This window comes from Pseudomonas sp. BSw22131 (assembly GCF_026810445.1).
Lineage (GTDB): Bacteria > Pseudomonadota > Gammaproteobacteria > Pseudomonadales > Pseudomonadaceae > Aquipseudomonas > Aquipseudomonas huanghezhanensis.
The window spans coordinates 2,812,218-2,869,013 of the sequence record NZ_CP113949.1 but is presented as its reverse complement, the minus strand read 5'-3'; the positions used below and the strand labels follow the sequence as shown (position 1 = coordinate 2,869,013).

General features: G+C 58.0%; 47 protein-coding genes, 9 pseudogenes and 1 riboswitch (2 of these 57 running past the window's edge). Of the genes and pseudogenes, 33 read left to right on the top strand and 23 right to left on the bottom strand.

Features of this window, described 5'->3' with window-relative positions; all coding sequences use genetic code 11:
• Positions 1-535, top strand: the 3' portion of a protein-coding gene (locus tag OYW20_RS12715; protein ID WP_268801013.1) for a helix-turn-helix domain-containing protein. Its footprint begins 218 nt before the window's first position; 535 of the gene's 753 nt are visible here — the last part of the coding sequence; its start codon lies off the left edge, out of view; it ends in the stop codon at positions 533-535.
• Between the two features lies 1 nt (position 536).
• On the opposite strand, the gene OYW20_RS12710 is transcribed toward OYW20_RS12715, so the two are convergent.
• Entirely contained in the window at positions 537-1,466 is a 930-nt protein-coding gene (locus OYW20_RS12710; RefSeq protein WP_268801012.1) for a universal stress protein, read from the bottom strand.
• Positions 1,467-1,685: 219 nt separating this feature from the next.
• On the opposite strand from OYW20_RS12710, the gene OYW20_RS12705 reads away from it, so the two are divergent.
• The 8 genes from OYW20_RS12705 (at position 1,686) to OYW20_RS12670 (ending at position 10,538) form a co-directional block, all read left to right on the top strand.
• On the top strand, positions 1,686-2,171 hold the full coding sequence (locus tag OYW20_RS12705) for a potassium channel family protein (protein ID WP_268801011.1): 486 nt from the start codon (positions 1,686-1,688) through the stop codon (positions 2,169-2,171).
• A 111-nt stretch (positions 2,172-2,282) separates the two neighbouring features.
• Complete coding sequence (locus OYW20_RS12700) at positions 2,283-2,612, top strand: BON domain-containing protein (RefSeq protein WP_268801010.1); 330 nt, start codon at positions 2,283-2,285, stop codon at positions 2,610-2,612.
• Between the two features lie 194 nt (positions 2,613-2,806).
• Complete coding sequence (locus tag OYW20_RS12695; RefSeq protein WP_268801009.1) at positions 2,807-3,235, top strand: hypothetical protein; 429 nt, start codon at positions 2,807-2,809, stop codon at positions 3,233-3,235.
• Positions 3,232-4,686 (top strand): ATPase domain-containing protein, encoded by a 1,455-nt coding sequence (locus tag OYW20_RS12690; RefSeq protein WP_268801008.1) that lies wholly within the window; start codon positions 3,232-3,234, stop codon positions 4,684-4,686. Before OYW20_RS12695 ends, OYW20_RS12690 begins: the two co-directional genes overlap by 4 nt.
• A gap of 41 nt (positions 4,687-4,727) precedes the next feature.
• Positions 4,728-6,155: a diguanylate cyclase domain-containing protein gene (locus tag OYW20_RS12685; RefSeq protein WP_268801007.1), complete on the top strand. Its 1,428-nt coding sequence runs from the start codon at positions 4,728-4,730 to the stop codon at positions 6,153-6,155.
• A gap of 178 nt (positions 6,156-6,333) precedes the next feature.
• Entirely contained in the window at positions 6,334-7,059 is a 726-nt protein-coding gene (locus tag OYW20_RS12680; protein ID WP_268801006.1) for a Crp/Fnr family transcriptional regulator, read from the top strand.
• Between the two features lie 280 nt (positions 7,060-7,339).
• Positions 7,340-8,770 carry a glutamate decarboxylase gene (locus OYW20_RS12675; protein ID WP_268801005.1) on the top strand — a complete coding sequence of 477 codons (1,431 nt, stop codon included), beginning with the start codon at positions 7,340-7,342 and terminating at the stop codon, positions 8,768-8,770.
• A 67-nt stretch (positions 8,771-8,837) separates the two neighbouring features.
• Positions 8,838-10,538, top strand: coding sequence for an aspartate:alanine exchanger family transporter (locus OYW20_RS12670; RefSeq protein ID WP_268801004.1), 1,701 nt, complete (start codon positions 8,838-8,840; stop codon positions 10,536-10,538).
• Between the two features lie 25 nt (positions 10,539-10,563).
• Here OYW20_RS12670 and OYW20_RS12665 read toward each other — a convergent pair whose 3' ends face one another.
• Together OYW20_RS12665 and OYW20_RS12660 are read right to left on the bottom strand one after the other, a co-directional pair.
• Complete coding sequence (locus OYW20_RS12665; RefSeq protein WP_268801117.1) at positions 10,564-12,405, bottom strand: potassium transporter Kup; 1,842 nt, start codon at positions 12,403-12,405, stop codon at positions 10,564-10,566.
• 305 nt (positions 12,406-12,710) lie between these two features.
• Positions 12,711-13,232 (bottom strand): cupin, encoded by a 522-nt coding sequence (locus OYW20_RS12660; RefSeq protein ID WP_268801116.1) that lies wholly within the window; start codon positions 13,230-13,232, stop codon positions 12,711-12,713.
• 374 nt (positions 13,233-13,606) lie between these two features.
• Between OYW20_RS12660 and OYW20_RS12655 the strand changes: the two genes are divergently transcribed.
• Together OYW20_RS12655 and OYW20_RS12650 are read left to right on the top strand one after the other, a co-directional pair.
• The gene (locus OYW20_RS12655) at positions 13,607-14,035 is read left to right on the top strand and encodes a DUF2628 domain-containing protein (protein WP_268801115.1); all 429 of its coding nucleotides are present in this window, start codon (positions 13,607-13,609) and stop codon (positions 14,033-14,035) included.
• A gap of 374 nt (positions 14,036-14,409) precedes the next feature.
• Positions 14,410-16,263, top strand: a complete 1,854-nt coding sequence (locus tag OYW20_RS12650) for an ABC transporter ATP-binding protein (RefSeq protein WP_268801003.1) — start codon at positions 14,410-14,412, stop codon at positions 16,261-16,263.
• Between the two features lie 150 nt (positions 16,264-16,413).
• Here OYW20_RS12650 and OYW20_RS12645 read toward each other — a convergent pair whose 3' ends face one another.
• Complete coding sequence (locus tag OYW20_RS12645) at positions 16,414-16,878, bottom strand: hypothetical protein (RefSeq protein ID WP_268801002.1); 465 nt, start codon at positions 16,876-16,878, stop codon at positions 16,414-16,416.
• 427 nt (positions 16,879-17,305) lie between these two features.
• Here OYW20_RS12645 and OYW20_RS26275 point away from each other — a divergent pair.
• The 4 genes and pseudogenes from OYW20_RS26275 to OYW20_RS12630 form a co-directional block, all read left to right on the top strand.
• A pseudogene (locus OYW20_RS26275) lies at positions 17,306-18,307 on the top strand (methyl-accepting chemotaxis protein); the annotation flags it as partial.
• A gap of 15 nt (positions 18,308-18,322) precedes the next feature.
• Positions 18,323-19,210, top strand: coding sequence for a methyl-accepting chemotaxis protein (locus OYW20_RS26270; RefSeq protein WP_408005514.1), 888 nt, complete (start codon positions 18,323-18,325; stop codon positions 19,208-19,210).
• A 219-nt stretch (positions 19,211-19,429) separates the two neighbouring features.
• The gene (locus OYW20_RS12635; RefSeq protein ID WP_268801001.1) at positions 19,430-20,194 is read left to right on the top strand and encodes an alpha/beta fold hydrolase; all 765 of its coding nucleotides are present in this window, start codon (positions 19,430-19,432) and stop codon (positions 20,192-20,194) included.
• An 86-nt stretch (positions 20,195-20,280) separates the two neighbouring features.
• Positions 20,281-21,078, top strand: a complete 798-nt coding sequence (locus OYW20_RS12630) for an SDR family oxidoreductase (RefSeq protein ID WP_268801000.1) — start codon at positions 20,281-20,283, stop codon at positions 21,076-21,078.
• 100 nt (positions 21,079-21,178) lie between these two features.
• Here OYW20_RS12630 and OYW20_RS12625 read toward each other — a convergent pair whose 3' ends face one another.
• A complete protein-coding gene (locus OYW20_RS12625) occupies positions 21,179-23,428 on the bottom strand; it encodes a putative bifunctional diguanylate cyclase/phosphodiesterase (protein WP_268800999.1) in 2,250 nt (749 codons plus the stop codon).
• A 293-nt stretch (positions 23,429-23,721) separates the two neighbouring features.
• Positions 23,722-24,180 carry a hypothetical protein gene (locus OYW20_RS12620; protein ID WP_268800998.1) on the bottom strand — a complete coding sequence of 153 codons (459 nt, stop codon included), beginning with the start codon at positions 24,178-24,180 and terminating at the stop codon, positions 23,722-23,724.
• A gap of 125 nt (positions 24,181-24,305) precedes the next feature.
• Between OYW20_RS12620 and OYW20_RS12615 the strand changes: the two genes are divergently transcribed.
• Positions 24,306-24,626: a hypothetical protein gene (locus tag OYW20_RS12615; protein ID WP_268800997.1), complete on the top strand. Its 321-nt coding sequence runs from the start codon at positions 24,306-24,308 to the stop codon at positions 24,624-24,626.
• A 6-nt stretch (positions 24,627-24,632) separates the two neighbouring features.
• Here OYW20_RS12615 and OYW20_RS26265 read toward each other — a convergent pair.
• From OYW20_RS26265 to OYW20_RS12605, 3 genes and pseudogenes are all read right to left on the bottom strand, one after another.
• Positions 24,633-25,067, bottom strand: a pseudogene (locus OYW20_RS26265) (methyl-accepting chemotaxis protein); the annotation flags it as partial.
• Positions 25,068-25,220: 153 nt separating this feature from the next.
• Positions 25,221-25,850: pseudogene (locus OYW20_RS26260) on the bottom strand (PAS domain-containing protein); the annotation flags it as partial.
• A gap of 235 nt (positions 25,851-26,085) precedes the next feature.
• Positions 26,086-26,388, bottom strand: a complete 303-nt coding sequence (locus OYW20_RS12605) for a DUF1883 domain-containing protein (RefSeq protein WP_268800995.1) — start codon at positions 26,386-26,388, stop codon at positions 26,086-26,088.
• A gap of 111 nt (positions 26,389-26,499) precedes the next feature.
• On the opposite strand from OYW20_RS12605, the gene OYW20_RS12600 reads away from it, so the two are divergent.
• On the top strand, positions 26,500-27,297 hold the full coding sequence (locus tag OYW20_RS12600) for a phosphodiesterase (RefSeq protein WP_268800994.1): 798 nt from the start codon (positions 26,500-26,502) through the stop codon (positions 27,295-27,297).
• Between the two features lie 111 nt (positions 27,298-27,408).
• Here OYW20_RS12600 and OYW20_RS12590 read toward each other — a convergent pair whose 3' ends face one another.
• Positions 27,409-28,128, bottom strand: coding sequence for an NAD(P)/FAD-dependent oxidoreductase (locus OYW20_RS12590; protein ID WP_408005493.1), 720 nt, complete (start codon positions 28,126-28,128; stop codon positions 27,409-27,411).
• Between the two features lie 200 nt (positions 28,129-28,328).
• A riboswitch (cobalamin riboswitch) is annotated at positions 28,329-28,524 on the top strand.
• A gap of 141 nt (positions 28,525-28,665) precedes the next feature.
• Here OYW20_RS12590 and OYW20_RS12585 point away from each other — a divergent pair.
• Genes OYW20_RS12585 through OYW20_RS12575 form a run of 3 tightly spaced genes read left to right on the top strand, consistent with a single transcriptional unit; the run spans position 28,666 to position 31,480 of the window.
• Positions 28,666-29,679, top strand: a complete 1,014-nt coding sequence (locus tag OYW20_RS12585; protein ID WP_268800993.1) for an ABC transporter substrate-binding protein — start codon at positions 28,666-28,668, stop codon at positions 29,677-29,679.
• Positions 29,676-30,692 carry a FecCD family ABC transporter permease gene (locus OYW20_RS12580; protein ID WP_268800992.1) on the top strand — a complete coding sequence of 339 codons (1,017 nt, stop codon included), beginning with the start codon at positions 29,676-29,678 and terminating at the stop codon, positions 30,690-30,692. The genes OYW20_RS12585 and OYW20_RS12580 overlap by 4 nt, the downstream gene beginning before the upstream one ends.
• On the top strand, positions 30,689-31,480 hold the full coding sequence (locus OYW20_RS12575) for an ABC transporter ATP-binding protein (RefSeq protein WP_268800991.1): 792 nt from the start codon (positions 30,689-30,691) through the stop codon (positions 31,478-31,480). The genes OYW20_RS12580 and OYW20_RS12575 overlap by 4 nt, the downstream gene beginning before the upstream one ends.
• Before the next feature lie 28 nt (positions 31,481-31,508).
• On the opposite strand, the gene OYW20_RS12570 is transcribed toward OYW20_RS12575, so the two are convergent.
• Positions 31,509-32,003, bottom strand: a complete 495-nt coding sequence (locus tag OYW20_RS12570) for a GNAT family N-acetyltransferase (RefSeq protein ID WP_268800990.1) — start codon at positions 32,001-32,003, stop codon at positions 31,509-31,511.
• 436 nt (positions 32,004-32,439) lie between these two features.
• On the opposite strand from OYW20_RS12570, the pseudogene OYW20_RS12565 reads away from it, so the two are divergent.
• A pseudogene (locus tag OYW20_RS12565) lies at positions 32,440-33,856 on the top strand (IS1182 family transposase).
• Positions 33,857-34,070: 214 nt separating this feature from the next.
• Here the strand turns inward: OYW20_RS12565 and OYW20_RS26255 are convergent.
• The 4 genes and pseudogenes from OYW20_RS26255 to OYW20_RS12550 form a co-directional block, all read right to left on the bottom strand.
• Positions 34,071-34,667, bottom strand: a pseudogene (locus OYW20_RS26255) (methyl-accepting chemotaxis protein); the annotation flags it as partial.
• A gap of 306 nt (positions 34,668-34,973) precedes the next feature.
• Positions 34,974-35,636: pseudogene (locus OYW20_RS26250) on the bottom strand (MCP four helix bundle domain-containing protein); the annotation flags it as partial.
• A gap of 315 nt (positions 35,637-35,951) precedes the next feature.
• Positions 35,952-37,136 (bottom strand): DUF2252 domain-containing protein, encoded by a 1,185-nt coding sequence (locus OYW20_RS12555; protein WP_268800988.1) that lies wholly within the window; start codon positions 37,134-37,136, stop codon positions 35,952-35,954.
• 98 nt (positions 37,137-37,234) lie between these two features.
• Positions 37,235-37,771 (bottom strand): cytochrome b, encoded by a 537-nt coding sequence (locus OYW20_RS12550; protein ID WP_268801113.1) that lies wholly within the window; start codon positions 37,769-37,771, stop codon positions 37,235-37,237.
• Positions 37,772-37,960: 189 nt separating this feature from the next.
• Here OYW20_RS12550 and OYW20_RS12545 point away from each other — a divergent pair, with 189 nt between their 5' ends.
• From OYW20_RS12545 to OYW20_RS12515, 7 genes are read left to right on the top strand one after another with little or no spacing between them, the layout of a single operon-like run.
• Entirely contained in the window at positions 37,961-38,638 is a 678-nt protein-coding gene (locus tag OYW20_RS12545; RefSeq protein ID WP_268800987.1) for a thermostable hemolysin, read from the top strand.
• Positions 38,628-40,106 carry an AMP-binding protein gene (locus OYW20_RS12540; protein WP_268800986.1) on the top strand — a complete coding sequence of 493 codons (1,479 nt, stop codon included), beginning with the start codon at positions 38,628-38,630 and terminating at the stop codon, positions 40,104-40,106. The genes OYW20_RS12545 and OYW20_RS12540 overlap by 11 nt, the downstream gene beginning before the upstream one ends.
• On the top strand, positions 40,103-40,792 hold the full coding sequence (locus OYW20_RS12535) for a TenA family transcriptional regulator (RefSeq protein ID WP_268800985.1): 690 nt from the start codon (positions 40,103-40,105) through the stop codon (positions 40,790-40,792). The genes OYW20_RS12540 and OYW20_RS12535 overlap by 4 nt, the downstream gene beginning before the upstream one ends.
• On the top strand, positions 40,779-41,588 hold the full coding sequence (locus OYW20_RS12530) for an SDR family oxidoreductase (protein ID WP_268800984.1): 810 nt from the start codon (positions 40,779-40,781) through the stop codon (positions 41,586-41,588). Before OYW20_RS12535 ends, OYW20_RS12530 begins: the two co-directional genes overlap by 14 nt.
• Positions 41,585-42,226, top strand: coding sequence for a tetratricopeptide repeat protein (locus OYW20_RS12525; protein WP_268800983.1), 642 nt, complete (start codon positions 41,585-41,587; stop codon positions 42,224-42,226). Before OYW20_RS12530 ends, OYW20_RS12525 begins: the two co-directional genes overlap by 4 nt.
• Before the next feature lie 10 nt (positions 42,227-42,236).
• On the top strand, positions 42,237-42,899 hold the full coding sequence (locus OYW20_RS12520) for a response regulator (RefSeq protein ID WP_268800982.1): 663 nt from the start codon (positions 42,237-42,239) through the stop codon (positions 42,897-42,899).
• Entirely contained in the window at positions 42,896-44,317 is a 1,422-nt protein-coding gene (locus OYW20_RS12515) for an ATP-binding protein (protein ID WP_268800981.1), read from the top strand. The genes OYW20_RS12520 and OYW20_RS12515 overlap by 4 nt, the downstream gene beginning before the upstream one ends.
• 38 nt (positions 44,318-44,355) lie before the next feature.
• Here the strand turns inward: OYW20_RS12515 and OYW20_RS12510 are convergent, their stop codons facing one another.
• Positions 44,356-44,589 (bottom strand): hypothetical protein, encoded by a 234-nt coding sequence (locus tag OYW20_RS12510; protein ID WP_268801112.1) that lies wholly within the window; start codon positions 44,587-44,589, stop codon positions 44,356-44,358.
• Between the two features lie 202 nt (positions 44,590-44,791).
• Between OYW20_RS12510 and OYW20_RS12505 the strand changes: the two genes are divergently transcribed.
• Entirely contained in the window at positions 44,792-45,070 is a 279-nt protein-coding gene (locus OYW20_RS12505) for a hypothetical protein (RefSeq protein WP_268801258.1), read from the top strand.
• Here OYW20_RS12505 and OYW20_RS12500 read toward each other — a convergent pair.
• Together OYW20_RS12500 and OYW20_RS12495 are read right to left on the bottom strand one after the other, a co-directional pair.
• Positions 44,999-45,583 (bottom strand): annotated as a pseudogene (locus OYW20_RS12500) (PAS domain S-box protein); the annotation flags it as partial. The gene OYW20_RS12505 and the pseudogene OYW20_RS12500 overlap by 72 nt on opposite strands.
• Positions 45,584-45,785: 202 nt before the next feature.
• Entirely contained in the window at positions 45,786-46,721 is a 936-nt protein-coding gene (locus tag OYW20_RS12495; RefSeq protein ID WP_268800980.1) for an AraC family transcriptional regulator, read from the bottom strand.
• A 295-nt stretch (positions 46,722-47,016) separates the two neighbouring features.
• Here OYW20_RS12495 and OYW20_RS12490 point away from each other — a divergent pair, with 295 nt between their 5' ends.
• Complete coding sequence (locus OYW20_RS12490) at positions 47,017-48,330, top strand: ABC transporter substrate-binding protein (protein ID WP_268800979.1); 1,314 nt, start codon at positions 47,017-47,019, stop codon at positions 48,328-48,330.
• Positions 48,331-48,431: 101 nt separating this feature from the next.
• Positions 48,432-49,205, top strand: coding sequence for an L-iditol 2-dehydrogenase (locus tag OYW20_RS12485; RefSeq protein ID WP_268800978.1), 774 nt, complete (start codon positions 48,432-48,434; stop codon positions 49,203-49,205).
• Positions 49,206-49,298: 93 nt separating this feature from the next.
• Here OYW20_RS12485 and sfnG read toward each other — a convergent pair whose 3' ends face one another.
• The gene (gene sfnG / locus OYW20_RS12480; protein WP_268800977.1) at positions 49,299-50,405 is read right to left on the bottom strand and encodes a dimethylsulfone monooxygenase SfnG; all 1,107 of its coding nucleotides are present in this window, start codon (positions 50,403-50,405) and stop codon (positions 49,299-49,301) included.
• 406 nt (positions 50,406-50,811) lie between these two features.
• On the opposite strand from sfnG, the gene OYW20_RS12475 reads away from it, so the two are divergent.
• Positions 50,812-52,047 carry an acyl-CoA dehydrogenase family protein gene (locus OYW20_RS12475; protein WP_268800976.1) on the top strand — a complete coding sequence of 412 codons (1,236 nt, stop codon included), beginning with the start codon at positions 50,812-50,814 and terminating at the stop codon, positions 52,045-52,047.
• Between the two features lie 340 nt (positions 52,048-52,387).
• Positions 52,388-52,624, top strand: a complete 237-nt coding sequence (locus OYW20_RS12470) for a hypothetical protein (RefSeq protein WP_268800975.1) — start codon at positions 52,388-52,390, stop codon at positions 52,622-52,624.
• Between the two features lie 168 nt (positions 52,625-52,792).
• Here OYW20_RS12470 and OYW20_RS26245 read toward each other — a convergent pair.
• The 4 genes and pseudogenes from OYW20_RS26245 to OYW20_RS12455 all read right to left on the bottom strand — a co-directional run.
• A pseudogene (locus OYW20_RS26245) lies at positions 52,793-53,103 on the bottom strand (hypothetical protein).
• Between the two features lie 350 nt (positions 53,104-53,453).
• The gene (locus OYW20_RS12465) at positions 53,454-53,675 is read right to left on the bottom strand and encodes a hypothetical protein (RefSeq protein ID WP_268800974.1); all 222 of its coding nucleotides are present in this window, start codon (positions 53,673-53,675) and stop codon (positions 53,454-53,456) included.
• A gap of 39 nt (positions 53,676-53,714) precedes the next feature.
• Positions 53,715-54,164, bottom strand: coding sequence for a DUF2247 family protein (locus OYW20_RS12460; protein WP_268800973.1), 450 nt, complete (start codon positions 54,162-54,164; stop codon positions 53,715-53,717).
• 10 nt (positions 54,165-54,174) lie between these two features.
• Positions 54,175-56,796: pseudogene (locus tag OYW20_RS12455) on the bottom strand (DUF637 domain-containing protein); it runs 473 nt beyond the window's last position.

Here is a 56,796-nt window from a genome sequence, read left to right as displayed (position 1 = left end):
CAAAACCACGATTTCTTCCCAGGACGGCCGTGACCAGCTCACCGGGTTCCAGATGTCAGGGGAATTGCTGGGTTGCGATGCGATCAGCGACGCCCGCCATGTGTGTGATGCCGTTGCGCTGGAAGACAGCGAGGTGTGCCCGATTCATTTCACTCAACTGGAGCGGTTGTCCCGGGAGCTTCCCTCGCTGCAGCACAACCTGCACCGCGTGCTGAGCAAAGAGATTGTCCGCGACCACGAGATGTTGCTGCTGATGGGCAACCTCAACGCCGAAGAACGCATGGCGGCGTTCTTGCTCAATCTTTCAGGCCGCATGGCGACCCGAGGCTATTCGCACACCGCGTTCGTGCTGCGCATGACCCGCGAAGACATAGGCTCCTACCTGGGTTTGCGGCTGGAAACCATCTGCCGCGCCATCGCCAATCTGCGCGATCAAGGCATCGTCAGAATTTCCGGCCGTGCGGTAGAAATCCTCGAACTCAACCGCTTGCGGGCACTGGTCAGCGGCTGCGGCCACGGGCCGAAAATACTCTGAATCACCCGGCTATCCTGAGTGTGCCGGCCTTGACCACCAGCACACTGCAAGGCGCATGCGTCAGCAGGTTTTCGGCTGTGTCGCCCATAATCTTTTCCAGGCCGTGTACCGGCTGAGTCCCCATCACCAACAGATCGAAATCATGTTGCCGGGCGAAGGTTTCAAGGGTCGTTCGCGGGCTGCCGTTCAAAAAGTGGCAAGAGTTGCCCGCAATGCCGTGATGCGCGCACAACAGCGCAAATGCTTCTTCGTGGGCATCACTCAACGCTTCCTGAAACCCGTTCTCGACCGGCTGAGCGCCAAAGGTGTTCGCGCCGGCTGCGTATATCGCCGCCCAGTCATACACGTAGACCACGTGCAGTATCGCCAGGCATTGCGCCGCCAGGCGAGACGCTGCGTCAAGCAGGGTGTCGTTCAACCACAACTCGGCATCGTTGGAGCGGTAGAGATTGACCGCAGCCAGGATCTTGCGCGGCAACCGCTGGGAGGTGCTGGTGACGAACTGGATCGGGCACAGGCACTGTCTCAGCAAGTGCCAATCCAGCGGCCTCGAAAACAGGCGCTTGAGCGAAGGCTCATGATGGATGTCCTTGATGACCATGATGGGGGCTATGGCTCGGACATAGTCATGCACATCGTGATAGACATCACCCAACCACATCAGCTGCATGCTGACATCGAGGCCCCCACCACGCTCCTTTTCGATTTGCGACTCGAGCCACCGACGATGATCATGCAGATACTCCTCGCGCAGGGTCGACAGCGCGTCAGGGTTAAAGTAGCCCATGACCTCCAGCGTATTGACGTAATCGACGACAACGATACGCAGTCCCACACCGCTCGCTTTCGCGAGTGCAATCGCCCTTTCGAAAGCAGGGGTGCGCTCCTGAAGGGAGGATGCAATCAATAACAGGCACGGTGAGTCGGTCACAGAGACCTCGATAATCGTTGCACGCGCAGATCAGCAAGCGGTTGCTCGTGATCCTGTGTCCCACGGCGCGGGCTACATGCCCTGCACACAGTGTGAGCATTCACGGCGGCGCGAACCTGATGTAGATCATAAGTTGGCGTGCCGTGGGGCTCACCGTCCTGACATTTATCAAACCGGGCAAATATCGGTCAATGCACAGTAATATCTTTGGGGCCTTTTATGATCGCTGTCACGTTCATCAATATCCTGATCATCACCACGGCGGTCATCGTTCATTACGAATGCCTGCTGCGCCTGAATTTGCTCATGCCCAGACTCAATCTGTGGCACAGGTTTCGTATGGTCTTCGGGGTCCTGGGCGCTCTGATCGCCCACGCCATTGAGGTCTGGATATTTGCGCTGGGCTATTACTTGATGAACCGTTCGCAGTCGCTCGGGAAGCTGACTGGCAACTTCGACGGCAGCTTCATGGATGCGGTTTATTTCTCATTCACAACGTTCACCACTCTGGGCTTCGGCGACATCAGTCCTACCGGCCCCCTCAAGTACCTGACCGGACTGGAGGCGCTGACAGGCTTGGTGCTGATCACCTGGACCGCCTCATTCCTGTTCATCGAAATGCAGCGGTACTGGCGCACCGACGCGCCGACCTCTCGCGCACCTGCGGCCCATTCGCCGGGAAAATCAAACAGCCGCAGCCTTTAAGCGTCTGTCACTGACAAACCTCAATATTTGATTCTCCAGCAAGCGCTCAATGACCCAATCTCGGCGTAAGTCACCTGGCTGCGCCTTCGCCCGCCACCAAGAGCAATGATCATGAGCGACCTGACATTACGCAGACAAAGTCTCGATGAGCTGGAATTTCTTCCGCACATCGACGCCGCCGCAATCGGTGTGAGCATCGAGGATGGCGTGGTGGTGCTTTCCGGCCATGTAGGGACCTACGCCGAGAAAATCGCCGCCAAACACGCAGTCAAAAGCGTCAAGGGCGTGCGCGCCGTGGCAGAAGAAGTCCGCGTGTCCACGGACCTGGCCGTCAATGATGGCCTGATCGCCTCGCGCTGCCTGGATCTGATTCGCTGGAACACGGCGGTCAGCGGGGGCACTTGCAATGGCTCATACCTCCAGCAGCATCCAGCACTTTAACGACTAAACCCAAGGACTGACTGGAGGGTACGGAGTTGAAATGTCGAGCCTATATTTTCCCTATGTGCGATAGCAGACAGACGACACAGTCAGCAACAGACAGTATCCGCCGCGGGGAACCCGGAGCCGGGTTCTAAACCGATGGTGACGCTAACGTTCTCCAGATCCTATCGCGCTGATGAGTAACGATGCTCATGCCAATTGATAAACCAAGACGCAGCGCGCCAATACTCAAGTCGGTGAGCAACGACCGCTCCAGCGCCAGCGAGGTTGCTGAGGCGTTTGTGCTGACGCTGGAAGATATGCGCGCAGTGCTGACACCCATACTGGGTCCGATTGCGGTGGCCGCGCTTTACCGGCGCTGCCTGCATCTGTGTGCGGCCACCCACAGTTGTTTCGAGTCTTTGAGCGGGAATGAAGAAGCGGCCATGAACACTTCCTCCTTCCGAGCCATGCTGGTCGGGCAAAGCAGCGCCGACGCTCGTCGACACGGCGATACCCTGATCAGCACTTTTCACACGTTGTTGGCTTCCCTGATTGGCCCCTCGCTCACTGAGCAACTGGTAGGCGAATGGACGTCCAGTTCAATGGACCGCAACGATCACCAGAGTAGCGACACATGAGTACCACCGTACATATCAAGCGTCTGTCTACCGGTGTACCAGGGTTTAATGAAGTATTGGGTGGCGGACTGCCGGAGTTCTCGTTCAACCTGATCGCTGGCCCGCCCGGCAGTGGCAAGACAACCCTTGCCCATCAGATGATGTTCGCCCTGGCCACGCCCGAGCGCCCTGCCCTGTACTTCACGGTATTAGGTGAACCGCCGTTGAAAATGTTGCGCTACCAGCAGCAGTTCGGGTTCTTCCAGAACGAAGAGATCAACCGCTCGGTACGCTACATCAACCTGTCGATGGACACCCTGGCGGGTGATCTTGACGAGGTGCTCCGACGCATCGTCGCAGAAGTGGAGACGTACAGTCCCGGGTTGGTGTTCGTTGACTCTTTCCGCTCGGTGGTACTCGCCAGCCAGACCCAGGCCAACCCCAACAACAATTTGCCGCAGTTCGTGCAGCAACTGGGCGTGACGATGACCAGTTGGCAGGCCACGACATTTCTGATCGGTGAATACTTTTCCCAGACCGAAAGCAACCCCGTCTTCACCGTGGCCGACGGCCTGATCTGGATGGGCCAGAGCGTGCAGCGCAACTCAATGGTCCGGCAAATGCAGATCATGAAGATGCGCGGTCAACCGAGCTTGCCCGGGCTGCATACCTTTCGCATCAATCAGACGGGCATCGACGTGTTCGCGCCGGTGCAGAACAGCGTGAAGCCCCTGAGCAACCCTGTAGCTGCGCGCACACGTTTGAAAACCGGCATTTCGGGCCTGGACGAGATGCTGGGCGGTGGTCTGCCACAAGGTTATTCGCTGTTGGTGGCTGGGCCCTCGGGCTCTGGCAAAAGCATTCTGGCCGCCAGCTTTCTCGCCTGCGGCGCGCGGGAAGGTGAAACGGGCGTAATCGCGGTGTTCGAGCAGCGCCCCAGCCGTTCTCAGAGCCCCGAGCTATCACGACTGATAGAGACTGACCGAGTGGGCCTGGTGGAGAGCCGTGCCTCAGACCTGTCCATCGATGAGATCGTCCATCTGTTGCTGCACGAGATCAAACGCCTGGGCGCAACACGAGTCGTGATTGACTCATTGTCAGGCTTCGAACTGGCGCTGGCGCCAACGTTTCGCGAGGACTTTCGCGAGTCATTGTCTTGCTTGGTGAGCGCCTTGAGCCAGGCAGGTGTCAGCATCCTGATGACCTCCGAACTGGAAGATCGCTACACCGATCTTCGCTTCAGCCCTTATGGCACGGCGTTCATGACCGACGCCATCATCGTCCAGCGCTACATCGAGGTCGACAGCCGCTTGCTGCGCGTGATGGCTGTCGTCAAGGTGCGCGCCAGCGCTCACTCCGACGAGTTGCGGCTTTATGAGATCAGCGATGAAGGGATCGTGGTCGGTCAGCCATTGCGCAATCGGGAAGGATTGCTGGGTGGGCGTCCGTCGCAGCGGTTGCGAGACGAGTAAACGGTTACACGCAGCCCGCCAAACTCTCAGTGAGATGTGCCATGAAGCCCTCCCATGAAACGGAAAAACTGCTGGCAGCAAATGAACAGCTGGTACTGGGCATGCTGCGCATTCAAAGCGAAGTGCAAGCGGCCGAAGTGACGCTGAGCGAGATCTTCCGTGCAGCCAGTGTCGATGAGTTGACCAACCTGCCTAACCGCAGGGAACTGCTCACACGGCTTGCAGACGCCATTACCGGAGGCCAGCGCAGCGGAGGCAGCTTCGCCCTGTTGTTTCTGGATCTCAACGGGTTAAAGAGGATCAACGACACTCTGGGTCATCATGTGGGCGACGCTGTGCTTATGGAAACAGCGCAGCGCTTGAGTGCATGCGTATCGGGCGAGGATACCGTTGCCCGATACGGCGGCGACGAGTTCGTGGTTTTGCTGCCCCATCCCGCCAGCCGCGAAGACGCTCAGCTCGCGGTCGATAAAATCAAACTGCAATTCGGCCAGCCATGGTCTATCGGCGACCGGCAAATGCCGATCAGTATCAGCGTTGGCATCAGCCTTTACCCCGATGACGGCACGGACTCAAAATCGTTGATCGACATCGCCGACTCAAAAATGTACCGCGCCAAACAGGCACAACAAACCTCCACTCTACCTTCTGCCATACCGGCGGCCTTGATGATGCAAATGCGCGAGGCCAATGGCGCGCTGGTACTCGCGGCGCTGAATGCGCAAGCGTTACAGGAGCAGGCGGAAGCTACCTTACGCCAGGAAAAATTTATCCTGGCCATGGTGGCGCATGAGCTTCGCGCGCCCTTGGCGCCCCTTAGCCTGAGCACTGAAATGCTGGCGAACGTCAACACAAAAGACGTTCCCCGGCTGCACGCAATTATCGGCAGACACATCGAGCACCTGACGCGGCTGGTTGAAGATCTGGTCGACGTGAGCCGCGCCAGCACCGGAAAGCTGCGCCTGACGCTTAAAACCATCGATTTTTCGCAGGTCATCCAGCAAGCGATAGACGTGTGCGAGCCATTGATTTCGGCCAAACATCAAACGCTGCAAGTCAATGCTTGCGCCGTGACGTCATACATTGACGCAGATCAACTACGGCTCACTCAAGTGTTGTCAAACTTACTGGGTAATGCATCCAAATTTTCCCCCACCCACGGCGTGATCGCGCTCTCTTACAGTGTCGAGGGCCAGTGGGCGCGGATCGAAGTCTCAGACGATGGTGTGGGTATATCAGCCCACGCTCTGCCGATGATCTTTGAGCCCTTCATTCAGGATGAACATGCGTTAAGCATCAACAAGAAGGGCTTGGGGATTGGTTTGACGGTGGTCCGTGAGCTGGTAAAAGCCCATGGAGGCAACGTAGCAGCTCACAGCAACGGACTGGGACTGGGCAGCCGCTTTACCCTCCTGCTGCCCTTGTCTGAACTCAGTGACAGCCATCACCAGGCGCCAGAGCTTCAATAAAACCGCGCCTGCCGACTTAAAGGCGTGCGCCGGGCTCGTGTCGAGTGCCGTGCGCCCTTGCCTTCCCCACAAGCGCCTGAATACACATGCTTTTCGACGGCGAGACGCCCATCGACTGCCTTCAGAAGCACCGGGTTACGCTGACTGAGCGAATCCCCCCTTGATACGGAAATTGCTAATGCTTGTTCCACCGCAGAGGACTCACAACTATCTACTTGCAGCGCTTAATCACGAGGAATTCAAGCGCCTGGCTCCGCACCTGGAGCCGGTCACCCTGACATTGGGTCAGGTGTTGTGTGAACCTGGAGACACGCTTAGCCATGTGTATTTCCCCATCGACTGCATCGTCTCTCTGGTGCATGTGACGCAAAGCGGCGAGTCAGCGGAAATAGCCGTCGTCGGTAACGAAGGGCTGGTCGGCATCGCCTTGTTCATGGGTGGGGACAGTACCTCGAGCCGCGCAGTGGTTCAGAGTGCAGGCAATGCGTTTCGACTGCCAGGTCAAAAGATAAAAATGGAGTTCGAGCGCCATGGCGATCTGCTGCTGCTGATGCTGCGCTACACCCAGGCACTGATTACTCAGATCTCACAGACCGCACTTTGCAATCGCCATCATTCGATCGACCAGCAATTATGCCGGTGGCTGCTGTTGTCCCTGGACCGCTTGCGCAGTAACCAGCTGAACATGACTCAAGAACTGATTGCCAACATGCTCGGCGTACGTCGCGAAGGTGTCACGGAAGCTGCAGGGAAATTGCAGCGCCTGGGTGTTATCGAATACAACCGTGGTCTCATCAAAGTCCTTGATCGTCAGAAACTGGAAGCGCTCAGCTGCGAGTGTTATTCGGCGGTCAAAGCTGAAACGGACCGGCTACAGAACTACATCCCGCACAGGGACAAATGATCCAGATCGGTTGGATCGCCTTAAGTCGGTGGTCCCAGGCTCGCAGCAATTCGAGACATCTGCGCCGTTAATGATCTTTGTCAATGTCCGGGGATAAAACCCGCGCACCATCGGGCACGGTGAATGCTCAGCTGTTCGCCCGTACGCAGGGCGCTGGCGGTTCATTCACTGACAACTACCAACTTTTGCTAGCCGTTAGTTCGCTCTCTTCCTGACGCAGCCAGATCGGTCGCTATCGATCAGCGTCTACGCCATTTCCCTCACTCAAGAGCAGGATTTCATGGCACTTCATAAAACCGTAGAGATTCAGGATCAAGCCATCGAAGACGTTTACTCCAGTGGCTCCTCTCAGCATAAATTGCCCAAGTACCGGCTCCCCAATCAGTCAACCACGCCCTCCGCCGCCTACAACCTTGTGCGCGACGAGTTGCTGCTTGATGGCAACTCCCGACAGAACCTGGCGACATTCTGCACCACCTGGGTCGAGCCGGAAGTGAAGCAGTTGATGGCCGATGCTCTCGACAAAAACATGATTGACAAAGACGAGTACCCCCAGACGGCGGAGATCGAAAACCGCTGCGTGCACATCATTGCGGACCTGTGGCATGCACCGAAGTCGTGGCAAACCGTTGGTTGCTCAACCACGGGGTCCAGTGAGGCTGCGATGCTCGGCGGCCTGGCCCTGAAGTGGAGCTGGAAAAAACGCAGGGAAGCGGCGGGCCTGCCGACCGACAAGCCGAACTTTGTGTGCGGTCCCGTACAGATCTGCTGGAAAAAGTTTGCACGGTACTTTGATGTGGAAATTCGCGAGGTGCCGCTGCGTGGCAACGCGCTTGGCCTGCTGCCAGCCGACCTTCGTGAATACTGTGACGACAACACGATTGGTGTTATAGCGACCCTGGGCGTGACCTTCACCGGCATCTATGAACCCGTGGCAGCTCTGGCGGCTGAACTGGACGCGATGCAACGCGATCTCGGCCTTGATATCCCGATCCATGTTGACGCCGCCAGTGGCGGCTTCATCGCGCCGTTTATCCAGCAGGAGCTGGAGTGGGACTTCGTGATCGAGCGCGTCAAATCCATCAACGCCTCAGGCCACAAATATGGCCTGGCACCGCTGGGCGTCGGCTGGGTGATCTGGCGTTCCACTGATGACTTGCCAGAAGAGCTGATCTTTTACGTGGACTACCTGGGCGGCAACATGGCGACCTTCGCGCTGAATTTCAGCCGGCCAGGCGGTGAAATCATTGCTCAGTACTACAACTTTCTGCGCCTTGGACGCGACGGTTACACGCGCATTCAGCAAGCCTGCTCCGACACGGCGCAGTGGCTGGCGGCGGAAATCCTGAAGTTCCCTTCGCTGGAGCTGGTCTACAACGGGAAAGACGGCCTGCCGGCGGTTTGCTACAAGCTCAAGGACGGAATCGACCATGGCTTCACGCTCTATGATCTGTCGGAACGGGTGCGCATGCGCGGTTGGCAGATCGCCTCCTACCCTCTGCCGTCTGATCGGCAAAACATCGTAGTGCAGCGGGTTTTGGTGCGACATGGCGTAAGTCGCGACCTCGTCGCACTGCTGCTGGACGACCTGCGCAAGGCTCTGGACTATCTGCAAAAGAATCGGGTCGAGCACTCTGATGCGGGCCCCAGCTTCAGCCATGGCGCCATCGCAACTCCGGTGATTCCGGCTGACACCCCGAACGTCGCCTGAACGCACACCACACTCACCGGGCCTCGATGCCCGGTGCCTTAGCGTGACCAGCCGGGTGCGAATCGACGTGAATGCTTTCTTTACCTTTCTGCAACACAACCCCTACATCCTTCTCTTTCTGGTGGTGGGCCTGTCCGTCTGGGTGGGCCGGGGCACGATCAAGGGCTATGGGCTTGGCGCGGTAGCCGGGGCGATCGTAATCGGCTGCGCCATTGCAACCTGGGCGTCTTACTACGGCGTGCATTTCGAGCTCGATAACTTCACCAAGAGTCTGTTTTATTACTTGTTTATGTACGGGGTCGGGCTGCGCGTCGGTCCTTCATTCATCAATAGCTTGAAGGGAGATGGCCTGAAGTTCACGTTCCTGGCCATTCTCTCGTCGTTTCTGGGACTTGGCATCGTCGTGCTCGGTGTTCGGCTGCTGGCCCTTCCGGTGGGCGCAGCGGGCGGTATTCTCGCCGGTTCGCAGACCATGTCGGCCGCCATTGGCTCAGCCGAGCAGGCCATCACCTCGGGAGTCGTGCCCCTGCCGCCCGGCACAACGGCGGCGGCAGCGACGGCGATGATCGCGTTGTCCTATGGCATCACCTATATCTGGGGAACGGTCGGCATCATTCTGATCTGCAAGTACCTGCCACGCTGGTGGCGAGTCGATGCGCGCAAGGCGGCCAAAGACTATGAGATCGAACACGGTGTGCCCAATGTCGATGACGCAGGGCTCAGCGGGTATCGTCCGTTTGACCTTCGCGCTTACAGGTTGGTGAATCAAGAATTGGCGGGGCGAAGCATCGCGCAATTTCGCGAACGCTTCGCGCTCTACCAAATCGAGAATGTCGAGCGGGGTGACAAGCTGCTGGGTGCGGACCCGGCGTTGGTACTGCAATTGGGCGACGTGATTGCCCTTGGTGGCAGCCTGGATGCATTGACCGACCACATGGGGCTTATCGGCCCTGAAGTACCAGACGCGCGGGCGCTGAATATACCCTTGGATGAGGCGGTCATCCTGGTGACTCACCACGACGCCATAGGCAAGGCGCTCAAGGATTTCAGCCAGTCGCCGATTGCAGGACAAGTGCAGTTGGTAGGTATTGAACGCGGCGGCGCGCCAATTCCCGTCGGCCTGGAAACGCGCCTGCAACGACTCGATGTCATGCACCTGATCGGTCTTCGCAGTGCCATCGACAAAGCCACGGCCTTACTTGGCAAAGTGGCCCGGCCGAGTACCGCGACGGATCTCCTGACGCTGTCGCTGGGTATGGTTCTTGGGTTGCTGATCGGCCTGATTCAAGTACCGGCATTCGGTGCGGCAGTTGGTTTGGGCAACGCTGGCGGGCTGTTGGTCTCGGGGATTATTGTTTCGTCGCTGGTGTCGCGGGTTCGATTCTTCGGCAACACACCGAACGCTGCGCGCAATATTCTTGAAGACATGGGACTGATTTTCTTTGTCGCGATTGTCGGCGTGAATGCGGGTGCAAATCTCGTTTCGCAAATCAGCGCAATCATCGCGTTGAAGATCTTTTTCCTCGGTTTCGTGGCCTGTACGATCCCGCCCTTTATCGTCTGGGCGGTGGGGTTTCATGTCTTCAAGATCAACCCCGCGATCCTCATGGGCGGCGTAGCAGGCGCGCGAAGTCATTCTGGTCCCGCGCGTGAAGCCGCTAAAGAAATCGACAGCACCGTGCCCTGGATTGGCTTTCCAGTGGCTTATGCGGTGTCCGGCATTTTGCTGACGGTGTTTGGCTATTTCGCGATGATTCTGGCCCAGTAAGATGCGTGGGAATCGAGTAAGCAGGTCACATCTCGACCTGTGTACCCAGCTCGATGACACGGTTGAGCGGAAGCTTGAAGTACTTCAGGTTTCCGTTGGCGTTTTTCAACATCACCGAAAACAGGCGCTCTCTCCAGCGCGACATTCCTGTGCGAGAGGTGGAAATAACCGTTTCGCGACTGAGAAAAAAGGTCGTTTTCATCGGATCGAAACGCAGGTCGTTCATCTGGCAAAGCTTCAGCGCTTGCGGGACATCAGGCTGCTCGATAAAACCAAAGTGCAGACTGACCCTGTAGAAGCCCTCACCCTGCGCCTGGATTTCAAATCTTCGATCCGGCGACACCCTGGGCGTGTCTTCCGACACCACAGTCAGCAACACCACGCGCTCATGAAGCACCTGGTTGTGCAGCAGGTTATGCAGCAGCGCGTGCGGCACGCCATCGGCCTTGGCTGTCAGGAAAACTGCGGTGCCGCGCACACGGTGCGGGGACTGTGCGCGAATGCTGTCGATGAAAGCGGGCAACTGAAGCGAGGTTTCATCGAGCCTCTCCAGGATAATCCTGCGGCCCTTCTTCCATGTCGTCATCAAGATGAACAGCACGATGCCTGCGACCACAGGAAAGGCGCCTCCCTGGAAAATCTTGGCTGCGTTGGCACTGAAGAACAGGATGTCGACCAGCAAAAACCCCACCAGCATCGGTATCGCGAACCACCGGGGACTCTTCCACAGCAGCAGCACAACCGCCGAAGCCAGAATCGTCGTGATCAGCATCGTGCCCGTGACAGCCACACCGTAAGCGGCCGCGAGGGCGCTGGACGATTCAAAGCCGATGACCAGCAGCACTACGCCTACCATCAGCATCCAGTTAACGGCGCCGATGTAGATCTGCCCCTGCTCCTGGCTTGAGGTGTGCTGGATGAACATCCGGGGAACGTATCCCAACTGCATGGCTTGACGTGTGAGTGAGAATGCGCCGGAAATCACAGCTTGAGACGCGATGATCGTTGCCAGCGTTGACAGCGCAACCATTGGCAACAGCGCCCACTCAGGCGCCAGAAGATAAAACGGATTTCGCACCGCTTCCGGGTTGCCCAATATGAGCGCGCCCTGCCCAAAGTAATTCAGCGCAAGGCCCGGCAGTACCAGCAAGAACCAGGCACGGGCAATCGGCTTGCGTCCGAAGTGCCCCATGTCGGCATACAGCGCCTCCGCGCCGGTCAAGGCCAGTACAACGGCGCCCAGTATGGTGATGCCGATGCCCGGATACGCCGCAAAAAAGTTGACTGCCCAGACCGGATTCAGTGCTTGAAGTACTTCAGGACGCTGCAAGATGCCGTAGATGCCGAGTCCCCCCAGCACCGTAAACCACAGCACCATCACCGGTCCGAACAGCACGCCGAGGCGCGCCGTCCCGTGTCTCTGTATCAAGAACAAACCGACCAGAACTACCACTGACAGCGGCACCACCCAGTTCTCTATTCCGTCGAAAGCAAGTTGCAGCCCTTCAACGGCCGAGAGTACGGAGATGGCCGGAGTGATCATGCTGTCGCCATAAAACAGCGCGGCGCCAAACACCCCAAGTAATACCAGGGTTTTGCTCAGTAGGGGATAGTGCGCGGACGCACGCCGGGCCAAAGCCGTCAATGCCATGATCCCGCCTTCGCCCTGATTATCTGCGCGCAGAATGAACAGTACGTATTTTGCGGACACCACCCAGATAAGGGACCAGAAAATAAGCGACAGAATGCCCAACACACCGGCTTCGTTCGCCTGGACGCCGTAGTGACCCGAGAAGACTTCTTTGAGCGTGTAAAGGGGGCTTGTTCCGATGTCGCCGTATACCACGCCGACCGCAGCAACCAGCATCGCCGCCGCTGAAGTTTTGGGCGCAGTGGCTTCAGTAAAACTGGATCGGTTATCGCTCAATTTCTGCGTCTCGAAGTGGGTGGCCGAAGCGCAAATTCTTGGGATTCAGAGCCGAATGGATGGACTGGTCGGGATGCAGCGATGCCTTGTAGGCCACGCAGATTGCAGACGACGATGTCTGAGGTGCAACGCAGCACGACTGTGCATTAAACACGCGTCATATTCGTCGCAGCAGGCGTTTGAAAAAACCCGCGCTCATTATCGGTATCGAAAAGCGAGGCGCCGTAAAAAAACCGTAAAGATCTTCAACTGCGCCAGTGCTCCACTACTCCGCCGTCATTGCCCAGCACTGGATCGGTGTGGGGAAACGGCAGGTGTGCAATCTGTGCTATCTGCGCAGGCGTGGCCGGGTCACGATTGATATCGCCCTCCTGCCCGGGCGGATAAGCGCCGACTACCCTAAAGTCGTTGCTTGAGCCGAGGTTGCAATGCCCTGTCCCGGCAGGCAGCAACAACACATCGCCGGCCTTCACCTCGATCACGTGGGCATTTGGTCCTCCCAGCATCAATCGCGCCTTGCCGGCATAGACACCCAGCACCTCGTGCCCACGGGTGTGATAGTGGTGGTAGGTGAAGACTCCGTAGCGCCATTGCGGCGGCCAGCCATTGGCCGCGAACGTGCGTTCAAACAGAGATGCCGGATCAGCGCCGGTCACGTCGAGCGCGGCGGGGTAAATCAGCACGGGCAGCGTCGGGTTGTTCGGAATGCCTCCATTGGCTTTCAGCATCAAAGTCTGCAAGGCGTTCGCAGCGTCCGTGTGTTTCATGGTCAGTGCTCCAACGCCGAGAAGGCTCAGCAAGGTGAGTGTATTGAACTGACGTCGAGCCAGCGCCATTGTTCGAACTCCTTCGGATGCCTGGCATTCGCGAATGCTAATGTTGTGGACGGGGTTGCCAGCAGATGAACCGGTTCAGCTTTCTTCAAGGGTAGAATACTGCGAAGCTAGCCCGGTGATTTTGGATGTGCGCAAGGCACATGCCCTGACCGGTCGACATTTGCGACGTGTTCGGGGGCAAACGAAGTCCGGACACCTAATCGAAGATTTACTCACTTGTAGTGCCGGAGGTAATGACACCTGGAAAGATATGAATGGAATTCCCGGAAGAAAACACCCATCAATGGAACAGAGGGACAGCAACCATGAGCACCACCGAACAGGTTCAAGGCACGAGCAAATACAGTGCGAAATGGCAGGAACGTTTTGCCTTCTTCGACACAAACGGAGCACCCGGCGACCCCCGCTACAAGGCAGCACTAAAAACACTGCCTACCTTCGGTAAAAAAGTGTTGATCAACGCCAACGTGATCGCGTTTTTCTTCGGTCCGATCTACCTCTTCGTGCTCGGTCTATGGAAGAAAAACCTGGCCCTTCTAGGCACGATATTTCTCGTGTACGTCGTGTTAGTCGTCATCTTCGCGATATTGGGAATGGAGTTTCCAAAGGCTCTGGACAACGGTTTGGGTGTCGGATTTTCCTTCACGTACGCCATCGTGACGAACTACGCCTATTACCTTAAAGAAGTAAAAGGCGAACAGGGCTGGAATCCCTTTAAAGGCATGCGTTTCTAAGGACTTCCAAACACCGCCCCCAAGAAAAAAGCGACTCGGCACAGCACAGAAGCGATTACGGCGCTGTATGGCAGGGCACCAAAGCGACAGCATCAATCGTGGGCCCGGCTGAAGTCGCCGGGCCTTTATGTCGAGCTTGAAAATGCATTGATGCGCAGACGGCTTTGCCGAGACAAGGCAGCATCTGCTTCCTGACTCAGCAATGTGCCCATCACTCCGGCCAACCGTATTGATTCCTGCACACCACGGCTCCCCGCCCTTCGCAGACGATCAAGTAGAAAAGCTGCTGGCCGAATAACTGACTTCCCCTACAAAACCCTCAAGCCGGTCATTAAATGCCAGAATCTCCTTACTGGATCGTTTTGGAGATCACTATGCTTCGCGCGTTTGAACAATGGCTAGACCCCTTCCCTCCCGATGAAGTACCGCCACCGCCCGATGGTCTGGCGCGGTTTCTCTGGGCCTGCACACGGGGCGCTCGCGGCTATATCCTCGCACTCGCGGTGCTCAGTGCCGGTGTTTCGATGTACGAAGCCTGGCTCTTTTCCTTTCTCGGGCAGGTCGTGGACCTGCTATCAACCTGGCAGTCCGGCGGCGAGGCGGCCATGCAGGAAACCCGAGTACTGTGGGGCATCGGCATCGTGTTGGTGACCAGCATTGGCCTGGTAGCGTTGCGCACGATGGTGCAGCACCAGATATTGGCGATCAATCTGCCGTTGCGGCTGCGCTGGGACTTCCACCGGCTGATGCTGCGACAGAGCCTTTCGTTTTTCTCCGATGAGTTCTCTGGCCGTGTCACCACCAAGGTGATGCAGACAGCGCTGTCGGTGCGCGAAGTGCTGTTTACCCTGATCGAGATCGCACCCGGGATCGGGGTGTACTTCATCGCCATCATTGCCTTGGCCGGCGGTTTTGACCTCAAGCTCATGCTGCCTTTCATTGCCTGGGTGACGTTGTTCGGTCTGGCCATGCTGTACTTCGTGCCGCGCCTGGGAAAGGTCGGCCAGGAACAGGCCAATGCGCGGTCATCGATGACCGGACGTATCTCGGATGCCTACACCAACATCACCACCGTAAAGCTGTTCTCCCACTCCAAACGCGAAGCCCACTTCGCGCGCGCTGCGATGGAGGACTTCAAGCTCACCGGTTTACGCCAGATGCGTCTTGTCAGCCAATTCGAAATCGTCAATCAGGCATTGGTGGTCGGTTTGATCATGGGCGCGGGCGGTTATGCCTTGTGGCTGTGGCACCAGGGTGAAGTCGGCACCGGCGCCGTCGCCGCGATTACCGCCATGGCGTTACGCATCAATGGCATGTCGCACTGGATCATGTGGCAAATGACCTCACTCTTCGAGAACATCGGCACCGTACAAGACGGCATGGCCACCCTGGCCCGCGGCCCCAAGGTGCAGGATGCGCCGGACGCGGCCGGACTGGTGACCACTGGCGGCGCGGTGACCTTCGACAATGTGAGTTTCAACTACAACGGCGAACGTCAGGTACTCGATGCTCTGAGCCTGACCATCCGCCCGGGCGAGAAGATCGGCCTGGTGGGTCGCTCCGGTGCCGGGAAATCCACACTCATCAACCTGCTGTTGCGCTTTTATGACGTGGACAAGGGAGAGATTCGCATCGATGGCCAAAACATTGCGCAGGTCACCCAAGACAGTCTGCGCAGCGCCATTGGCATGGTCACGCAGGACACGTCGCTGCTGCACCGCTCCATTCGCGACAACATCGCCTACGGTCGTCCCGATGCGACCGATGCGCAAATCCGCAGCGCCGCGGCCAATGCTCAAGCCGATGGATTCATCAGCCAACTGAGCGACAAGCAAGGGCATTCCGGCTACGACACCCTTGTAGGTGAGCGCGGTATCAAGCTCTCGGGCGGCCAGCGTCAACGCGTTGCGATTGCCCGGGTGATGCTCAAGAACGCTCCGATCCTGTTACTTGATGAGGCCACAAGCGCGCTGGATTCGGAGGTCGAAGTGGCCATCCAGGAAAGCCTCGATGAAATGATGCAGGGCAAAACCGTAATAGCCATCGCCCACCGTTTGTCCACGATTGCGGCCATGGACCGGCTCATCGTCATGGATGACGGACGCATCATCGAACAAGGCACCCATGCCGAGTTGCTCGGTAAAAACGGCACCTACGCGCGGCTTTGGCACCACCAGAGTGGCGGGTTTCTGGGGGAAGATCAGGGCGTGGCCGAGACCACGGAGTAAATTCGATGGTCTGACGGTGTGGTCGCTGAAGCCTGTTTGACCTGCCGACGCCGACCTGGAGCTGACCCGGTTGCAGCAGATCGAGTCAAAAAAATCCCCGGATCCAAGATTCGGGGATTTTTTTGTCTGGTAAAAGCCGTAAACGCAGAGTCAGTTGCCTGGGCGCTGCTTGGTCGAATCCAGCTCGGCTTTTTTGCCGGTAGTGATTTCAGTGATCTGCGCCGACTTGGCAATCGCCAGATCAAAGGTGTCCTGCATCTTGGCGATGGCCTCGGTTGCAGTCCCTTTCAATCCACCGTTGGCGGCCCAATCGAAGTTCCACACGCCGGACAGGTTATCAGTGCCGGCAACGTCGTGGGTTTCGATTGCAGCGAATACATCCGGATGGCGCTGCAGGTATTTGGCACTCTCGGACACATCAGCGGGAACCTTGCCTGACTCATTGTCCGCGAGCTTCGTCAGGTCCTGCAGCGTAATGGCCGACTTACCCGTCTGGCGCATGTAATCGGCGACCACTTTGCTCGACTTTGCAATGTCCAGCCGGGCGTCGAACGCAGAAGATGAAGACCTCTGATTGTTCGGTGTGCCACCAGCGGGAGTTACGGTTGTAGACATCGGCGCTGCTCCGTCATGTATGTCGGGCATCGTCCCACTGACGACCCCGCGTCAAAGACGTTAGCACGGGCAAACCGCAGTTGATGGTCGACTTCACAACGTTTCACAGGCCGCATGAAAATTCACAGCAACTGCTGATCTCAATCGAATAGCCGCTCATAAGCCTGCTGAATGTGAACATGCACGACAACTTTCGGCGGACCGGCATTCAGCGATGAGTTTTTGGAAAGCTATTCGTGTTTGAGAAGTAATTAAAAATAATGGAACCTTTTGAGCGTCAAATAGACACGGCCGTTAATGCCTTTGGACGAGATAATAGTGCTATCACGGGTTAAAGATTCTTTGAAAACTGCCGAATCTTATAACTGTAGGAATGGCGTGGAGTAGCCACCTCGTACATTAAGACGTCTATTTTCGAGAGTGCCACATGCTAAAAAACACGCTAATCAATATGACAGTGAGAGCGAAGCTCATTCTGGGCTTTGCTCTGGTGATCGTTTTCACCGCGCTCATCGCATTCACGGGGTGGACGGGCATTTCATCGCTGAGTGAACGCAGCGAGCGCGTCACCGACATTGCAAAACTCAGCACGATGACGCGCGACATGCGAATCGCGCGCCTGGTGTACAGCCTGAGCTTTGACGACGCAAACGCCACCAGTTGGCTCAAAGCCTATGAGACGCTGGACAACCATTTGCTCTACCTGAGCAAGGTTCTGGATTCACCAGTCAATGTTCCGCACGTGAACACTGCAACAGCGGCCATGAAAGACTACAAAGTGTTTTACGATAATCTGATGGCTGCCACACAAACTCGTGAAGCCAGTCGAGCTGCGCTGGGCCGTCATGGTGATGAAGCTGAGGCAGCGCTTGAAAAACTGAACGCGTTCTCCAATTCGCCAGAAGGCACGCCCGAGCAACGCGATCAGATCACGCAAGCGCTGAAGCTGTTTCAGAAAATGCGCTTCGATATCCGCGGGTACACCCTGACGTTGAAACCCGAAGCCCAGCCAACGGCCACTGCCTCGATCGCCGCACTGTCTGCCTACGTCAAAACCACCGAAGGCTCTGGCCTGCAACCTGCGATTCTTAAAAACCTTGAAACGTCGCTGAGTCAATACGACGCCGACATCGGCCAGTTTTCGACTGCGCAGGGTGCAATCAACCAAGCGCAGGCGGGCATCAGCAAAACCATCGACGTGCTTCTGACTGCTGCCAACCAGTTAGCCAAAAATCAGGTCGAACTGCGTGTCGAGGACGTGGACCAAGCCAACCAAATGTTGATTATCTGGCTGGTGGTAGCGCTGATAGTGAGCGTACTCGCAGCGTGGATCATCACCCGCGTTATCGTCGGACCGCTTCTTCAAACACTGACGCTGGCTGACCGCGTGGCCAACGGTGATCTGACTTACGATCAAGTCACCACCCGACGGGACGAACTCGGCATGTTGCAAAACAGCATGCACCGGATGACAACCCAGTTGCGTCAGTTGATCGGTGGCTTGGGTGACGGCGTCACTAAGATATCCGGCGCAGCCGAACAGTTGTCGGCAGTGACCGAGCAAACAAGCGCGGGCGTCAATAGCCAGCGAAGCGAAACCGATCAGGTAGCGACCGCCATGAATGAAATGGCTGCCACCGTTCAGGAAGTCGCCAGGAATGCCGAGCAAGCCTCACGGGCCGCCATGACCGCCTCAAAAGAAGCTCGCGACGGAGATGCCGTGGTCGGGCGCGCTGTGCTTCAGATCGAAAAGCTCGCGGCCGAAGTCGGTCAGTCCAAGGCTGCAATGGACGAACTCAAACAAGAGAGCAACAAGATTGGCGGCGTGCTCGACGTCATCAAGGCGGTTGCGGAGCAAACCAACCTCCTGGCCCTCAACGCCGCCATCGAAGCCGCCCGTGCAGGTGAAGCCGGCCGCGGGTTTGCCGTCGTCGCAGATGAAGTCAGAAGCCTTGCGCAGCGCACGCAGACGTCAACCGAGGAAATTGCAACGCTGATCAGTGGGCTGCACAGCCGAACCGAGCACGTCGCCACGATCCTTGAAAACAGTCGCCTGCTGACGGACAACAGCGTTGCCCTGACCCGCGATGCCGGCGCGTCAATCACCAGCATCAGCCAGTCGATTTCAACCATTGAGGCCATGAACCAACAGATTGCAGCGTCCGCAGAAGAGCAAAGCGTTGTAGCCGAGCAGATCAGCCGAAGCGTCCAGAGCGTTCGCGATATTTCTGAACAGACCGCCTCGGCCAGTGAGGAAACAGCGTCCTCCAGCGTTGAACTGGCTAAATTGGGTGTGCACTTGCAAGGGCTGGTAAGCAAGTTCGTCATATAAAGTTGCGGCACCCCTCTCACGTTTAAGCAACCAGTGCACGGCCCGAGGCCGTGCGCTTTTGCAGCCACTACCCGCTAGACCCGCCAGCCCTTTGACGATGGTGTTCGGTGCCAAGCACATCGGCATCGATTGACAAGGCATGTGGCTTCCCCGCGTAAATCCCACGGAACTTTGCTCACCCGGACCGCCTCAACTGGCAAATCCCTGTGAGAAATCAACATGCTCCCCCATAGCCGGCAAGGCGATAAATCACCCACCTTTGTGCTGATGCATTTTCTGGGTGGCTCCCATCGGACCTGGTTCCCCACCCTTCCCTATCTGGACGGCAGTCACCAATGCGTGGCGCTCAACACACCGGGATTCGGAGATGCCGCCGCTATTGACGGCTACAGCGTCGAGGCGATGGCCGATCACGTGGACCATTCCATTCGCGAGCTGGGCCTCACCGATTGCATCCTCGTAGGTCACTCCATGACAGGCAAAGTGGCAGTAGTGCTTGCATCGCGGCGGCCGGAATACCTTCGTGGCCTGGTGCTGGTTGCCCCTTCGCCCCCCGGCCCGCAACCGATGACCGAAGCCGATCGCGACAAACAACGCGCTTACGGAAAAACACACCCGGAGGCCGAAGCATTCATTGATGAGTCCAGTGCGTTTCGTCTCCCCGATGACATACGCGAAGTCGCGGTGGCGGATGCGCTCCGGGTCAACCTCACGGCATGGCGTGCGTGGGTAGACCATGGCAGCCGCGAGGACTGGAGCGATCGACTTGGCACGATCGAGTACCCGGTCTTGTTGGTGTGCGGCGAAGCCGACCAGCAAGTGCCCGGCCCTGAAGAGCAGCGCCGCACAACACTTGCAGCGTTTTCTCACAGCAGACTCGAAATCATCCCCGGCGCCGGGCACCTGATGCCCCTGCAAACGCCCCGGCAGCTGGCGAAGCTGATGCTCGCCTTCGCCAGAGAACACTGTTCAGTAGCGTCATAAGCACGGGAGTTGCGCGCCGTACTGCGCGCCCTGTGCACCCACATGCGAACGCCGGCCTGCCGGCATAACCAGAGAGAGAAGTCATCATGGATTTGGGAATTAAAGGTCGGGTTGCTTTGATCACAGGTGCCAGCGGCGGTCTAGGCCTGGCAACGGCAAGACTGCTCGCTGAAGAAGGCGTGCGGTTGGTGCTCAGCGATATGGATCAGAAAAAACTGGAAGAGTCGTGCAAGGGACTGGGCACTGAATGCCTGTTCGTTGCCGCAGACCTGACTCGACAGGATCAGGTCGAGCACGTTGTCAAAAAAGGCCAGGATACATTTGGGCAGATCGACATCGTGGTTCACACCGCCGGTGTCACCGGTGCAAAAGGCGACCCGTTGACCCTCTCGGACGAAGACTATCTGGAGGCATGGCACACCGATTTCTTCTCCGCCGTTCGCGTAGCCCGCGCGACGATCCCCGCTATGCGCACCCGCAATTGGGGCCGCTTCGTGTGCATCACCTCCGAAAACTCCGTACAGCCCTACTGGGAAGAAGCCGTCTACAACACCGCCAAAGCCGCGCTCGGGGCATTCATCAAAAACCTGTCTTACAAAGAGGCCGCTCACGGCGTGCTGTGCAACACAGTAGCCCCGGCGTTTATCGAAACGCCGATGATCGACGGCATGATGAAACAACGCGCAGAAGAGCTGGGTGTGTCTTTCGATGAGGCCATCAAGAGTTTTCTCGATGAGGAGCGTCCGGGCATCGTTCAGAAACGCCGCGGCAAACCTGAAGAGGTCGCGTCGGCCATCGCCCTGCTGGTATCGGAGCGTGCGTCCTTCATCAACGGCAGCAACCTGCGGGTTGACGGTGGGTCAGTCCAGGCCATCCAGAATTAAAGGCACCTGACGCAGCGGCATTTATCCAGAACACCTTGAGCCTGGAGCACCCTGAGGCGCTGGCCGCAGTCATGATCTAGATGACAACGGCCACCGCTCTTCAGCGCTTTGACCATGAGCGCAGCAACGTCGAGACCTCCTCGGCGCGCACGGGCGTACTAAGTAAATATCCCTGCACAAAGGGGCATCCCATTTCCTTGAGGCGCTGAAGTTGAGCCATCGTCTCGACGCCCTCGGCGGTGATGTCCAGATGCAAGGTTCGGCCCAGGGAAAGGATGCTGCGAACGATTGCGTCGCTGCGGTCGAAGCACATCATTCTCGACACGAACGAGCGGTCAATCTTGATGGCGTCGATGGGGTAACGGTCTATATAACCGAGTGAACTGTAGCCGGTGCCGAAGTCATCCAGCGCAATGCGAATGCCCAACGCACGCAGTTGAGCCAGTACGAGTGCCGTTGCCTCAGGATCCTGAAGGAATACCGTTTCAGTGATCTCGATGAGCAACTCCTGTGGCAATACCCCGGTGGATTCCAAGATGCCCTGGACTTGCGATACATAGCCTGGGCGGTTGAGTTCCGTTCCGGAGACGTTCACGTTGAGGTGCAAATGCAGGTTTGGAAACTCTTGCTTCCAGCGCCACAGTTCATCACACGCCTGACGCATCACCCAGCGTCCCAGCTCATGAATCACTCCATTGTCTTCAGCCACGCCAATAAACGCATCGGGACGGACATGACCCAGTTCGGGATGCAGCCATCTGACCAACGCTTCGACACCACTGATATCGCCGGTGCTCACGTTATAAATCGGCTGATAGGCAACAGAGAGTTCATTTCTCGCGATGGCCTGTTTCAAAGCGTTTTGCATAATTAACGCGTCAACAGCAGCCTTGCGCATGGAGCCATCGAACAGTGTCCAGCGCCCTCGCCCTCGTTTCTTCGCCGCATACATCGCAACGTCTGCGTCGCGCAGCAAATCTTCCGGTGATTCATGGGAGGTGTCAGCGATCACGATGCCAAGGCTGCAGGAGGTAAAGATGTCCTGCCCATCAAGGGCGACCGGCAGGCTTAGTTGACTGACGATGCGTCGGGCCAAATCAGCTGCCCTGTCGCCCTTGCTTTCTTCCGCCAGCAGAATTGCAAATTCATCACCGCCCACCCGCGCAAGAATATCGTTCGAGCCCACACAACTTTCCAGGCGCCGCGCAACAACTTTAAGCAACTGATCCCCTGCTGTGTGACCCATGCTGTCATTCACAAACTTGAACCGATCAAGATCGAGAAAAAGCACGGTGGTTGCAGTACGAAGTTCTCGCGCATCCCGGTTAAATATATTGAGCAGCCGTGACATGAGATAAGCACGATTGTGCAGCGCGGTCAGGTCGTCATGAAAAGCGGCATAAGACAACTCTTGTTCAATGCGCTCGCGTTCCAGTAGACGCGATTCAAGCGCGGCGTGTGCATCCCTGTCCGCCTGAGCCTGGCGCGCGAGCAATTCCACTTCCTTGCGTTCGCTGATATCCCGTTGCACCGAGACCCAGTGGGTGAACCAGCCACGTTCATTGGCGACCGGAACAATGCTCAATTGAACCCAGAATTGGCTGCCGTCTTTACGGGAGTTGATCAGTTCGACCTCGATGGGCTGCCATTTCAGCAGTGCGGCGCGAATCAGATCCAGCGTTGCCCGGTCGGTGGCAGCAGAGTGCAGAATACGGGGGGTCAGACCGATGACATCGGACAAACTGAACCCGGTGGCGGCGAGAAACGCAGGGTTGCAATAAACGATTCTGGGACCAGGCTGATCCACAGGCTCGGCTTCGGTAATCAGAATGGCGTCCTTGGCGTTGACCACCACGGATTCGAGCAGTCGCAAACGTTCGATCAACGGATCACTGCTCTGCGACGGCTTTGTGCTGCGGGGCGCGATCATCCCGCGAAGAAGCGCGCCATGCGTTTGGAGTGCGTAGGTTTGTGCCGCGCTCAAACGCTGCCGAGCTTCGGCACTGCTGACCAGTAACATCCCCTGCAATTGCCTGTGCTCTCCCCGTATTGCAACCCCCACCAATAAACCGTCGCCAAACCCCATGAACCGCTGGAGCTGCAGGGGAAGTCGTTGACCCGAAGCTTCGGTCATCACTGTCAGGTCTTCGTGCAACATCGCTTCACTGAGGAACTGCTCCGTGTCAGCGTCCAGTTCAAAGCCTTGATCCGACCCATACCTGGCGATGACTTGCCAACTGCCTGCCTTGGCGACTAACAAAAGACCGCGCGTGCAGTCAGCTGAGTGAGCCGCAGCCTGCACCAGCAACGCAAGCGCGTCAGGTTGTTGAATACTGAGAACATCTACCATCTTTGATTGCTCATCCTGTTGAACGGCGGCCATTGCTGGGATGACCTATGAACGACATCATATAGCCAGTACTTATGAGCGTCGGGAGCCTGGTTGTACAGGATTCTATGAAGACACTTGCTTGCGCACTATTCAAAACCGCGCTTATGCAGGTGAATCAATTCGTGTGGATATTGAAGGCTTTAGTCGGACACTCCCGGAGCGCCCTAGGTCAGCTTGTTAGTCCGGCGCAGTCTGGGCAGCGCCTTTTAAGCAGGCACTGTGAATGAAGTACGGTGTCCTTTAACGGCCGGTCACGGGTGATATTTAGCTACATGCCTGTATACCCTCAGGCGTTCGTAATGGGCAATTTCCAGTTTGTGTGCGTCATTGAGCGATTCAACATTGGTCAGGTTTTTACCGGTGTCTGCTTCGTACTCTGTTTTGCGGCTCCTTATGAAATACCACCAGAAGACGTCCTCCGGAACGCCTTTGCGATTTGAAAGCATTGCGTAGTAGATGGCTCCATCCGGGGATGACAGTTGACGTGCTACCTCTTCCACCGTTTCCCAAACACACCCCCTCCAGATCAGATCACTTGCACAGGACGGTTTGTCCATTTCAAAAAGATCATAAACTTCGTGGTATTTGATGACGGTGTTCGCGCGTGCTTTTGTCAGCAGCAGTCGCTCGACCTCTGACTTGCGGTGTGTGAATACTTCCAGATATTCAATAAGCCCGTTCAAACCTGTATCTCCTGCGAGTTGGTCCATGGGTTTTGATAACGCGGGTAAAAGACCCGCGCCAAGAATACGCCTTTAGGCAATTTGAACGCGCCGAGCCATCACGCTAGCGTCACTGTCCAAACCGATTCCCACGCATCAAGACGGTGTTTCAGATGAACCCAACGACGCCAGATGGACGTTATTTTGTTGTCAAAGGCCAGCTTTGGCGGTGCTCCAATCCTTCGCTGGATCAGGACGAGCGACAACAACGGGTTAACCCGTTAATGGATGCGCGGCGCGAGGTCAAGGCCGAGAAAGCATCAAAAGATGCCGAGCTGTTGAAGGCCGCAAGATCCCACGTGAATGCCGCGAAAGTAGCGTTGGGTGAGCGAGGACTGGTCTGGTGGAATGACGGCGCTCCAGACTTCAATCGACACAAAGTGGCTGATACCCTGCATGCCGACTGGCATGCAGGGCTTGGTGAGGCCTCATAAGCGTGGTCAGGCCATCTGGTTGGCAAACCTGCCAACCGCATCGACCACCCTGCGCGCGCCGTCCTGAATCTCGACGATGACCTGCCCGGCTTGCGTGGCGAGTTCCAGCCCTTGCTCGGCTTGCGACTTGCTGTTGGCCATTTCATAGACCGTTTCATCGACCAGTTTCTGGTTGCGCAGCACCACCGAGGCAATCTCCTCGGTGGCGCTGCTGGTGCGTCCGGCCAGTTGACGCACCTCATCGGCCACCACCGCAAAGCCCCGGCCCTGTTCGCCGGCCCGCGCCGCCTCGATGGCCGCGTTGAGCGCCAACAGGTTGGTCTGCTGGGCGATGCTGCTGATGGTCTGGATGATTGAGCTGATCAGTAGCGATTGCTTGCCGAGCGCTTCCACGCCCCCCGCTGCCGCCTGCATGTCATCGGCGATCTTGCGCATGGTCGAAACGGTCTCGTTGACAACCACCGCGCCGCGTTGCGCACTGATATCGGTTTGCTGCGAGATCTGAAACGCGGTTTCAGCTGCTTTACTGACTTCATGCTCGCGGGCGACGAGATCGGTGATCACCGTTGCAAACTTGACCACTTTGGACAGGTTGCCCTCGGTGTCGTACACCGGGTTGTAGGTCGCTTCCAGCCACACGGTCCGCCCATGGCTATCTACCCGATTGAAGCGGCCGGCAACGAATTCGCCCCTGTTCAAGGTGGCCCAGAAATCTTTGTATTTTGGCGAGGACGTCTCCTCTGCACGGCAAAAAATGCGGTGATGACTGCCCTTCGCCTGGGCCAGGTTGTAGCTCATGGCTTTGAGAAACTGGTCGTTCGCGGTGAGGACATGGCCCGTCAGATCGAACTCGATGACCGCCGTGGAACGCAGCAATGCGTCGATGAAGGAGGTGTTTTCCGACGCCTTTTCCAGCTGGTCGGTGATGTTTGTGGCGTAACAGGTGATGTGGCTCAACGCGCCAGCAGCGTCCCGGACGGGTTGCCAGTGCGCATGCAGCCACACCAGCGACCCGTCCGCGTGTGAATAACGGTATTCATCGGTGATCGACTTGCCGGCCGCAACCGCGGCCCGAAAATTCTTGAAACACGGCAGTTTGGTCACGTACTGCGGCACGATGCTCGCCATGGGGCGGCCTATTAGTTGGTCAGTCGTGTAGCCCAGCGCCGTTGCAAAGTTGTCGTTGCAGTCTGTGACTTTAAACGTGGAGTCGATGCTCAACATCAGCATTTCAGTACTCAATCCATCGCGCAGTTGACGCAGTTCCAGCAGTTCAGCGGCTTGTGAATTGAGCTGGGATTTCAATTTATTGTTAAACATCGGGACAGCCTCCTTATCATACGAAGGTTATCGGCGCTATCCGCTACATATTGAACTCGACCGGACGAATGTTGCAGGCCCTGCATGGATGTGCGTTTGCCGCTCGCCTGTTTAACGCCAGCTTAGAACCCTGGGCGCGTCAGCTCAGTCGCGTCGAAGAGCGCCGGATGAACTTGATCGAATGGGTAAGGTTTGGCTTGCGTGTGACGCTGATCGGTCTGCGGGTCACGGTGTCCAGGGTGATGTTCCAGAAGCCGCTGCTGGGAACGACAATTTTCGCCGGGAATTTTTCAAACGCGCCGCCGTGGTAAGTGTGCCGACCTGCGTTTTTGAAGCTGCGGAAGTTGGCATCGCTCATCAAGCGGATGTTGCAGGGGTTAGAACACTCGATGACAACGATGTCGCCCTCGTTCAAGTGTTCTCGCTGGTGAATGAATTTCATGGGAGTCTCTGACAGTTCGTAGCAAGGTCGGAACGATATCATGGCTCAGTGCGCGCTGAGTCCGACCGTGACGCGCCACTTACATTGATGCCGTTTAAAAGGAGGTTCACCATGCTGATCGCGCACCTTTCAGATTTGCACATAAGGCCCCAAGGTGTTTTGTACCAGGGGCTGGTGGACTCGAACACCATGTGCGAGCAAGCCATCGATCACTTGAATGCACTGTGGCCCCGCCCGGAGGTGGTGATCATCACCGGTGACGTGGTCGATGAAGGTCAGCCCGCCGAATACGAGAAGGCGCGTGCGCTGCTGAGCCGGATCGAGCAGCCGCTGCTGATGATTCCCGGCAACCACGACGACCGCGGGCTGTTCCGGGAGAACTTCTGCAGGGGCATGCCGGGTGCTGACGATGACCCGGTGCACTTCATCGCGGCCGGTCTTGGCCCGATGCGCATCATTGGCCTGGACGTGACCGTGCCCGGCGAGCACCACGGTGACATAGATGACGCAGCGCACGATTGGTTAGAAGCGGCGCTCGCGCAAGAGCCTGAACGGCCGACCCTGATCATGCTGCACCAGCCGCCGTTTTTGAGCGGCATTCCCTACATCGATACCTACGCGTGCCTCAACGGGCATCGGCTTGCCCAGCTGGTCGCGCAGTTTCCGGCGGTTGAACGCGTGGTGTGCGGTCATATCCACCGTTCCATGCAACTGCGCTTCGGCGGGACCGTACTCTGCACCGCCCCCAGCACAACTACCGCCATTGCCCTGGCGCTGGACCCGCATGCCAAAGAGGCGTCATGGCTGGAACCGCCCGCCCTGTTGCTGCACCACTGGAAACCCGACACCGGCCTGATCACCCACTGGGTGCCTATCGGCAACTTCCCCGGGCCTATGCCGTTTGCGTAGCCGTCAGGTGCTGTAAGACCTCTTGAGCTAACTTGTTGGCGAGACGTCCTCGCAGGTTGAACAGCTCGCGAGTGGGCGCGACTTCAACGATGCGCCCCAGGTACATGACCGCTACCCGATCAGTAATGTGCCCGACCACGGCCAGGTCATGGGTGACGAACAGCAAAACAATCCCGACCAGGCACCGGCTGCCAGCACCACGGGTTTGCATTTGTTTTCGCCCCGTTCGGTGATCACCGAACTGACCCGCCCCGCTTCAGTCTCGATGCCCCGTGCAGCGCAGCGCGTCAGCATTTTTACCCCCAGCGCACGAGCGCCTTCGGCAATGGCGGCGGTGGCAATGCCGGGCTCGGCGCGGCCGTCGGTGGCCGTGAACAGCGCACCCTTCCACGACCCCGGCATCTTCGACTGCAAGCGGGCTTCAATCTGCGCCGGGTCAAGCAATTGTGCGTCGATGCCCAGTGGCCGCGCCTGTTCCAGCCACGCCACCTTGTTGCCTATCTCCTGTTCCGATTCGCAGGCGTAGAGGATGCCCGCACGGGTGAAGCCGGTGTCGTGCTTGAGTCGCGTGGGCCATTCGTCCCACAGCTTCAGGCTGGCAATCGCCAACGGGACTTCCGCAACATCACGGCCCAGGGTGCGCACCCAGCCCCAATTGCGCGAAGACTGCTCATGGGCGATGCCGCTTTTTTCGACCAGCACCACCGAGACGCCGCGTGCGGCCAGGAAGTAGGCGGTGCAGACCCCGACGATGCCACCTCCGATGATCACCACATCGGCGCTTTCGGGCAGTGAATGATCGCTGTCGACGTGAGTGATAAGCGGGTACATGAGCGTTCCTGCGTCGGTCGTTACCCAAGGTTTACCGCGCAGGCCACACAGCGGCAAGCCTTGTCGCGACCACTGGGTCCATGCACTCACATGGTGAGATCAAGGCCGGGTGACGGCTTGAGCGCAGCGCTTGAGCCGGGCGCAATCAGACCCTGTTTCATCGACGCGACCGCGGTCGGTGGTGATAACCCCGATGATCGTCTACCATGCCCGCCGCCGGTTCCCCCACGGGACTAATAGGGAATCCGAAATGCCGCCCCCGGCATCAATCGGAACTGCCCCCGCAACTGTAGGTGCCGAGCCTGCTCCTCAATAGCCACTGGACTGATGTCCGGGAAGGCCGGAGTCAGGCGACGACGCATCAGTCAGGAGACCTGCCGGCCAAGCAAATCACTAACCGGCGGGGTGTCCGGGAAGGACATCTCAGCAGCTAGCCGTGCCAGGCTGACGGGCGATCCCATCGCCGATGGCAGCGGTTGAAGATGTGTTTCCGGTTCGAGCCCCCTGCCCCGTGTACGGTCGGATGGAGACAGCCTCATGCTGATGTTGCGCCTTGCTACCCTGGTCACCGCGTTGAGCGTTGCCACCCTCGCCCATTCTGCCCCCACGCATTACCCGCTGACCGTCGAAAACTGCCGCAGCACCCTGACCTTTCCGCACGCTCCAACCCGCACGGTGACCATTGGCCAGGCGGGCACCGAGATGCTGTACGCCTTGGGTTTGAGTGACAAAGTGGTGGGCACGTCATTGTGGTTCAACGACGTACTGCCCCTCTATAAGTCGCAAAACGATGCCATCGAGCGGCTGGCGGACAACGCCCCGAGTTTCGAGTCGGTTATCGCCAAGCGCCCGGAACTGGTGGCCGTGGAGCTGGAATGGATGGTGGGCGCGCAAGGCGCGGTCGGCACGCGCGAGCAGTTCCATGAGTTGAAAATCCCGACGTACCTGATGCCCACCGACTGCGAAGCCAAGAACAACCTGGTGGGCGCGGACGGCACACGTCTGGAAGCCTTCCGGATAGACAGCGTCTACAAGAGCATCAGTCAGTTGGCCGAGATCTTCGATGTTCAGGACCGGGGTCAGACGCTGATTGCCGAACTCAAGGCCCGTCTCGCTCAATCCATGGCGCTGGCCCACGATGCGCCGAAGCAAAACGCAAGCGCGCTGGTCTGGTTCTCCAGCCCCGGCCTGGAGCTGGATCCGTATGTGGCCGGCCACAAGGGCGTCCCGCAATTCATGCTCGACACCTTGGGCGTGCGCAATATTGTGCAGTCCGATGAAGAATGGCCCACCGTGGGCTGGGAAACCATCGCCAAGGCCAACCCGACCTTTCTGGTGATCGCGCGCATGGACCGTCGCCGCTTCCCCGCTGACGACTATCAGAAAAAGCTCGAATTCCTGCGCAATGATCCGGTGACGCGCAACATGGACGCCGTGAAGAACAACCGCATCATCGTTCTAGACGCCATGGTGATGCAGGCCAGTGTCAGGACATTCACTGGCCTTGAAACCCTGGCGGCCGCCATCAATACCTTCAACCCGGCGAAATGACCTCAATGCTTTCTCGAACGCTGCTCGCACTGGTTGTGTTGTTGCTCGCTGTCTTTGCCGGTGTCGCCATTGGTGAGACCACCCTGGAGCCATCCGTGGTGTTTCAGGTGCTGGCCAATAAGTTGTGGGCCGCAGGCTACGTCCTCGACCCCATCGACGAGGGCATCGTCTGGAATTACCGCTTGCCTCGCGCCTTGGTCGCGGGCGCCTGCGGCACCGGGCTGGCGACATGCGGCGTCATCTTGCAGGCGCTGCTGCGCAATCCGCTGGCTGACCCTTATTTGCTCGGAATTTCCGCTGGCGCTTCAACCGGCGCCGTGCTGGTGGCATTGCTGGGTGTGGGGGCCGGGCTGATTTCGCTGTCGGTCGGGGCCTTTGTCGGCGCCATCGCAGCCTTTGCAGTGGTGGTGCTACTGGCCCGTGCCAGTGGACGCAGCGCAGGCACCGGCCAGATCATTCTGGCGGGGATTGCAGGGTCGCAGCTGTTCAATGCGCTGACGGCATTTCTCATCACCAAGTCGGCGAACTCCGAGCAGGCGCGCGGCATCATGTTCTGGTTGCTGGGCAATCTGGGCGGCGTACGCTGGCCGTCGGTCTGGCTGTGCGTGCCAGCAGCGCTGTTGGGGCTGGCTGTTTGCCTGTGGCACAGGCGTTCGCTGGATGCGTTCACGTTTGGTGCCGACTCCGCGGCCTCGCTGGGTATCGCGGTGTGGCGGGTGCAGCTGATCCTGATCGGTTGCGCGGCGCTGGTGACGGCCGTGATGGTCTCGATTGTCGGCTCGATCGGTTTTGTCGGCCTGGTGATCCCCCACGCTGCACGGCTGTTGCTGGGCACCCGCCATGCGCGGTTGCTGCCCGCGAGCGCGTTGGGCGGCGCAGTGTTTCTGATTGCTGCCGACGTCCTGTCGCGCACCCTGATCAAGGGCCAGGTGATCCCTGTTGGTGTCGTCACGGCGCTGGTCGGCGCTCCGGTGTTTGCCTTGATTCTGATTGGCCGGGGGACAGCACGATGAACGACGCCACGGCGGCATTGGATCACCCCGTGCTCTCGTGTTCGGGGCTCGGTCTGCGCGTGCGTGATGCCGAATTGCTGCACGGCATCGAGCTGGAAATCCGGTCTGGCGAGACTTTTGGCATTGTCGGACCGAACGGTTCCGGCAAATCCACCTTGCTCAAAGTCCTCGCCGGATTGTGCGTACCCAGCCAGGGTTCGGTGCAGCTGGGCGCAAAGGCGCTCAGGTCTTTGTCGCGGCGTGACATCGCGCAGACACTCGCCCTGGTCGAGCAACAGGCGGATACGCTGGAGGCGGTGAGTGTGTTTGATGCGGTCGCATTGGGCAGAACGCCCTGGTTGTCAGCCTTGAGCCCTTGGTCAAAGGAAGACGATGCAATCGTCGAACAGGCCCTGAAGGATGTCGACGCGGCGCACCTGAAAAACCGCAGCTGGCGCAATCTTTCAGGCGGCGAACGTCAGCGGGTGCACATCGCCCGTGCTTTGGCGCAGCGTCCGCAAATCCTGCTGCTGGATGAACCGACCAATCACCTGGATATCCAGCACCAGCTGGCGATTTTGAACGTGGTGCAAGCGTTGCCGGTTACAACGCTGATTGCGCTGCATGATCTCAATCAGGCACTGACGTGCGATCGACTTGCGGTGCTTGACCGGGGGCGACTTGTCGCCCTCGGCACGCCGCTGCAGGTGCTCACCCCGCAACGCTTGCGAGAGACCTTCGGCGTGGAGGCGCACTATTTGATCGACCCCGCTGACGGCGCGCAGATCTTGCGCTTCCGCTCAGCGTGAGGCGTCCTGTCGGTCCACGTTCTGGTTATCAAAGCGGGCTGTGCATATGGGTCGTCTGCCACACCGGGTCGGCATCGATATCGATCACGTCGAAACCGCGTTTGCGCCAGAAGTCGATGGCACCCGGCAAAAACGGGTGGGTGTGCAGGTAAATGACATCGACCGCGTCGGCCACTGCCAAGGCTTTGAGTGCCTCGTACAACCTGGTCGCCAGACCTGGGCGGCGATACGCGGGGTGCACGAAGAGGCGGACCACTTCGACCACGTTCAGGCCTGGATAGGCAAGGTGCGGGAAGCGGCTGTCGTAGGGTAGATAACCGACGCAGGCAACGATTCGCCCTGCGTCGCGCGCCAGCAGAAATCGTCCCTTACCGTTTAAGTAAACGCTGGCAAAATCCGCCAGATCGGCTGGCATACCGGCCCCATCCAGCTTGGGAAAAAGCTCGGCGCGTGCGGCCAGGGTGAACTCGATGATTTCAGGAATATCCGCGCTGACCGGTGCGACGATGGTGAGCTGATCCAATACCTTTTCCTCTGCGAACCACACACGATTTAGCCCGGCATCTTATCGTGGTGGACCCTATCGCGAGCAAGCTCCTTCCCACGGGTTTGGCGTTCGGTGGTTGATGGTCGGTGATGCGGTTTGTCTGATGGACCGTATCGCGGCCTCGCTTTGGCTCGTCAGGCTCCTACAGGGTTTCGTAGCGTTTATTAGAGGCGATTAACCGCGAAATCTTTAAGTTCGTTAAAGGCGATTGGCCGCGAGATCTGTACGTTTGTTGGATGCGATTGGGCGCGAGATCTGTAGACGCGAATTCATTCGCGTGGCGGCATCACTGTTTCAACCCGGACAGCGGCTCGCCAACAAGTTGGCTCCTACACAGACTGTGTGAAAACCTAGCCAACCCGCCCCAGATCTAAGAAAATGCCCCGCATCGAAAGATGCGGGGCATTTTCTTATGGCGTACATCCAGGGCGAATCTCGAAACCAGACCAGCCTGTTTCCGGTTTCCATCGACGAAGTCATTCCCGAAGACCATCTCGTCCGGGTCATTGATGCCTATGTTTCGCGCCTTGATCTCCGGGTTCTGGGTTTTGATAAAGCCATCCCCAAAGGCAACGGACGTCCACCTTACAACCCGCCGATCTGCTCAAGCTCTACATCTACGGTTATTTCCAGCGCATACGGTCTTCGCGCCGGCTCGAAGCTGAGTGCCAACGCAACATCGAAGTCATGTGGCTGCTCAACCGCCTCGCGCCGGACTTCAAAACCATCGCCGACTTCCGCAAGGATAACGCCACCGCGTTCTCTGCAACCTGCCGCGCGTTTGTTCAGTTCTGCCGAACCGCAGGCTTGGTCAAAGGTGATCTGGTCGCCATCGATGGCAGCAAATTCAAGGCTGTCGCTTCGGCCCGTCGTCACATCAGCACCAAGCACCTCAAGCGCGATCAGGAAAAATTGGACCGCCGCATAGCCAAGTATCTAGAGGATTTGGACTGCGCAGATCGCGACGAAAATGAAGAGGTGGTTGATCGAAGCGCTGTTAAGACGGTGCTGGCAAAACTGACCGCCAAACGGGACGACTACCTGACCTGCCAGGCGCTGATGGACGAACTGCAGATCACCCAATTCATCAGCACCGAAAGCGACGCGCGGATGATGCGAGCCCGCAGGGCATGGCCGTTGCCTACAACGTGCAGACCGCAGTCGACGCTGAAAACAGCCTGATCGTGCACCACGAAGTGACTCAGGAAGGCGATGATCGCAAGCAACTGGAGCCGATGGCAAAAGCGACTCAGGAAGTCCTTGAACAACCGAATCTGACCGTTACTGCAGATGCCGGCTATTCAAACGGCGAGCATTTTCAGGCCTGTGATGACGCCGGCATCACGGCGTACGTACCGATTAATCGGGGCAACAACATTGAAGACCCCACTTTTTTTGGCCGGGACGATTTTAACTACGACCAGCAAAACGACCGCTACCAATGCCCGGCCGGGCATTTTTTGCCCCTGCTGCAACTGAACAAGGGACAGCGAATCTACCGCGCAAACGCTAATGACTGCGGCTCCTGCCCCCTTAAACATCGATGCACCAAGAGCCGCTATCGCTCGATCAAGCGACACGTTCACGAAGAAGCTTTTGAAAGAATGAAGCAGCGAATGCAGGCACATCCTGAGATGGTTGATGCCCGAAGAAGCATCGTCGAACACCCGTTTGGCAACCTCAAACAATGGATCTACGGCAATGGCCGGTTCTTGCTTCGCCAGCTAAAGGGTGCGCGAACGGAAATGGCGCTTGCGATAAACGCCTATAACCTGAAAAGGGCTATCAACGTGCTGGGCGTGCGCCGAATGATTGAGTTGCTGGCCTGAGGAAGGCCTTTTTTCTCTCTGTATAAATGGGAAATGCCCCGAGGTGATCGGGGCATTTTTTTGGTTAGCTGCTGGTTATCTGGTTTTCACACGGTCTGTACAGGAGGTCTTACAGCGCTGTTGTAGCGTGGCTTGCCCGCGAATCTGTAGGCGCGAATTCATTCGCGCGGGGCGCTGGACTTGATTCAAATGTCCAGCCGCCCCGCTGAGTGTCTTACATCTTGAACTGACGCAGCGTAGTGGTCAGGTTGGTGGCCAGCAAGGCGAGCGAGTGGCTGGCGCTGCTGGTCTGGTCCGCCCGAGCGGCTGACTGAACCGACAGATCCCGAATGCGAACCAGGTTGCGGTCCACTTCACGTGCGACCTGCGACTGTTCTTCCGAGGCGCTGGCGATGACCGTGTTGCGCTCATCAATGACCGCCACCGAGTTTGCAATCAGCGACAATGCGTCATTGGCCGATTGCGCCTGACCTTTGGTGCGCTGGGCCTGCTCGGTGCTGACCGCAAGCGCCGACACTGTGCTCTGTGTGCCCTGCTGGATGTGACCGATCATGGTTTCGATCTCACGCGTGGACTCACTGGTGCGGTGCGCCAATGCCCTTACTTCATCGGCCACCACGGCAAACCCGCGACCCGCATCGCCCGCACGGGCCGCCTCGATCGCGGCGTTCAGCGCCAGCAGGTTGGTTTGTTCCGAAACCGAACGAATCACTTCCAGCACTTTGCTGATTTCCAGCGTGCGAGTGGCAAGCACCTGTGCTTGCTCGGACGCGTTGTTGACGTTCTGCGTCAGCTCGATGATGGAGCTGACGGTATGATTGAGTTCCTCCTGGCCCTGGCGCGCCGAGCGTGAGGAGGTCTTCGACTCTTCGGACGTGGACACAGCGTTACGCGCCACTTCGTCAATGGCCTGACTCATTTCCGTCACAGCCGTGGCCGCCATTTCGATCTCGCTGTTCTGCGCTTGCAGGTCCGCGTTGCTGCTGACCATCAGGGCGTTCAGCTCTTCAGTGGCCGATGACAATTGCAGGGCTGCGTCGCCGACGTGATGAAGCGTGGTGCGCAGGTTTTCGCGCATGCGCCCCATCGACTGCAACAGCAGCGCCGCTTCGTCAGTGCCTTCGATGTTGATCGTGCTCTGGCGCAGATCGCCCGAGGCGACCAGTTCGGAGGCTTTCAAGGCGTCGTTGATCGGCCCGGAAAGGCTTTTGGTGAGGCGCCAGGCGAGTATCAGTGTCACAAGGATGGCCAAGGCACTGATGATTGCCGTCACGAGCTTGGCGTTGGCGTACGCCTGCGAAGCACTGTCACTGGACTCGGACTCTGAGTCGTCATTGAGCTTTTCGACTTTTCCCAGCAACGCAGACATCGTCTCAGCCACCGGAAGCAACTTGACCCAAGCGATTTGTCTGGCGTCCTCTGGCTGGTTGTTCTGCAGCAGGCTGTACAACTGGCTGGCATGATCGGTGTAGGTTTTATAGTTCTCGATCAAGCCATTGACCAGCGCCTGCTCGTCCGCCCCATTGATGAGAGGCTTGTAGGCATCAATTGCCTTACTGAAGTTGGCCTCTGTCTGTAAAAGTTCCTGGTGCGCCTGTTCAAGTTGAGAGGCGTCTCTTGCAGACAGCAATTTCATCAAGTCGTAGCGCGTATTGGCAAACGCCAGTGCAATGTCGTCGCCCAGTGCGATGCCTGGAAGCGAGTCATTTTCGATCTCCATTCCTTCTGCACGAATACTCCCCATCTGTTTGAGACTGAATACACCCAATCCGAGCACCATGAAAATCATCAGCGCGAAGCATGCGAGGGTACGATTGGAAATCTTCAACGATCTTAAATACATAGCGTCTCCATGACGGTTGGAATTGGGACCGACAGACGAATAGGGCGGTATCCATAGAATGGATATCGCCCTGCAGATGCCAATAATTAGGAACACCGTGTGAAATAACCGGTAGACGCTTTAAACCGAGCTATCCGGCAGTTGCGACAACCTGATTTGTTCCATGGGTTGCGCCAGTATTTTCTCCAGCTTTGGCATTGCCTGTGTCAACGTCGGGGCCTTGATGTGCGCCTGCAACGCGGCCTCCTTCGATCAGTGCTGGAGCGCATATCGGCGGCAGTGTTCCAGGTAGCCTTTTTCATGACTGCCGACCAACTGAACAACGCTGGACCACAACCACGACGGTGCATCGAGCACCTGTGAACGGTTGGACTGCAAGTCGTTGATCCAGGATGCGCGTGTGGCGAGGTCCATTTGCCGGGCGTGTGCACGTCCAACCACGCCGGCCAGGTAACTGGCGGCGCGCATGGCATCACGCTGGCTCAGTTGGTCCAGCTCAAGCTTCATGTCTTGCGGGAGCAGCTCACGCACGAAAAAACCGTGGTCGAGCACACGGGTCGCGATCATCCGGTTACCCAGCCCTGGTGACAGGCTGCGGGCGCCCTCGACCACGCGCTTGCCGTTGTCCCGGGGCATGGACGTGCGCGAAGCACGGGGCGCCGCGGCAGCCACGGCTTCCTTGATGTCCAGCAGGCAGTATTCCTGATCGACCTTGTCGCCTACTCCCAACAGCACAGCGTAGCGCCGCAGCCCCAGTGAACTGCAGCCCTTGACCCAGTAAGCCGAATCCAGCATCTGGACACGGTCGTCATCGGAGCGCCCCTTGAGCGAGGTCACCAACGCATGGATCTCCGGCGTGCCGCACAAGGTTTTCAACGCCGCGCGCTCGGGCCTGGACAACGACCAGAAGTGTTTGCCCAGCGGAATGGTCGGACGCACATCCTCGATGCGCTCCTGGGCGAGATGTTTCCAGGTCCGCCGCACCGCGCTGCGCATCCCGGCCTTGACCTGGTCGGGTTTGCGCGGCTCTTCGTCGACGTTGCCTTCAAAAGCCTGTTCGTAGCCGTGCATCATCTGCTCGAGCATTCGGGCGGTGGCCACGCCGGGCAAGTCCGAGCCGCGTGCAGCGGTTGCCAGCGACAGCGCCAGCCTGACCAGATCATGGGCGGGGTTGCCGATGACCGTTTGATCAAGGTCGCGGATGTGAATATCGGTGCCGCCTTTCGAGTCTCCCGTCGGGCCAAGGTTGCCCGCATGACAGTCCCCGCAGATCCACACCGGTGGCCCGCTGGGTAAGCGACGCCCCGGCAGGCTGTGCAGCCACTCATAAAACTGCACCGTGCTGCCGCGCACGTAAGCGTGGGCCGATCTGGCCATTTTCAGGTTCCGAAGCTGAGTCAGTGGTTCAAGGCGAGACGAGGGTCGAGGCGTTTTCATAGGTCATTCTTTGGCGGGATTAATCTGTTGACCGAACGCCCGCTCAGATGTTTCAAAGTATTACAGAGAGAATTCGGTCAGCGTTCAGCGGCTAGAGCTCAGCGTGGCAGCATGCGCCTGAGGGTGTTGTCGCGCACAACGTAGTGGTGAAACAGGCCTGCGACCGCGTGCAGCCCGATCAGCCAGTAGCCAGCGTTGCCCACCAGTTCGTGCCAGCTTTTGAGTTGCCTGGCCAAAGCCGGATCAACCGCCACGGGCGCCGGGATGAAGAACTCGAAGTAAGGCACTGGCTTGCCAGCTGCGGCCAGCATCAGCCATGCCAGGATTGGCGTTGCGATCATCAGCGCGTACAGCAGCGCGTGCATCAATGACGCCAGGCCGAGTTGCCAACCCGGCGGAGTCGGCGTGATGGTTGGCGCCTTGTTCATCAACCGACCCAGCAGGCGAAGCCAGACCAAAGCAAATACCGACAGCCCAAACAGGCCGTGCATGCCCAGTGCCGCACTGCGCAACGTGCTACCCCTGGGTGCCAGCCCTTTGAGCTGAATACAGGCGTACACCCCGATAAACAGTCCCAGCATCAGCCAGTGCAGTGTCAGGGAGAGTCGGTTGTATCGGTGCGTCGAGGGCGTCATGGTCAGGGTTCGCTTCTGGTGTGTGGCGCCGGCTTCGGCGATTGGGCACTGCATCAGTGCTGCGCCACCCTGCCCCACGCGTCTTAACGCAATCTGAAGACACTGAACGCTGATTTTCGAAGGCTTCAGACTGCCTTAAGAATCGCTGGCAATACTCCTCCCACACGCTACCGGGGAGGAGCCTCGCTCATGCATGATCTGGACTGGAATACTTGTCTACCCCTCAATTTCGGCACCGCCGGTGCGCAAGCATTGTCGCTGCACCGGGCGCGCAGTGAAGAGCCTCTGCGCCGCGATTTCGAAACCTTCATTCAGCACCGTTTTTATCAGGCGCATAACGCCAATGTGCAGCACTTCATGCCAGAACTGTTTGGCTTGAATGATGCGTCGGGCACGCTCTGCGCCGTCGCCGGCGTAAGAGTGGCGGCCTCCGGCAGTCTGTTTCTGGAGCACTATCTCGACGACCCCATCGAGCAAGTCGTTCAGGCCCGTGCCGGCAATACGGTGCAGCGCCAGGCGATTGTCGAAGTCGGTAACCTGGCCGCGAGCAACCTTGGCAGCGCGCGTCTGAGCATCATCACCATGACCTGGCTGCTGGCCATGGGCGGCCTGGAATGGGTGGCCTTTACCGGCAATGCGGGGCTGGTCAACAGTTTCAACCGCCTGGGCTTGCGCCCGGTAACGCTGTGTTCCGCTGATCCGTTGCGGCTGGGCGATGACCGTCACGCGTGGGGCAGCTATTACGACACCCAGCCTAGCGTCCACGTTGGCGACATTCGCGCAGGCTTCATGCACCTCAGCCAGAGCGGTCTGTTCGAACGGTTCGGCCTGCCCCTGATAACGGAGCGCACGTGCCATGTCGCCTGAACTGCAGCGATTTCGTGAGCATCTGGCGGAAATGGCCAGCGAGTACCCGCACACGTGCGCCCTTCAGGGCGATGACCTGCGGCTGGACTACGCCGAACTGGACGCGGAATTGAGGCTGCGCCAGCAGATGCTGAAAGAAGCATGCGCCCGTGTCGTCGCGCTGGCGCTGGACAATGGGCCCGACGCGCTCATCTGGGATCTTGCAATCCTCTTCGAAGGTCTGGCCTGTGTGACGCTGCCAGCGTTTTTCAGCGCCGCACAGCGCGAGCATTGCCTGGACCAGAGCCAGGCCGACCTGGTCATCGCCGACCCGGATGACGGATTTAAGTGGGAGGCCGCCGGCTACCAGCGCGACGCCGGTTTCTGGGTTCGACGCAATCCCTCGACCCCGTCAATGCCTGCCAGGACCGCAAAGCTCACGTTCACCTCGGGCACCACCGGCGCACCCAAAGGCGTTTGCCTGAGTGCCGACAGCGTGTTGACGGTGGCAAAGCAGCTTTACCAGGCAAGCCGCGAACAATCGCCGGTTGCCTATTTGTCGCTGCTGCCGCTGGCGATTCTGCTGGAGAACATCGGGTGCTACGCGGCGCTGTACGCAGGCGCAACCCTGAGCCTGCCGAGCCAGCGAACACTGGGTATGCAGGGCGCCAGTGGCGTGGACCTTTCCCGTCTGCTCGGTTGCCTGGCACGCCTGGACCCGGACAGCATGATTCTGGTGCCACAACTGTTGTTGATGCTGGTTACAGCGTGCGAGATGGCCGTGTTTGATCCGCGCCGGCTGCGCTTCGTTGCCGTTGGCGGCGCCAAAGTCAGCGAGACTTTGCTGACGCGTGCCGAGGCTGTCGGCATCCCGGTGTACGAAGGTTACGGGATGTCCGAGTGCGCCTCGGTGGTTGCACTCAATCGTCCTCAAGCCCATCGCCCCGGCAGCGTCGGCAAGCCGCTTGAACACGTCCAGATACGCCTGGCCGAGGATGGCGAGGTGTTGGTCTGCGGCGCGCCCATGCTCGGTTATCTCGGGGACACTCACGCCGTGCCACAGTGGTGGCCGACCGGCGACATCGGCGAATTCGATACGCAAGGCTATCTCTACCTCAAAGGTCGCAAGAAACATCAGTTCGTGACCAGTTTCGGTCGCAACGTCAATCCCGAATGGGTCGAGGCTGAACTGACTCAGCGCGGTTGCATCGGCCAGGCCTTTGTCCATGGCGAAGCGCTGGCCCACAACCACGCGCTGCTCTGGCCGCTGCGCCCGGACACCACCGATCAACAACTCGCAGACACCGTGGCGCAGACCAATCAGGCGCTGCCCGACTATGCCCGCGTTCACTCCTGGACCCGCCTGCCCCAGCCTTTTACCGCCGCCAATGGCATGGCGACCGCCAATGGCCGTCCGCGCCGGGAAGCGATACTCAACCAGTTCAAACAGCACTTCACTGAACAGCAGCACGCTGAGGATTTCTCATGAGCTTTTTCCAGACCCTGCAAGACGCCACCCGCACCGAACGCGAAACGCTGTTCAACCTGCCCGTTATCCATGACGCGCTGTCTGGCAACGTCACGCTGGAAAGCTACCGGGCGTTTCTCACCCAGGCCTACTACCACGTGCGCCATACCGTGCCGCTGATGATGGCGTGTGGCGCGCGACTGCCCTCGCATCTGGAGTGGCTGCGCGGCGCGGTGTGCGAATACATAGAAGATGAATACGGCCACGAAAAGTGGATTCTGAACGACCTGCGCGCCTGTGGTGCGGACGCCGATGCCGTGCGCGACGGTACGCCGGGCATGCCCATCGAGCTGATGGTCGCCTACCTGTATGACCTGATTGCCCGGGGGAATCCGGTGGGCCTGTTCGGCATGGTCAATGTGCTGGAAGGCACCAGCATCGCCCTGGCGACCCACGCGGCTGGCAGCATTCAGCAACGCCTCGGCTTGCCGCCGACTGCATTCAGCTACCTCAGCTCCCATGGCAGCCTGGATGTCGGGCACATGGAAACCTATCGAGGGCTCATGGACCGCCTCGAAGATCCGGAGGATCAGGCCGCCGTGATCAAGGCTTCCAGGATGGTCTACGGGTTGTACACCGAGATGTTCCGTCAATTGCCGACTTCCACTGCGGTGTCATTCGAGGCGCCTGCTCATGCGACTGTCTGAAGCACGCGTGGTATTGACCGGCGCCAGTGGCGGTATTGGTCTGGCAATCGCGCAGGCGCTGTGCAGCCAAGGTGCCGAGGTGTTGGCGGTTTCCAGGCACCGCGAACCCTTGCGGGCGTTGCAGGCGCAATATCCGCACTTGCTGCATTGGGTCAGCGCGGATCTCACCACCCCCGAGGGCAGGCAGAACGTCCTGATGACGGCGCAGGCCATGCGGGGCGTCAACCTGCTGATCAATGCCGCGGGCATCAATCACTTCTCGATGCTTGAGCAACTGCCCGGCGACGAGATCGACGCCATGCTCAACATCAACCTGCACGCGCCGATCCAGCTGACCAGCCTGATGTTGCCACTGCTGCGCGAAGCCAATAGCGCCATGGTGGTCAATGTTGGTTCTACTTATGGCTCGATTGGTTACGCCGGTTATGCCACCTACTGCGCCAGCAAATTTGCCTTGCGCGGGTTTTCCGAAGCGCTGCGCAGGGAGTTGGCAGACACCCGTATTGGCGTGCTGTACGTAGCACCGCGCGCCACCCGCACCTCGATGAACAGCCCTGCGGCGCAAGCGCTGAACAGCGCCCTGAAAAGCCGTGAGGATGATCCAGAGCACGTGGCGGCCGCGGTCATTCACGCCATTGCCGGCAACCGCCGTGAACTTTATCTGGGATGGCCGGAGCGCTTTTTCGTAGGCCTCAACAGTCTGTTGCCCACCGTCGTCGACAAAGGCTTGCGCAAACACCTGCCGCTGATTCGCCGTCTCAGCCACTCGTCTTTAGAAGAGAAGACCAAACCATGAGAACTACCCTGTTTGCCTTGCTGTGCCTGATCTGCATGCCATTGTGGGCGCTGGATGCACCCGATCAGCAACGGCTGCTGTCGATCCAGCAAGAGTGGGCGCGCATTCAATATCAGGTGCCTGAGAGCCAGCGCGCCGAAGCGTTTGAAAAGCTTGCGGTCCAGTCAGATGCTTTCAAGCAACAGCGGCCGGCCGCTGCCGAGGCCTGGATCTGGTCAGGCATCGTCACCAGCAGTTGGGCCGGTGCACAAGGCGGCTTGGGCGCGCTTGGGAAGGTGAAACTGGCTAAAGCCGATCTGGAAAAAGCCCTCACGCTCGATCCGAACGCCTTGCAGGGCTCGGCCTACGCCAGCCTGGGCACGCTTTATGATCGGGTGCCCGGCTGGCCGATAGGCTTTGGCGACGCCGACAAGGCCCAGGCCTTGCTGGAGCAAGCGGTGAAGATCAACCCCGACGGCATCGATCCGTTGTATTTCTGGGGTGACCATCTATTTCGTCAGGCGCACTATGCTCAAGCCAAGGCAGCACTGGAAAAAGCGTTGTTGGCAGCGGCCAGGCCGGGTCGCGAGTCGGCGGATGCCGGTCGTAAAAAAGACATCCAGCTGTTGCTGGCCGACGTGAACAAAAAACTGAAATAACGGAGCGTTCATGCGTTTGCTGTTGATTGAGGACGATGTTGCACTGGGCGAAGGGATTCATCAGGCCTTGAGCCGCGAAGGGTATACGGTCGACTGGTTGAAAGACGGCACCAGCGCCCTGCACGCATTGCTCAGCGAAACCTTCGATGTGGCGATTCTTGACCTCGGCCTGCCGAGGATGGATGGGCTGGAGGTGATGCGGCGCATGCGCGAGAGCGGCTCAACGCTGCCGGTGTTGATCCTCACCGCGCGTGACGCTACCGAAGACCGTATCGCCGGGCTGGACGCAGGCGCCGACGATTACCTGGTCAAACCCTTCGATCTCTCGGAACTCAAGGCCCGGCTGCGGGCCTTGCTTCGGCGTAGTGCCGGGCGCGCCCGCATGCTGATCGAGCACGCAGGGATCAGTCTCGACCCCGCCACGCAACAGGTCACCTACCACAACACGCCTGTACCGCTGACGCCCAAGGAATACCAACTGCTTTACGAACTGCTGTCGCCCCCGGGTCGCGTGATGACCCGTGAGCGGCTGATTCAGCTGCTGTATGGCTGGAACGAGGAAGCAGAAAGCAACACCCTCGAAGTGCATATTCATCACCTGCGCAAGAAGTTCTCCAGCGACTTGATTCGCACCGTTCGAGGGGTGGGCTATCTGGTGGAGGATCGCCCTTGAACTCGATTCGTCGCCGTACGCTGACGCTTATTCTTGGCTTGGTGACGGCTGGCCTGCTACTGCTGACGCTGGTCAATGTGCATGACAGCAACCACGAAATCGCCGAGGTCTACGACGCCCAGTTGGCGCAGAACGCCCGGTTGCTGCAAGGGGTGATGCGCATGCCGATGGCGCGAGAGGCCCATGCGCAGTTGTATCAGGCGTTCAATCAGGCGCTGGGCCAGGCCGAGACCCGTGTCGACGGCCACCCCTATGAGAGCAAAATCGCGTTCCAGGTGTGGGATCTGCAGGGCAAATTACTTGTCCATACCCCCAGCGCGCCGACATTCACTCACGCACCGCAAACCATCGGTTTCAGCAACGTGACCGATCTGGGTAAACACCAATGGCGCGCGTTCGTGCTCACCGACGCAGAACACGGCCTGCTGATCTGGGTCGGCGAGCGCGACGATGTGCGCTCGGACCTCGTCAACCGCATCGTTCGTCACACCGTGGTGCCCAATCTGGTCGGCAGCCTGCTGCTGATGGTCGCTATCTGGCTGGCGATTGGCTGGGGCCTCAAGCCTTTGGCTGACCTTGCCGCCACGCTGCGCGGTCGTCATCCCGGTTCGCTGGAACCGCTGCAGATGGCGCCGCTGCCCGGGGAGCTTGAACCCATGCAGGCAGCACTGAACCGGCTATTGGGGCAAATTCAGGAGGTGCTCAGCCGCGAGCGGCGCTTTATCGCCGACGCTGCCCATGAGATGCGCACCCCATTGGCCGTGCTGCGGGTGCATGCGCAGAACGTGCTGGAAGCGCGCAATGAGGAGCAACGGCAGCAGTCGTTGAATTACTTGATTATCGGGGTAGACCGCACGACCCGGCTGGTCAACCAGCTGCTGACCATTGCCCGCATGGAGCCTAACGCCGGGCCGATGAAGAACGCCACTGCGGATCTGGTCGGCGCCATACGCCAGAGCCTGGCGCAGATGACGCCGTGGGTGTTGAGCAAAAAGCTCGAGCTGTCTTTTGAATGCAATGAACCTGCGCGCCAGCTAGAGACGGATTTTCCGGCGATCGACATTGCGCTGCAGAACCTGCTGACCAATGCGGTGAATTTTTCCCCGGAGGGCGGACTTGTGAGTGTCAGCCTGAGGTTTGACGCGCAGCGCTTCGTGCTCAGCGTGACCGATCAGGGACCGGGTGTCGATGAGGCGGCACGCAAGCGTTTGTTCGAGCGGTTTTACAGCCGTGGCAACGATCAGGGCGTCGGGCTGGGGTTGACTATCGTGCAGACCGTCGCCACACGCCTGGGTGGAACGATCAGTCTTGATAATGAGCCGGCTGGCGGGCTGACAGCGACCCTCGACGTGCCGCTCGATCAACCTATGGATGCTGGCGATTCACAGATCGCCGGGCATCAGCTTCTGGCTGACTGAGAGGCGCCGGGGTGGCCAGATTGTGTCCGCAAGCGGAATCAGTTTTTGGCGGGTGTCTCGATGGATTTAGGCACTTCGCTGGTGGGCACGAAGGTCTTGGCTTCGTCGGCAGCGGCTGCCTTGGACTCGGCCCCAGCTTTATCCGCCTTGGCTTGCTCCTTGGCGGCGTCTTTCATGTTGTCCTGGGCCTGTTCGGCGTGATGCTCAGCTTGTTGAGCCTTGTCTTCGGACTTGGAGTCGCAAGCTGCCAGGCCGAGTGAGCCGACCAGCATCAGCGTAGACAATAGAATTCTGCGCACGGGTAAATCCTCTATAGAAATCTGTGAGTTAGCTTCGAGCCAAGGCCGTTGAAGTAAGTTCACTGAGTCTTGTTTCAGGATGGCGCTTACAGAGATGTGCAGCGTTTGGCGCAGCCTTGTTAGAGCGAGTGGCGCAGCTTGTTGGAGCAAGGCTTGCGCGAGGAGGCTTGGGTTCATGCAGCTGATCTACCCTCTGACACAACCCCTTCGCGGGCAAGCCTCCAACAAGTGGCATCGGGCATTGACCTCAGGCTGCTTTGCTTCTGCCCACAGGGCGTGGGAGCCCGGCTTGCCGGCGATCGAGCGCAAAGCGCTCCTACATCAGTCACCGCAGTGCATCGGTCATACCGAGGCGGATGGATTTACTGCCGGTTCCCGTCAGATCAAGTGCCAGCAGGTTGGTCTGGTCCGCGATGCCGCGAATGGTGTTGACGATCGCCGTGATCTACTCTGAGCGATCGCCCAGTTGCCCGACCAACCGGGCCGAGGCGCCGATGCTTTCTGCAATGGAGCGCATCTCGCTCGCGGTGTCGTTGATCACCTGCGTGCCCTGCTCCGCGACGCGTTCGGTCTCCGCCGAGATGTGATACGCACGGGAGGCGCCGAGGGAGTCTGCCTCGAACTTTTCAACGCGCACGGTGATGTCGCTGGCGAACTTGACCACTTTGCACAACTTGCCTTCAGCGTCATACACCGGGTTGTCGCTGCCCTCCAGCCACACGGTCCGGCCGTCCTTGCCAACGCGCTTGAACTGTCCGGTAAAGAACTCGCCCGCATTGAGCCTGCGCCAGAAGTCTGTGTATTCGCTGCTGTTGACCAACGACGGCGCGCAAAACAATCGGTGATGTTTGCCTTTGATGTCGGTGAGTCGATAACCCATGGTGCCGAGGAAGTTATTGTTGGCCGTTAGAATATTGCCATTCAGATCAAACTCGATCACTGCCATGGCGCGGTCGAGTGCTGCAATCATTCCTTTGAAACTTGCGATTTCTTCCGTGGGCGCCACCAGCTGTTTTTTAAGGACCTTATTAAGCATGACGGGCCCTCAACGTTGCAAAAACCATCGCATTGAGGTGATATCGGCTGGAGAATTTGGCGCTATTGCGTCACGTTTAAAATGATTAATTGGCACCAGAAAACCAATAAAGCCCACTCAAATGAGTCTGTTTTCAACCATCTACGGGCATTACGGCTTTGCTCCCGGCGGCCTTTCTCGCTGCGACACGTCTGTAATCACTTGGTGTCTGCTTCATTTCAACCAGAAAGTGTCGATTGAAGTTTGAAAGATTGCCGTAACCCACTTCAAAGCACACATCAGCGACCGACATCTTTGTCTGGGTTAACAGGCGACACGCGCGTTGCACCCTTAATTTGCGCATCAGGTCGATAAAGCCGTGGCCGGTCGCACGCTTGAAGAACCGCGAGAACCCTGGCTCGCTCATGTTGAGGCGCTCAGCTATCACCGACAGACGCACATCCCCGGTCAATTCCTGCTGCAAGTAATCGAACGCCTTGTGGATGCGTGCCTGACCCTTTGCGTCCAGGGCTGGCGCATAACAGCCACTGGCCAGGGTATGGGAATGCGCGGCTGGCGCGAGCATCAGTGCGTCGAGCAGTTGCAGAAATAGCACCAGGCGCTGCAAGCCTTGCGCGGTGCCGATGGACTCAAGCAGCACAGCCGCCTGGGTTGCCGTCTCGCCGGTAAACTCCAGGCCCCGACGCGCGCGGTCGAACAGGTGGTGCAGGTCGCCGAGTTCAGGCAGCGTCTGACGCAGAGCCAGCAAGGCGGCGCCGTCGAATTGCAGAACCACGTCGCGGCCGGTCAGGTATTCACCCGGCGCCAGATCCCCCATCCAGTCGTGCGGCAAGTCGGGGCCGATCATGGCGACGTGACCGGCACTGAATGCGCCGATGTAGTCACCCGCCAGCAACTTCCCACTGCCGTGACGGATCAGGTGGATTTCAAACTCCGGGTGATGATTCCAGCGCGCAAGCGGGTATGGATAGTCATGCTCATACCAGCGAAAGCTTTGCTCTGGCAGCGGCAGAATGATTTCCAGCTCCGCCGGCAGTTGCTCAAAAAGGGCCGTGCGCCTGTCCGACATGATCTGCACCTTTTTTATCGTTATATGCGTGTTCGCCGGCTCGCACGATACCTCGCCGATTGGTCGCTCTCAAACACCAGCGCTGCAAGGCGCTGATACTTTTTTAACCGCAGGCACCCTCTCCCCGAGTGGACAAAAAAGTATCAGTGCGCGATGCGCAACGCGTTTGTTGCGGTGCAGGTGAGCTGATGTAATCACCTCGGCACGCCACTGCACCGATGTTCGCATTTGCCCGACAGTGGCTTACAACAACAATAAAAGGTCTGCGCCGGTTGGCGTGGAGTGGAGAGCTTCCATGAAGATATCGCCTAAAGCGCTGCTTCTGTGCGCGGGGTTGTCGGTGGCGTTAGTCAGTCACGCTGACGAGACAATCACCATTGCAACCGTCAACAACAGCGACATGATCCGCATGCAGCGGCTGTCCAAAGTGTTTGAAGCGCAACACCCGGACATCAAGCTCAACTGGGTCGTGCTCGAAGAAAACGTCCTGCGCCAACGTCTCACCACCGACATCGCGACCCAGGGCGGCCAGTTCGACGTACTGACCATCGGCACCTACGAAACACCTCTGTGGGCGGCGAAGAACTGGCTGGAGCCGATGAAAAATCTTCCCGCCAGTTATGACCTCGACGACATCTTCCCCTCGGTCCGTCAGGGCCTGTCTGTCAATGACACGCTCTATGCACTGCCCTTCTATGGCGAAAGCACGGTCACCTATTACCGCAAGGATCTGTTCAAGGAAGCAGGTTTGAGCATGCCAGAGCACCCGACCTGGACCCAGCTGGGCGAGTTCGCTGCCAAGCTGCACCACCCGGACAAGGACCAGTACGGCATGTGCCTGCGGGGTAAAGCCGGTTGGGGTGAGAACATGGCGTTGCTGACGACGATGGCCAACACCTTTGGCGCGCGCTGGTTCGACGAGCAATGGCAGCCCGAACTGACCAGCCCTGAATGGACGGCGGCGGCCAACTTCTACGTGAACACCCTCAAGCACTATGGTCCGCCGGGCGTTTCAAGCAACGGTTTCAATGAAACCCTGGCGCTGTTCAACAGCGGCAAATGCGCCATTTGGGTGGACGCCAGCGTCGCGGGCTCCTTCACCACTGACAAGGAGCAGAGCCGGGTGGTCGACAGTGTCGGCTTTGCCCCCGCGCCCGTGGAAGTCACCGATAAGGGCGCCTCGTGGTTGTACGCCTGGTCACTGGCGATCCCCGCCACGTCCAAACACAAGGAAGCCGCCACCGCCTTCATTAGCTGGGCCACCTCAAAAGACTACATTCAGCTGGTCGCGCAGAAGGAAGGCATCACCAACGTACCACCGGGTACGCGCACCTCGACCTACAGCGATGAGTACTTAAAAGCAGCCCCGTTCGCCAAGGTAACGCTGCAAATGATGCAGAACGCGGACCCGGCTCATCCCTCGGCCAAGCCGGTGCCGTATGTGGGCATTCAATACGTGACCATTCCTGAGTTCCAAGCCATCGGCACGTCCGTCGGCAAGCTGTTTTCAGCAGCCCTCACCGGCCAGATGTCGGTGGAGCAAGCACTGAGTTCGGCGCAGTCGACCACGCTCAGGGAAATGAAGCGCGCCGGTTATCCCAAGCACTGACACCCAGCGCTTGCTGCCGCACAACACGCGGCAGCCACCCAAAACTTGCTCAAGCGACCCTTGCAACGGATCGCCTTACTTGCCGAGTGGATGAACATCACATGAAACGACTCGATGGAAAAAGCGCCCTGATCACCGGCTCAGCCCGCGGTATCGGGCGCGCGTACGCTGAGGCCTACATTCGCGAAGGCGCAACCGTCGCCATTGCCGACATCGATCTGGCACGCGCGCAGGCGACCGCCGACGAACTCGGACCGCAGGCCTATCCGGTGAAGATGGACGTCACCGATCAGGCATCGATTGATGCCGCGATTGCTCAGGTGGTCGCCAAGACCTCAAAGCTCGACATCCTGATCAACAACGCCGCGCTGTTCGACCTGGCGCCCATCACTGACATCACCCGCGAAAGCTACGAACGGCTGTTCTCGATCAACGTCGCGGGCACGTTGTTCACCCTGCAGGCCGCAGCCCGGCAAATGATCGCTCAGGGGCACGGCGGCAAGATCATCAACATGGCGAGCCAGGCCGGGCGTCGTGGCGAGGCGTTAGTGGGTGTTTACTGCGCAACCAAAGCAGCGGTGATCAGCCTGACCCAGTCTGCGGGTTTGAACCTCATCAAGCACAAGATCAACGTCAATGCGATTGCCCCGGGGGTTGTGGATGGCGAGCACTGGGACGGCGTGGACGCGTTGTTCGCCAAACATGAAAATCGCCCGCTTGGGGAGAAGAAGAAACTCGTCGGCCAGGAGGTGCCGTATGGCCGCATGGGGACCGCCGAAGACCTGGCCGGAATGGCGATTTTCCTGGCCTCTCAAGAGAGCGATTACATCGTGGCGCAAACCTACAACGTAGATGGCGGCAACTGGATGAGCTGACGACCGCGCTGCCCACCTGCCCTTGCGCCAAATGCGCGGGGCGATGGTGGGCAGCCTGGCTTCTGGCTCCAGGCTTCACGCTCTTGCCAGGCTTCAGGCGATTTCGGTCGCGGTGACATCGACAGTCTGGCGCGTTGCTTCCAGTTCACGCACCAGCGGCAGGACGTGCTGGCCGAAGTATTCGACTTCTTCCTGAAAGTGCAAAAACGCAGACAACACCAAATCAACGCCCACGGCTTTTAGCGCCACGATACGTTCGGCAATTTGCCTGGGTGTGCCGATGAGGTTGGTCTTGAAACCGTCGTTGTATTGCACCAGATCGGCAAACGTCGATTTTGCCCAGTTGCCTTCGCCTTCCGGGCTGGCCTTGCCGGCTTGTTTGGCAGCATCACCGAAAGCATTCACGGCTTCGGGGTCGGCTTTGTCGATGATCTCTTGCAGCACCGCGCGGGCCTCTTCCTCGGTTTCCCGGGCGATGATAAATGCGTTAACGCCGATCCTCACAGAGTGACCGTTGGCGGCGGCTTTGGCGCGGATGTCATCCACCTGAGCCTTTATGCCTTCCACCGTGTTGCCGTTGGTGAAGTACCAGTCGGAAACGCGTGCGGCCATGTCCCGTGCCGCACGGGAACTGCCGCCCTGAAAGATTTCCGGGTGCGGTTGCTGAATGGGCTTGGGCCGCAGGGTGTAATCGTGGAAGCGGTAGAAGTCGCCCTTGAAGGTGAAGTTATCGGTGGTCCAGATGCCTTTGAGCGCCTGAATGAATTCTTCCGAGCGACGATAGCGCTCATCGTGTTCAAGCCATGGTTCGCCAATCGCCTGGAATTCGCCCTTGAACCAGCCGCTGACGATGTTGATGGCCACGCGTCCGGCCGTCAGTTGGTCAATGGTCGCCAGTTGCTTGGCCACGACGGCAGGCGTCCACGGCCCCGGCAGAATCGCGGCGATCACTTTGAGCTTGTCGGTTGCAGCGAGCAGCGCGTGACTGAACGCAACCGATTCATGCTGGTTGTCTGCGCCGTAACCGGCGGTGAAGCGAATCTGTGTCAGGGCGTATTCGAAGCCCGAGCGCTCGGCAATCTGCGCCAGTGTGCGGTTGTACTCGATGCCCCAATGAGTGCGCTGCTCGATCTTGCTGACCACAAGGCCACCGCTGACGTTAGGCACCCAGTAAGCGAATTTGATTACGTGCTGACTCATCTATCGATCTCCGTTCAGAGCAAGCGAGCCGCCCGGCGTGGCCGCCAAGTGCGTGTACTCCCCTGCTTGCTGGAGAAATTGCAGCAACTGTGCCAAACCAATATGTGTATTTATTTCAAACGGTTATCAGTTTTAGTCGGTCGGATATATGACTTGGCGCGCAGCGCTTTTGCTGAACACCTGTTGCCCGGCAAACACTTCAGGCAAGGATTTCGGTATGTCGCCGGTTGTGTCGCTGGAGCCAGCAAACCAGCAGCGCTGTTGAACGGGCAACACTTGTCAGTCTGCTTGCGAGGCAGGACTCCCTGTAAATCAGTCAGCTACGTTTAGGCACAGAGTGTGCAATCTCGCCAGACACTCATGCGCCGTCGAGTCCGGCGGTCGTTGCCACTGACAGGAAATCACGATGCCTGATACCTCTCTCAACCCGCTGTCCCTGGGTACCGATTACGAGACACTCGCCAACCGTTTTCGGCCGCTGTTCCAGCAGATCGCAGCAGGCACCGTTGAGCGCGAACAGGCGCGCTCGCTGCCGTACGAGCAGATCAAATGGCTGAAGCAGGCGGGCTTCGGCGCAGTGCGCGTGCCTGTTGAATATGGCGGCGCGGGTGCTTCGGTCGAGCAACTGTTCGAGCTGTTGATTGAACTGGCCGAAGCGGATTCCAACATTCCCCAATCGTTGCGCGGGCACTTTGCGTTTGTAGAAGACCGCCTCAACGCGCCGCCAAGCGAAGAACGCAGCCAATGGTTCGCGCGCTTCGTCGCCGGGGAACTGGTAGGTAACGGCTGGACCGAGGTCGGCAACGTCAAGCTCGGGGAAGTCATCACCAAAGCCACACCGGACGGTGCCGGATTTTTGCTCAGCGGCAAAAAGTACTACAGCACAGGCAGCATTTTCGCTGACTGGATTGATGTGTATGCCCAGCGCTCCGACAACGGCGCAGACGTGATCGCAGTGGTCGACGCGCACCATCCCGGTGTCAGCCAGCGCGATGACTGGGACGGCTTCGGCCAACGCACCACCGGCAGCGGCACATCGGTGTTCGACCGTGTGCCTGTGCCGGCCGCGCACCTGATCCCGTTCGAAGACCGCTTCAAGTACCAGACGGCCTTTTATCAGTTGGTGCTACTCGCGGTGCTGGCGGGGACTGGCCGGGCAATCGAGCGTGACATCTCGCAGCAGATCCGTGATCGCACCCGCGTCTACAGCCATGGCAACGCCCCGACAGTCAGTGCCGATGCTCAGATTCAACAGGTGGTGGGCCAGATTTCGGCGCAGGTCTATGCCGCCCAGGCAACGACACTGCGCAGCGCCCGGCCGTTGCAACAGGCGTACGAAGCGCGTTTTTCGGGCGACGCCGCCCGTGAGCGTGCTGCCAATATCGCTGCAGAAATACAAACGTCCCAGGCGCAGGTGATCGTTTCCGATCTCATCCTGCGGGCCGCAACCGACCTGTTCAACGCGCTGGGTGCGTCCGGGATCAGTCTCAACAAAGCGCTGGATCGGCACTGGCGCAATGCACGCACCGTCGCCTCGCACAACCCGCTTATCTACAAAGCCAGAATCGTCGGCGACTGGAGCATCAACGGCACCGAGCCGCCTTACGTGTGGCAGATCGGGCAAGGTGGGGCTAAGGGCTAAGCCCCGCACTTGCGGTTGCGGTTGCAGTTGCAGTTGCAGTTGCAGTTGCGGGCGACACCACACAGTCGAGCCGCCGAATACCTGTAGGAGCGAATTCATTCGCGAGACGTCAATCCTGACTCGACCCGGACTACGCCCCGCCAACAAGCTGGCTTCTACAGAATGCTAAGTCCTTTGACTCGGCCGAAGACGTGGGAGCCCTGCTTGCAGGCGATAGACTGCGCAGCGGTCCTCAAAGCTACCCAACCCCAAACCCGTATCAGCTTTCACGGACCCCGAAAAACACCGAACTCCGCCAGACCCTCGACATCCAAACTTCAAGCCAATCGAGGAAACCCCCATGAGCAACGACAACAACACGTTCGATGAATCCGAAGCCCCACTAAATGGCCTGACCAAAGACACCTCCGGCAAGCCCGTCAATGTGGTCAAGCGAGACCTCGAAGACACCGACGACGACACCAAGGCGATCGACGAACTCTTAACCCCGACTTCCAACCGCGCCAAAGAGCAAGAGGTCGAAGAACTGAATCGCAAAACTGCAGAAATTGAGCGAAAGGTTGCTGATGGTAATTGAGCCGAGTCTGTAGTTGGTCGTCTGAGACGCATCGTCGCTTGCGGGGATGCGTTTTTATTTTTGGGTGGGCTACGGATTGTGGAATTGAGTGCGGCGCGAAGAAAAGTATGTTTCGCAGATTGATTTGTGGTCTTTTAAATGCGCGGGTCCCTATCAGTCCCCTTTTACTCAAATCATTCTGTCGAAACAAGCGCAAACGTCTTTCAATTCTACCTCCCATTCAGAAATCGGATTACCTTCGTCATTGAAAGTCGCTCTAACCTCTATATATTCATTGATGTTGGACGCATCAAATGAGCCTGAAATCTCATCCATAAACAGCACTTTATTCTGAATAAATACTTTCTCACCTTCATAGCATAAGACCCAGAGAAAAAAAAGTTAATTTGCTCAGGATCTCTCATAGAGACGATTAGCGCCGAATGATTGCGAGCTTTTAAACCGTCAGAGTAGGACTGCTTCCAACTTTTAAGGTACATAGCTCTTGACCAGTACGAAACGGGTAAAAAAAATCGCTCCACTTCCCCGCACATCTCTATAGCCCCATCCAGAACCGGCTCGCCAGCCTTGGTAAAGCTTTCGGTGCCGACAAACAAATCAAACGTTTTCAGTTTTTTATCCCGTTCAAATAAATCAGTCCCCTTTTACCCTGACCGCTATTTTGGCGAGTTGTGGTGGTCAACTGGCCTGCGGAAGCCGATATCTGACCGGCCGAATCGATTTGAATATTCCGGGCTTGGGTGTCAGAGACGGTTTGCTCACGCTGAGCGACTGAGACGCTGGCGCCGCCAATGGTCCAGCTTTGTGGTGTTGAGCTCGTTCAAATAAATCAGTCCCCTTTTACCAGAGTAATTTTTTCTGCACCTTGGGACTGAGCATAAGCAAGCATTTTCTTCAATGGTCCTGCTAATTCAGCGGCCCCATCAGCACCAACGCCAATGAATCCTTTCGAAGTCCCTATCGCAAACTCATCAAATGTTATTTCACTTCCGCTCATGGTGACTCTTGGAGAGTAGATGGTTCCTACACCATTAGCTGCATCAAAAGACACTTTACCTAATTCCTTAGGTATTTCTTTTGCACCATCAAGTTAGCGGAGTAAAAGCCTCTCTCTTAGCCCCTTCAAAACTTGACTCATAGCTACAAGCGGGCCAACACCATCTTGAGAATAAATGCTGCACGAAGCCATGTCTTCCGGATAATCAAAGTCCGCATAGATTTCCTGAAGTCGTTTTATTTTATTTTCGTCACTGTCATTCGACCCGTCAATGCAAAGCAGAAAAGCCAAACGCCACTTATCCATTTCAGCAACACAATTCGTCGCCTCCATTTGTTTTGAGATAACTTCAAGAAGCTCTTCATCGCTTAAATATTCGCCTCCAGCAATGATGGCAACGCGTTCGCTGTCGCAACCATTTAGAAGCTGGTTCATGGCATATTCGAAAATATCTCCTCGACTTATCCAGCCCTTTTTATATCCCAAAAAAATAGTTGACCAGCAAGCCAAACCCAAACCGATTAATATACCAAATGGAGACATTACCCTTTCCTTATTTTTTCGGAATCTGGTTGGGCAGGCCAGTTACTTGACCACCTGGAATAAATCGTCGATGAGTTACGTTGCCTTCATCAACAATCCACTCAAAAACCCCACCTACTCCGTTATTACTGCCTTCAATTTGTCTTAATTCGTACACCCTTACCACCTCGCCACCAGGCCCTTTGGTTGGTATCTCAAATTTAGCTGCATCCCCAGCATAGTTATCAATTATGTCATTGAACCCGTGCTGACCATCAGGAAGTTTATTTGCGCTCCCGGTTCTTGGCTTGCCTATGACCGAGTTATCAATTGCTTTTGCACCCCTCACCTCAGCCCAGTAAGCATACGCCTTTTCCATGCCTGCAGCTTCAGCAGAGGTAGCACTTTTTTGACTAATAGCTTCCATGGCTGTAACAGGAGCGATCAGTACTCCAGCGACAACACCTTGCCCCTCTGCAAAAGTCTTATCAAGATCAGCTTTTGCCGTCATAGCCCTTTCGATCAGGGTAAATTTGTAAGAGTCACAAATAGCTGTCGTACATTGCAGCTCACCCAACGCCGCCAGACCTCCTTTGACCTCATTCAGCAGCGCGCTTGCTCTAGCTGGCCCAACCGTACCAAGTGCGTCCTTAAGATTGTCTTGGCTCAACTGATCGTAGGATGTACTACCGTATTTCGCCGTCCAAGTATTTCGATAGCAGCTATCACTAGCGCCACATGCTTTCATATCCCCTACAAAATCTTCCATTTCATAGTGGTTAAGGAAATTGTACTGAGTGGCATTTTTTGCTATCCAAACACCCGCCGCTATCGCTTTGGCATCGCCGCCCACCAAGACCGCCGACAGTAATCCCACCATTTGCGAAGCTGATGTCAACATCAAATCACGTTGATGCGGAGCCAGTTGTGTAATACCGCGACGCAACTCGGTGGCCAGTGCTTCGTTTGCGCCAGCTGCGATTGCGCCAGCAGCAAAGCTGCCGCCGGAAGCCTCAGCCAGTATTCCGCCAATCAAGGCGTGGAGTGCTACTTTGCCTGCGCTACCGTCAGGCAACCTAAGCCCTCCTGCGGCATCAAAACTGACTGCGGCGGCTGTGTTAAGTAAAGAAGCAGCCAACGCATCTTTAAAACTGGCATTCATCCCCAAAGATTTGCTGAGCGCGGTGGATGTACCATTCTGAAGCAGTTGACTGGCTGTAAATCGCCCCACATTCCCTATGCTCGAAAAATCGACCGATATTTTTCCGGTTAAAGGGTCCATCTTTGTCCCGGTTAGATCATTGAAAAACCCCGCTGTAAGGCCTGCAGTTATACCACTTACTGTATAGCCCTTAATTGCGCTGCTAGACGTAGTGTCCCTCAACACTGCGCCTAAGTTTCCTCGGTTACTAATCAGACTGTTCGACGCTGTGGTCGCAGCACTTACAGCAACTGCCGCTCCGCCGGCTGCCACAGCTGTACTTGCTCCCGCCGTTGTCAATGCCCCCATGGCTGCAGGCCCAACAAATGCTGCCATCAAAATAGCGAGAGCCAACTGAGCAGCTACTCCGAGACCAGAGTTGCTGTACTTAAACGACTGATGAATCTCCTGGACCTGTCGCCAATCCACATCCCCACGCTTCTCTGCCTCCTTCAACCACGCCAGATCCGGATCTGCCTTGACCATCGCATCAATTGCCTGACTGACGGTCTGTTGGTTGACCTGCTTCACATCAATGTGCAGCCCGTCCACCGCGTTGATCGCAAGGTTGCCCTTGGCGATGAGTTCGCTCTGGCGCAGGGTTTCGTCGGTGTTGCCTTTGCCCGACATCGAGTTCCACGCGAGGCTGGTGTTGCTCTTCTCGTGGCTTTCCTGATTGAGGTCTTTCACGCCTTCGAAGGTGATGGCGCCGCCGCTGATGGTCAGGTCTTTGCCGCTGTTAAGTTTGGCGACCTGATAGCGTTGGTCGCCGCCGCTGCGAGGACCATGTTGCCGCCGGAGGTGATTTCGCTGCCGATATTGGTGACCTTGGTGACTTCGTCGCGTTTGGTCTTTTTGGCACCGAAGGAGCCTTTGCTCTTTTTGTCGTACAGCGAGTAGTCGCTGTCTTGCGCGGCGAGGATTTCGAGTTTGTCGCCTGCGACCAGATACGCTTCGTAGCCTGCGGTGATGCGGCTGGAGGTCACCGCGAGGTTTTGTCCGGCGCTGATCGCGACGCTGCCACCGGCCTTGATTTCGGTCGCCACCTGGCTGACGTGATCTTCCTGAACGGTGAGTTTTTTGCTCTTGCTTAACGAGTGTTCTTCGTCTGCCGCCGAGCTGATGTTGATGTTTTCGGTGGCGGCCATGGCGATGTCGCGCGTGGCGTCGATGCTGCTGGCGATGGCGTTGATGTCACGCCCCGCCTGAGCCGAGATGTCTCGACCGGCAGTGACCGTGGAGCCGGTCTGCGTGATGTCGCTGCTGGTGTGTTTGCTGTCGCGAACCAGGCTGTTGGTGACTTGAGTGGCGACGAGGTTGACGTCGCGACCGGCACTGAGGGTCATGTCGCGGCGGCTTTGTAGATCGCTGCCGATGTTGTTGATGTCACGCCCGGCTGAAATGCTCAGGTCGTTGGCGGCCTCGATGCGGGCGGCGTTGTCGGCGTAGTCA

What these genes read in the sequence shown, in the direction of transcription:
- OYW20_RS12705 (WP_268801011.1), top strand. Translation starts at nt 1,686, where the DNA reads ATGATCGCTGTCACGTTCATCAATATCCTGATCATCACCACGGCGGTC.
- OYW20_RS12700 (WP_268801010.1), top strand. Translation starts at nt 2,283, where the DNA reads ATGAGCGACCTGACATTACGCAGACAAAGTCTCGATGAGCTGGAATTT.
- OYW20_RS12695 (WP_268801009.1), top strand. Translation starts at nt 2,807, where the DNA reads ATGCCAATTGATAAACCAAGACGCAGCGCGCCAATACTCAAGTCGGTG.
- OYW20_RS12690 (WP_268801008.1), top strand. Translation starts at nt 3,232, where the DNA reads ATGAGTACCACCGTACATATCAAGCGTCTGTCTACCGGTGTACCAGGG.
- OYW20_RS12685 (WP_268801007.1), top strand. Translation starts at nt 4,728, where the DNA reads ATGAAGCCCTCCCATGAAACGGAAAAACTGCTGGCAGCAAATGAACAG.
- OYW20_RS12680 (WP_268801006.1), top strand. Translation starts at nt 6,334, where the DNA reads ATGCTTGTTCCACCGCAGAGGACTCACAACTATCTACTTGCAGCGCTT.
- OYW20_RS12675 (WP_268801005.1), top strand. Translation starts at nt 7,340, where the DNA reads ATGGCACTTCATAAAACCGTAGAGATTCAGGATCAAGCCATCGAAGAC.
- OYW20_RS12665 (WP_268801117.1), bottom strand. Translation starts at nt 12,405, where the DNA reads ATGCTGGTTGCTGCGGTCGGCGTGGTATACGGCGACATCGGAACAAGC.
- OYW20_RS12660 (WP_268801116.1), bottom strand. Translation starts at nt 13,232, where the DNA reads ATGAAACACACGGACGCTGCGAACGCCTTGCAGACTTTGATGCTGAAA.
- OYW20_RS12655 (WP_268801115.1), top strand. Translation starts at nt 13,607, where the DNA reads ATGAGCACCACCGAACAGGTTCAAGGCACGAGCAAATACAGTGCGAAA.
- OYW20_RS12650 (WP_268801003.1), top strand. Translation starts at nt 14,410, where the DNA reads ATGCTTCGCGCGTTTGAACAATGGCTAGACCCCTTCCCTCCCGATGAA.
- OYW20_RS12645 (WP_268801002.1), bottom strand. Translation starts at nt 16,878, where the DNA reads ATGTCTACAACCGTAACTCCCGCTGGTGGCACACCGAACAATCAGAGG.
- OYW20_RS26270 (WP_408005514.1), top strand. Translation starts at nt 18,323, where the DNA reads ATGTTGCAAAACAGCATGCACCGGATGACAACCCAGTTGCGTCAGTTG.
- OYW20_RS12635 (WP_268801001.1), top strand. Translation starts at nt 19,430, where the DNA reads ATGCTCCCCCATAGCCGGCAAGGCGATAAATCACCCACCTTTGTGCTG.
- OYW20_RS12630 (WP_268801000.1), top strand. Translation starts at nt 20,281, where the DNA reads ATGGATTTGGGAATTAAAGGTCGGGTTGCTTTGATCACAGGTGCCAGC.
- OYW20_RS12625 (WP_268800999.1), bottom strand. Translation starts at nt 23,428, where the DNA reads ATGGTAGATGTTCTCAGTATTCAACAACCTGACGCGCTTGCGTTGCTG.
- OYW20_RS12620 (WP_268800998.1), bottom strand. Translation starts at nt 24,180, where the DNA reads ATGGACCAACTCGCAGGAGATACAGGTTTGAACGGGCTTATTGAATAT.
- OYW20_RS12615 (WP_268800997.1), top strand. Translation starts at nt 24,306, where the DNA reads ATGAACCCAACGACGCCAGATGGACGTTATTTTGTTGTCAAAGGCCAG.
- OYW20_RS12605 (WP_268800995.1), bottom strand. Translation starts at nt 26,388, where the DNA reads ATGAAATTCATTCACCAGCGAGAACACTTGAACGAGGGCGACATCGTT.
- OYW20_RS12600 (WP_268800994.1), top strand. Translation starts at nt 26,500, where the DNA reads ATGCTGATCGCGCACCTTTCAGATTTGCACATAAGGCCCCAAGGTGTT.
- OYW20_RS12590 (WP_408005493.1), bottom strand. Translation starts at nt 28,128, where the DNA reads ATGTACCCGCTTATCACTCACGTCGACAGCGATCATTCACTGCCCGAA.
- OYW20_RS12585 (WP_268800993.1), top strand. Translation starts at nt 28,666, where the DNA reads ATGCTGATGTTGCGCCTTGCTACCCTGGTCACCGCGTTGAGCGTTGCC.
- OYW20_RS12580 (WP_268800992.1), top strand. Translation starts at nt 29,676, where the DNA reads ATGACCTCAATGCTTTCTCGAACGCTGCTCGCACTGGTTGTGTTGTTG.
- OYW20_RS12575 (WP_268800991.1), top strand. Translation starts at nt 30,689, where the DNA reads ATGAACGACGCCACGGCGGCATTGGATCACCCCGTGCTCTCGTGTTCG.
- OYW20_RS12555 (WP_268800988.1), bottom strand. Translation starts at nt 37,136, where the DNA reads ATGAAAACGCCTCGACCCTCGTCTCGCCTTGAACCACTGACTCAGCTT.
- OYW20_RS12550 (WP_268801113.1), bottom strand. Translation starts at nt 37,771, where the DNA reads ATGACGCCCTCGACGCACCGATACAACCGACTCTCCCTGACACTGCAC.
- OYW20_RS12545 (WP_268800987.1), top strand. Translation starts at nt 37,961, where the DNA reads ATGCATGATCTGGACTGGAATACTTGTCTACCCCTCAATTTCGGCACC.
- OYW20_RS12540 (WP_268800986.1), top strand. Translation starts at nt 38,628, where the DNA reads ATGTCGCCTGAACTGCAGCGATTTCGTGAGCATCTGGCGGAAATGGCC.
- OYW20_RS12535 (WP_268800985.1), top strand. Translation starts at nt 40,103, where the DNA reads ATGAGCTTTTTCCAGACCCTGCAAGACGCCACCCGCACCGAACGCGAA.
- OYW20_RS12530 (WP_268800984.1), top strand. Translation starts at nt 40,779, where the DNA reads ATGCGACTGTCTGAAGCACGCGTGGTATTGACCGGCGCCAGTGGCGGT.
- OYW20_RS12525 (WP_268800983.1), top strand. Translation starts at nt 41,585, where the DNA reads ATGAGAACTACCCTGTTTGCCTTGCTGTGCCTGATCTGCATGCCATTG.
- OYW20_RS12520 (WP_268800982.1), top strand. Translation starts at nt 42,237, where the DNA reads ATGCGTTTGCTGTTGATTGAGGACGATGTTGCACTGGGCGAAGGGATT.
- OYW20_RS12510 (WP_268801112.1), bottom strand. Translation starts at nt 44,589, where the DNA reads ATGCTGGTCGGCTCACTCGGCCTGGCAGCTTGCGACTCCAAGTCCGAA.
- OYW20_RS12505 (WP_268801258.1), top strand. Translation starts at nt 44,792, where the DNA reads ATGCAGCTGATCTACCCTCTGACACAACCCCTTCGCGGGCAAGCCTCC.
- OYW20_RS12495 (WP_268800980.1), bottom strand. Translation starts at nt 46,721, where the DNA reads ATGTCGGACAGGCGCACGGCCCTTTTTGAGCAACTGCCGGCGGAGCTG.
- OYW20_RS12490 (WP_268800979.1), top strand. Translation starts at nt 47,017, where the DNA reads ATGAAGATATCGCCTAAAGCGCTGCTTCTGTGCGCGGGGTTGTCGGTG.
- OYW20_RS12485 (WP_268800978.1), top strand. Translation starts at nt 48,432, where the DNA reads ATGAAACGACTCGATGGAAAAAGCGCCCTGATCACCGGCTCAGCCCGC.
- sfnG (WP_268800977.1), bottom strand. Translation starts at nt 50,405, where the DNA reads ATGAGTCAGCACGTAATCAAATTCGCTTACTGGGTGCCTAACGTCAGC.
- OYW20_RS12475 (WP_268800976.1), top strand. Translation starts at nt 50,812, where the DNA reads ATGCCTGATACCTCTCTCAACCCGCTGTCCCTGGGTACCGATTACGAG.
- OYW20_RS12470 (WP_268800975.1), top strand. Translation starts at nt 52,388, where the DNA reads ATGAGCAACGACAACAACACGTTCGATGAATCCGAAGCCCCACTAAAT.
- OYW20_RS12460 (WP_268800973.1), bottom strand. Translation starts at nt 54,164, where the DNA reads ATGTCTCCATTTGGTATATTAATCGGTTTGGGTTTGGCTTGCTGGTCA.